The 57,671-nt window shown below is 48.3% G+C and carries 50 protein-coding genes, 1 rRNA gene, 1 pseudogene and 1 riboswitch (1 of these 53 running past the window's edge); of the genes and pseudogenes, 8 read left to right on the top strand and 44 right to left on the bottom strand.

What is annotated here, in order from left to right; all coding sequences use genetic code 11:
- The 8 genes from dptF to ACFVU8_RS27315 all read right to left on the bottom strand — a co-directional run.
- Positions 1-577, bottom strand: partial view of a DNA phosphorothioation-dependent restriction protein DptF gene (dptF, locus tag ACFVU8_RS27350; protein WP_387431551.1) — the 5' end (the start) only. 1,229 nt of this gene lie to the left of the window's left edge; only the first 577 of its 1,806 coding nucleotides appear in the window; the start codon lies at positions 575-577; the stop codon falls past the left edge of the window.
- A gap of 310 nt (positions 578-887) precedes the next feature.
- Complete coding sequence (locus tag ACFVU8_RS27345; RefSeq protein WP_387431549.1) at positions 888-2,657, bottom strand: GmrSD restriction endonuclease domain-containing protein; 1,770 nt, start codon at positions 2,655-2,657, stop codon at positions 888-890.
- A 444-nt stretch (positions 2,658-3,101) separates the two neighbouring features.
- On the bottom strand, positions 3,102-3,671 hold the full coding sequence (locus ACFVU8_RS27340; RefSeq protein ID WP_387431797.1) for an SF0329 family protein: 570 nt from the start codon (positions 3,669-3,671) through the stop codon (positions 3,102-3,104).
- A 129-nt stretch (positions 3,672-3,800) separates the two neighbouring features.
- Positions 3,801-4,790 carry a tRNA dihydrouridine synthase gene (locus tag ACFVU8_RS27335; protein WP_387431546.1) on the bottom strand — a complete coding sequence of 330 codons (990 nt, stop codon included), beginning with the start codon at positions 4,788-4,790 and terminating at the stop codon, positions 3,801-3,803.
- A gap of 175 nt (positions 4,791-4,965) precedes the next feature.
- Complete coding sequence (locus ACFVU8_RS27330) at positions 4,966-5,940, bottom strand: alpha/beta hydrolase family protein (protein ID WP_387431544.1); 975 nt, start codon at positions 5,938-5,940, stop codon at positions 4,966-4,968.
- Positions 5,941-6,191: 251 nt separating this feature from the next.
- On the bottom strand, positions 6,192-6,764 hold the full coding sequence (locus ACFVU8_RS27325) for a GNAT family N-acetyltransferase (protein ID WP_387431541.1): 573 nt from the start codon (positions 6,762-6,764) through the stop codon (positions 6,192-6,194).
- 373 nt (positions 6,765-7,137) lie between these two features.
- The gene (locus tag ACFVU8_RS27320) at positions 7,138-7,437 is read right to left on the bottom strand and encodes an LPXTG cell wall anchor domain-containing protein (protein WP_387431538.1); all 300 of its coding nucleotides are present in this window, start codon (positions 7,435-7,437) and stop codon (positions 7,138-7,140) included.
- Positions 7,438-7,654: 217 nt separating this feature from the next.
- Positions 7,655-7,969, bottom strand: a complete 315-nt coding sequence (locus tag ACFVU8_RS27315; RefSeq protein WP_379467496.1) for a MazG nucleotide pyrophosphohydrolase domain-containing protein — start codon at positions 7,967-7,969, stop codon at positions 7,655-7,657.
- Between the two features lie 168 nt (positions 7,970-8,137).
- Here ACFVU8_RS27315 and ACFVU8_RS30005 point away from each other — a divergent pair.
- Positions 8,138-8,425: pseudogene (locus ACFVU8_RS30005) on the top strand (LOG family protein); the annotation flags it as partial.
- A 255-nt stretch (positions 8,426-8,680) separates the two neighbouring features.
- Here the strand turns inward: ACFVU8_RS30005 and ACFVU8_RS27305 are convergent.
- The 6 genes from ACFVU8_RS27305 to ACFVU8_RS27280 form a co-directional block, all read right to left on the bottom strand.
- A complete protein-coding gene (locus ACFVU8_RS27305; RefSeq protein ID WP_387431535.1) occupies positions 8,681-10,297 on the bottom strand; it encodes a TQXA domain-containing protein in 1,617 nt (538 codons plus the stop codon).
- Between the two features lie 1,299 nt (positions 10,298-11,596).
- Positions 11,597-12,424, bottom strand: a complete 828-nt coding sequence (locus ACFVU8_RS27300) for a methyl-accepting chemotaxis protein (RefSeq protein WP_387431533.1) — start codon at positions 12,422-12,424, stop codon at positions 11,597-11,599.
- A gap of 303 nt (positions 12,425-12,727) precedes the next feature.
- Positions 12,728-14,185, bottom strand: a complete 1,458-nt coding sequence (gene rlmD / locus ACFVU8_RS27295; RefSeq protein ID WP_387431530.1) for a 23S rRNA (uracil(1939)-C(5))-methyltransferase RlmD — start codon at positions 14,183-14,185, stop codon at positions 12,728-12,730.
- Between the two features lie 697 nt (positions 14,186-14,882).
- Positions 14,883-15,773, bottom strand: a complete 891-nt coding sequence (locus ACFVU8_RS27290) for a diacylglycerol kinase (RefSeq protein WP_387431527.1) — start codon at positions 15,771-15,773, stop codon at positions 14,883-14,885.
- Between the two features lie 359 nt (positions 15,774-16,132).
- Complete coding sequence (locus ACFVU8_RS27285) at positions 16,133-16,891, bottom strand: sirohydrochlorin chelatase (RefSeq protein ID WP_387431796.1); 759 nt, start codon at positions 16,889-16,891, stop codon at positions 16,133-16,135.
- Between the two features lie 21 nt (positions 16,892-16,912).
- Entirely contained in the window at positions 16,913-17,203 is a 291-nt protein-coding gene (locus tag ACFVU8_RS27280; protein ID WP_066379478.1) for a YerC/YecD family TrpR-related protein, read from the bottom strand.
- 362 nt (positions 17,204-17,565) lie between these two features.
- Between ACFVU8_RS27280 and ACFVU8_RS27275 the strand changes: the two genes are divergently transcribed.
- Positions 17,566-18,117: a tyrosine protein kinase gene (locus tag ACFVU8_RS27275; protein WP_387431525.1), complete on the top strand. Its 552-nt coding sequence runs from the start codon at positions 17,566-17,568 to the stop codon at positions 18,115-18,117.
- Positions 18,118-18,447: 330 nt separating this feature from the next.
- On the opposite strand, the gene corA is transcribed toward ACFVU8_RS27275, so the two are convergent.
- The 4 genes from corA to ACFVU8_RS27255 form a co-directional block, all read right to left on the bottom strand.
- A complete protein-coding gene (corA, locus tag ACFVU8_RS27270) occupies positions 18,448-19,407 on the bottom strand; it encodes a magnesium/cobalt transporter CorA (protein WP_175371674.1) in 960 nt (319 codons plus the stop codon).
- 136 nt (positions 19,408-19,543) lie between these two features.
- Positions 19,544-20,533: an inorganic phosphate transporter gene (locus ACFVU8_RS27265; protein WP_066379471.1), complete on the bottom strand. Its 990-nt coding sequence runs from the start codon at positions 20,531-20,533 to the stop codon at positions 19,544-19,546.
- An 18-nt stretch (positions 20,534-20,551) separates the two neighbouring features.
- The gene (locus ACFVU8_RS27260; RefSeq protein ID WP_066379897.1) at positions 20,552-21,169 is read right to left on the bottom strand and encodes a DUF47 domain-containing protein; all 618 of its coding nucleotides are present in this window, start codon (positions 21,167-21,169) and stop codon (positions 20,552-20,554) included.
- 317 nt (positions 21,170-21,486) lie between these two features.
- Positions 21,487-22,581, bottom strand: a complete 1,095-nt coding sequence (locus ACFVU8_RS27255; protein WP_387431523.1) for a DUF3048 domain-containing protein — start codon at positions 22,579-22,581, stop codon at positions 21,487-21,489.
- A gap of 177 nt (positions 22,582-22,758) precedes the next feature.
- Here ACFVU8_RS27255 and ACFVU8_RS27250 point away from each other — a divergent pair, with 177 nt between their 5' ends.
- On the top strand, positions 22,759-24,147 hold the full coding sequence (locus ACFVU8_RS27250) for a helix-turn-helix domain-containing protein (protein ID WP_387431521.1): 1,389 nt from the start codon (positions 22,759-22,761) through the stop codon (positions 24,145-24,147).
- Between the two features lie 217 nt (positions 24,148-24,364).
- Here the strand turns inward: ACFVU8_RS27250 and ACFVU8_RS27245 are convergent, their stop codons facing one another.
- From ACFVU8_RS27245 to ACFVU8_RS27235, 3 genes are all read right to left on the bottom strand, one after another.
- On the bottom strand, positions 24,365-25,141 hold the full coding sequence (locus ACFVU8_RS27245) for a DODA-type extradiol aromatic ring-opening family dioxygenase (RefSeq protein WP_387431519.1): 777 nt from the start codon (positions 25,139-25,141) through the stop codon (positions 24,365-24,367).
- 92 nt (positions 25,142-25,233) lie between these two features.
- Complete coding sequence (locus ACFVU8_RS27240; protein ID WP_066379456.1) at positions 25,234-26,064, bottom strand: alpha/beta hydrolase family protein; 831 nt, start codon at positions 26,062-26,064, stop codon at positions 25,234-25,236.
- A 175-nt stretch (positions 26,065-26,239) separates the two neighbouring features.
- Complete coding sequence (locus ACFVU8_RS27235) at positions 26,240-26,440, bottom strand: hypothetical protein (protein WP_387431517.1); 201 nt, start codon at positions 26,438-26,440, stop codon at positions 26,240-26,242.
- 183 nt (positions 26,441-26,623) lie between these two features.
- Here ACFVU8_RS27235 and ACFVU8_RS27230 point away from each other — a divergent pair, with 183 nt between their 5' ends.
- Positions 26,624-27,286, top strand: coding sequence for a DUF1129 family protein (locus ACFVU8_RS27230; protein WP_387431516.1), 663 nt, complete (start codon positions 26,624-26,626; stop codon positions 27,284-27,286).
- A 48-nt stretch (positions 27,287-27,334) separates the two neighbouring features.
- Positions 27,335-28,285, top strand: a complete 951-nt coding sequence (locus ACFVU8_RS27225; RefSeq protein WP_379467470.1) for a hypothetical protein — start codon at positions 27,335-27,337, stop codon at positions 28,283-28,285.
- Positions 28,286-28,492: 207 nt separating this feature from the next.
- Here ACFVU8_RS27225 and ilvA read toward each other — a convergent pair whose 3' ends face one another.
- From ilvA to purM, 6 genes are all read right to left on the bottom strand, one after another.
- Positions 28,493-29,755 carry a threonine ammonia-lyase IlvA gene (gene ilvA / locus ACFVU8_RS27220; RefSeq protein ID WP_379467468.1) on the bottom strand — a complete coding sequence of 421 codons (1,263 nt, stop codon included), beginning with the start codon at positions 29,753-29,755 and terminating at the stop codon, positions 28,493-28,495.
- A gap of 202 nt (positions 29,756-29,957) precedes the next feature.
- Complete coding sequence (locus tag ACFVU8_RS27215) at positions 29,958-31,274, bottom strand: SEC-C metal-binding domain-containing protein (protein WP_387431514.1); 1,317 nt, start codon at positions 31,272-31,274, stop codon at positions 29,958-29,960.
- 322 nt (positions 31,275-31,596) lie between these two features.
- Positions 31,597-32,862, bottom strand: coding sequence for a phosphoribosylamine--glycine ligase (gene purD / locus ACFVU8_RS27210; RefSeq protein ID WP_387431512.1), 1,266 nt, complete (start codon positions 32,860-32,862; stop codon positions 31,597-31,599).
- Positions 32,863-32,888: 26 nt separating this feature from the next.
- Positions 32,889-34,436 (bottom strand): bifunctional phosphoribosylaminoimidazolecarboxamide formyltransferase/IMP cyclohydrolase, encoded by a 1,548-nt coding sequence (purH, locus tag ACFVU8_RS27205; RefSeq protein ID WP_175371686.1) that lies wholly within the window; start codon positions 34,434-34,436, stop codon positions 32,889-32,891.
- Between the two features lie 599 nt (positions 34,437-35,035).
- The gene (purN, locus tag ACFVU8_RS27200; protein WP_175371687.1) at positions 35,036-35,653 is read right to left on the bottom strand and encodes a phosphoribosylglycinamide formyltransferase; all 618 of its coding nucleotides are present in this window, start codon (positions 35,651-35,653) and stop codon (positions 35,036-35,038) included.
- Positions 35,653-36,693 (bottom strand): phosphoribosylformylglycinamidine cyclo-ligase, encoded by a 1,041-nt coding sequence (gene purM, locus ACFVU8_RS27195; RefSeq protein WP_387431510.1) that lies wholly within the window; start codon positions 36,691-36,693, stop codon positions 35,653-35,655. Before purM ends, purN begins: the two co-directional genes overlap by 1 nt.
- A 200-nt stretch (positions 36,694-36,893) precedes the next feature.
- Between purM and ACFVU8_RS27190 the strand changes: the two genes are divergently transcribed.
- The gene (locus tag ACFVU8_RS27190) at positions 36,894-37,058 is read left to right on the top strand and encodes a hypothetical protein (protein WP_387431508.1); all 165 of its coding nucleotides are present in this window, start codon (positions 36,894-36,896) and stop codon (positions 37,056-37,058) included.
- 420 nt (positions 37,059-37,478) lie between these two features.
- On the opposite strand, the gene purF is transcribed toward ACFVU8_RS27190, so the two are convergent.
- The 15 genes from purF to ACFVU8_RS27115 all read right to left on the bottom strand — a co-directional run bounded on the left by purF (position 37,479) and on the right by ACFVU8_RS27115 (position 54,777).
- Positions 37,479-38,975, bottom strand: a complete 1,497-nt coding sequence (gene purF, locus ACFVU8_RS27185) for an amidophosphoribosyltransferase (RefSeq protein WP_066379420.1) — start codon at positions 38,973-38,975, stop codon at positions 37,479-37,481.
- Positions 38,960-41,206 (bottom strand): phosphoribosylformylglycinamidine synthase subunit PurL, encoded by a 2,247-nt coding sequence (gene purL, locus ACFVU8_RS27180; protein ID WP_387431506.1) that lies wholly within the window; start codon positions 41,204-41,206, stop codon positions 38,960-38,962. The genes purF and purL overlap by 16 nt, the downstream gene beginning before the upstream one ends.
- Positions 41,184-41,873 carry a phosphoribosylformylglycinamidine synthase subunit PurQ gene (purQ, locus tag ACFVU8_RS27175; RefSeq protein WP_066379415.1) on the bottom strand — a complete coding sequence of 230 codons (690 nt, stop codon included), beginning with the start codon at positions 41,871-41,873 and terminating at the stop codon, positions 41,184-41,186. The genes purL and purQ overlap by 23 nt, the downstream gene beginning before the upstream one ends.
- Positions 41,874-41,878: 5 nt before the next feature.
- On the bottom strand, positions 41,879-42,124 hold the full coding sequence (gene purS / locus ACFVU8_RS27170) for a phosphoribosylformylglycinamidine synthase subunit PurS (protein WP_066379412.1): 246 nt from the start codon (positions 42,122-42,124) through the stop codon (positions 41,879-41,881).
- 46 nt (positions 42,125-42,170) lie between these two features.
- Positions 42,171-43,061: a phosphoribosylaminoimidazolesuccinocarboxamide synthase gene (locus ACFVU8_RS27165; protein WP_387431503.1), complete on the bottom strand. Its 891-nt coding sequence runs from the start codon at positions 43,059-43,061 to the stop codon at positions 42,171-42,173.
- A gap of 738 nt (positions 43,062-43,799) precedes the next feature.
- A complete protein-coding gene (gene purB / locus ACFVU8_RS27160) occupies positions 43,800-45,095 on the bottom strand; it encodes an adenylosuccinate lyase (RefSeq protein WP_066379404.1) in 1,296 nt (431 codons plus the stop codon).
- A gap of 6 nt (positions 45,096-45,101) precedes the next feature.
- Positions 45,102-46,376 carry a 5-(carboxyamino)imidazole ribonucleotide synthase gene (gene purK, locus ACFVU8_RS27155; RefSeq protein WP_387431501.1) on the bottom strand — a complete coding sequence of 425 codons (1,275 nt, stop codon included), beginning with the start codon at positions 46,374-46,376 and terminating at the stop codon, positions 45,102-45,104.
- Positions 46,373-46,858, bottom strand: a complete 486-nt coding sequence (gene purE / locus ACFVU8_RS27150) for a 5-(carboxyamino)imidazole ribonucleotide mutase (protein WP_387431499.1) — start codon at positions 46,856-46,858, stop codon at positions 46,373-46,375. The genes purK and purE overlap by 4 nt, the downstream gene beginning before the upstream one ends.
- 223 nt (positions 46,859-47,081) lie before the next feature.
- Positions 47,082-47,183, bottom strand: a riboswitch (purine riboswitch).
- 245 nt (positions 47,184-47,428) lie between these two features.
- Complete coding sequence (locus tag ACFVU8_RS27145; protein WP_379467448.1) at positions 47,429-47,863, bottom strand: universal stress protein; 435 nt, start codon at positions 47,861-47,863, stop codon at positions 47,429-47,431.
- Between the two features lie 53 nt (positions 47,864-47,916).
- Positions 47,917-48,180 (bottom strand): DUF1294 domain-containing protein, encoded by a 264-nt coding sequence (locus tag ACFVU8_RS27140; RefSeq protein ID WP_066379397.1) that lies wholly within the window; start codon positions 48,178-48,180, stop codon positions 47,917-47,919.
- A 54-nt stretch (positions 48,181-48,234) separates the two neighbouring features.
- The gene (locus tag ACFVU8_RS27135; RefSeq protein ID WP_387431497.1) at positions 48,235-48,477 is read right to left on the bottom strand and encodes a hypothetical protein; all 243 of its coding nucleotides are present in this window, start codon (positions 48,475-48,477) and stop codon (positions 48,235-48,237) included.
- Between the two features lie 132 nt (positions 48,478-48,609).
- On the bottom strand, positions 48,610-49,833 hold the full coding sequence (locus ACFVU8_RS27130; RefSeq protein ID WP_379467443.1) for an MFS transporter: 1,224 nt from the start codon (positions 49,831-49,833) through the stop codon (positions 48,610-48,612).
- A gap of 228 nt (positions 49,834-50,061) precedes the next feature.
- Complete coding sequence (locus ACFVU8_RS27125; protein WP_379467441.1) at positions 50,062-51,264, bottom strand: MFS transporter; 1,203 nt, start codon at positions 51,262-51,264, stop codon at positions 50,062-50,064.
- A 354-nt stretch (positions 51,265-51,618) separates the two neighbouring features.
- A complete protein-coding gene (locus ACFVU8_RS27120; protein ID WP_379467439.1) occupies positions 51,619-52,053 on the bottom strand; it encodes a MerR family transcriptional regulator in 435 nt (144 codons plus the stop codon).
- A 585-nt stretch (positions 52,054-52,638) separates the two neighbouring features.
- A complete protein-coding gene (locus ACFVU8_RS27115; protein ID WP_387431495.1) occupies positions 52,639-54,777 on the bottom strand; it encodes a DNA topoisomerase III in 2,139 nt (712 codons plus the stop codon).
- Positions 54,778-54,901: 124 nt separating this feature from the next.
- Between ACFVU8_RS27115 and ACFVU8_RS27110 the strand changes: the two genes are divergently transcribed.
- Together ACFVU8_RS27110 and ACFVU8_RS27105 are read left to right on the top strand one after the other, a co-directional pair.
- Positions 54,902-55,357 carry an SAM-dependent methyltransferase gene (locus ACFVU8_RS27110; protein WP_066379378.1) on the top strand — a complete coding sequence of 152 codons (456 nt, stop codon included), beginning with the start codon at positions 54,902-54,904 and terminating at the stop codon, positions 55,355-55,357.
- 33 nt (positions 55,358-55,390) lie between these two features.
- Positions 55,391-56,347, top strand: coding sequence for an AraC family transcriptional regulator (locus tag ACFVU8_RS27105; protein ID WP_387431493.1), 957 nt, complete (start codon positions 55,391-55,393; stop codon positions 56,345-56,347).
- Positions 56,348-56,582: 235 nt separating this feature from the next.
- Here the strand turns inward: ACFVU8_RS27105 and ACFVU8_RS27100 are convergent, their stop codons facing one another.
- On the bottom strand, positions 56,583-57,329 hold the full coding sequence (locus ACFVU8_RS27100) for an acyl-[acyl-carrier-protein] thioesterase (RefSeq protein WP_066379366.1): 747 nt from the start codon (positions 57,327-57,329) through the stop codon (positions 56,583-56,585).
- 249 nt (positions 57,330-57,578) lie between these two features.
- Positions 57,579-57,671: ribosomal RNA gene (gene rrf, locus ACFVU8_RS27095) — 5S ribosomal RNA — on the bottom strand; the annotation flags it as partial.

The following is a 57,671-nucleotide window of genomic DNA, read 5'->3' as shown; positions in this document are numbered from 1 at the left end:
ACATATGATAATCACTAAAATTTACATATCGAAAAATATGGTCATCTGGGCTTTCTTCATCAGCAATGACAGATTCAAGGATCTTTTTTTGGTATACATAAGCCTTTAATCTTGAAAAAGCCTTACCTTCTTCGGAATCGACAAAGTTATTTAAAGCCCCTAAGTTGATGGCAAGAACGATATTTTGAAATCCACCAACTTCAAGCTCAGCATCAGAGAATGGTTGTAGAACATTAGCTAGAGTTTCAATGGATGTTCTTTTGGGCGAAAAGCTTTCAGTGGCATCATTATGTAGATAAAAAATTGATTTATCGTTTAAGAAATGATATTTACTTTTTAAGTAAGAAAGGATGTGGGACTTTCCATCACCAACGCCACCACAGACCAGAATTAAACGTGCTTCAGGCGATGTATAGGCCTCATTGATCTGTTGCTCAAGTTCCGCCTCTACTGGCCGTTGAATATGCATGTATTTCTTGAAATCACTAAAGCTCTCCAAGTTTTCAACGGCTTCTTTGGATGATTGTTTGCATTTTTTCAGAACATTGATGAAGTGTTGAGGCTGTGTCGTATTCATAGGATACCTCCATTACTTTAATGACAGAAGAAATATCTTAATAATCTTAATTGTATTGAACTGCAGGAGTATAAAGAAGGCCTTAAGATATAGGTCAATAGTAGTTATTCATTGCTTTAATTATACTTTGTTTGGAGATTAGTGGGAATCAATCTTAGAATAAAATTATTTCTTTCTTTCCGGGTGCGAAGTAATATACATATAAAAGTAAGCTAAACTTTCAAATGTCTTAACATAAAGAAATAGCCCCTTTAATTATAGAAAGGGCCATTTCAATAATTCCCACAATTTTCTATTTTGCTTATTTGTTTTAAACCCTCTCCAATAACACCTCTGCTATGTAGTTAATTCTATTAGAACCAATATCCGGTCTTCTATTGGGTTCTAATAATTCTTGCCTATTAAGATCATTACTTGAGAACAAAAGTGCATGAGTTTTAACTAACCACTGACAATACGGATGTTTTTCGTGTGTTGTAGATGATAAATAATTATCATACATTCCATTCAAAGCTAACTTGGTAGCACAGTTTGTTGCTTTAGCAGCACTGTTCTGATTAGCTGATAAAGGTGCAAAATTCCTCAATGTATTTATTTCGTCAATGCCAGATGAGTTCGGAGTACTCATACCCTCAGGAATGAGGTGATCTACATGAAAATCATATGCTGCTCGTCCAAAACTCAAGGGTCTAAACTCCTGGTGACCATATCCTTCTTCCTTTAGAGGCAGCAACATTGCGTTAAAAACCCGCTTGGACTTATTTTTGTCAACTCTATTTAGGACAGTTAGAAGCCATTGTTTATCCAATTTTTGTTCAATATCCTGCCCAACAAACTGAACAGATAATAGATTTGCAATATCTGATAAAGAACTTGTGTTTTGGCCTCCCATAATATCTTCAGCAACTACTCTTGTACGAGCTAATTTCCCTTCTAATAACCCACGGTAACATGCAATTAGAAAACGCTGTAATTCTGCAGATTCTTGGTTATTACCGGTTAAGAACTCAGGTAATGCCTGACCATGGTGAACATGACGAACATAATAATAAGCTAGGATTATTGCTACTGGAATACTTCCACACTCTGAGATCTCATTAATATACGGGTTAGAATGTAGATTTTTATATGCAGCAACAAAGTTAAGAAACTTATCAACTTCTTTTTTATCTAAATTACCTCGCCAGGAAGGAAAGACACGATGACTATTGTTTTCGGCGATAATTTTTAATATCACATTTACAAATGGTAGTAGCTCAGTATCAGGTTTATTTTTTGTAGTAAATACACCTGTAAATTCATTTTCAACATCTTCTATTTCTACAGCGCTCCAATTTGATGATGTTCCCTTTTCAACAATATAAGCCCGTACCAAGTCAATAGGACCTAGGTCAACTCTAACGGTGTTTATCCCGAGAAAGGTGCTCATTAATTCAAGCGGGCCAGAAAAATTAAAGTAAATATCCACAGCAATTTGTCTATTCAGAAATGTATTTACTATACCTCTAGAAAACTCTAAAGAGTTAGAACTTCTTAGCAGTTCCTTTATATGGGTTTCTAATGATTGCCTAAGACGCTTGTATTGATCTGCAATTGCTTTCCTCGGATGATTCTGAAAAACTTCATCATTGTGTAAGTAAATAGGAGCTAATGAAACAATTCTAGCGGCTAACCCCGCAAAGTTTATCGCATCATTCGGAAATATTGGGTTAAGTGGTGTAAGTACTAAATCATGAAGTATCGCCAATAACATGGTACCAACAGAGAATCTTTGAAGACCATCAACGAGTACTGAATAATTACTGTACTCTTGAGGCAAAAAAGGGAAGTTATTTGCATTACGTGAAAATTGAGCAAGAATAACATTTCCTAATAAATTTGATTTTGAATAAAGGAATTCCTCAACATTTTCCACCTCCCAAGAAATTCCTCTTTGATACCTTGGAATTTCAACCCATTGAAATTGTCCAGTAACAAGATTAATAGTCGTCTGACTAGGCGTTGTATTATATGGAATTAATGCATTACTTGTAATGTATTCGAAAAATGGTGGTGTAGGACCACTTCGATGAATTGACATTTTGACCTCCGCCCTCCTTAATAAGGAACCATTGTAAATATTATAACCCGACTCATTAACTATATTCCATTTTCAATGTCGGTTTAGTTTAATCGCTCAACTGCTAAATCACAGATACTAATTTAAAAGGAGCTTTACATCGCCAACCTCATCTAACTCAAGAATTATTAATCAATAAAAAGCACAAGTCCCCCCCCTTAAATCAACTTAACCCCTATAATCTAAGAACCGCTACCGACTAATTGATGTAAATTAAGCAAAGTCAACACATACAATCTAGAAACGAAGTGCCCACAAATAAAAGCGATCACTTAGCTCATGCGTTCTATCTAATAGTTACACCATACGCCATTTAAGAATTAGTCCTTTTTATCACTCCCCCAATCATTTGCCAGATGCCCTCCTTGCCAATCTAAGCTCATTCCACGGTAAAAATCAATCACTTCACAACCCACCCCGCCGCACCTCATAAAAATACCGCACTACCGGATGCTTCAACTCCATCTTCTCAGCCATGCCCAAAATCCGCTTCTTCCCAACTCTTTTGTCCACCAAAGCCAGAACATTCATTAAGATATCTCCGCTCTCCAAGCTCTCCTCTATAGGAGTAGTTAAAAATTTATTAGCCACAACGGTAAAATTCGACTTACTTAATGCAGCCTGTGCTGACAAAAGCTCTTTTGCATGTTCTGTACTTTTTCTGCCTCTGGCAATGACTATTAGGCGGTCCTCTGGCACTGGCCCCTTAGTATCTTTTCTGACGGCTTCTATTTCTTCATTGGTGATAGGAATTTGAATGTCTGGATCGTTCTTAATTTCCAGCTCTGTTTGATACCATCTTATAGGGTTCGTTTTATCGTTCATGTTGAGGATGTTCTTCTTATCTACGGTAATATAACAAATCCCTGATTTATCAGGCAGATAACGGTAACCCGGTGCGCGGTACTCTACCCTTCCGTTTAACGCAGGACTAAGAAAGCCCTCCAGTTGTTGCTTCAATTTGCTCCAGGACATGTGATCCCTCCATAACAAAACAGATGAAAGGCTGGATGGCTTCGGGTTGTCCCCCTCTCCATTCATCCGATCCTCAATCTTTTGAATCTTTTTCTCTATTTTCACACGAATCACTACCATCTGGGCAGCTTATTCTCCTTGTTCCTCTGCCTCATCCTGTGCCTTGCTTGCAAATTCATTCAGCAGCGCACGCACTTCATTCGTTGACTTGGTGTTCATCAAGGTATTTCTTAATTCACTTGCCCCGCGGAATCCGCGGACATAGATTTTGAAGAAGCGTTGAAGAGGTCTGAACGAACGGGACACAAGGCCTGAATACTGATCATGGAGATCCAGATGCAGCCGTAGCAGATCCAGCAATTCCTCACTACTGTGCTCCTTCGGCTCCTTCTCAAAAGCAAACGGATTTTGAAAAATACCACGCCCGATCATAATCCCATCCACACCGTACTCTTCAGCGAGCTTGAGGCCGGTCTCACAGTCAGGGATATCCCCGTTAATGGTCAATAGTGTATCTGGTGCCACCTCATCACGAAGCTTCTTAATCTCCGGAATCAGTTCCCAGTGAGCATCTACTTTGCTCATTTCCTCTCTTGTGCGCAGATGAATGGACAGATTCACAATATCCTGCTTCAAAATATGGGTTAACCAGCCGCGCCATTCATCTACTTCACTGAACCCGAGCCTTGTTTTTACGCTGACGGGCAGTCCCCCGGCTTTGGCCGCTTGGATAATCTCCGCTGCAAGCTCGGGACGGCAGATCAGGCCGCTTCCCTTCCCGTTCTCTGCTACATTCGCTACAGGACACCCCATGTTAATATCAATGCCTTTGAATCCTTCTTTCGCCATCCCAATGCTCATTTGCCGGAAGAATTCCGGCTTGTCCCCCCAGATATGAGCTACGATGGGCTGTTCATCCTCTGTAAACGTCAAACGCCCGCGCACAGCATGGTTCCCCTCCGGGTGACAATAGCTCTCTGTATTCGCAAACTCCGTAAAAAACACATCCGGTCTGGCTGCTTCACTAACAACATGACGAAACACAACATCCGTCACATCTTCCATCGGCGCCAGTATAAAAAAAGGTCGTGGTAATTCACGCCAAAAATTATTCATCATCTTAAACCCTCTCTATAAATACCAGGATAAATCTTTATCCCGCAATAATATTATTTAATCTTATCTTACAATTGAATCTAATGCGTGTACAAGCTACTGTTGATACATTCGATTCCATTCTCTTGATGGGAACCTTAGGCCTCTCCCGTCTTGGTTTTGATTCTTACCCGTTTTCCTACTGTAGGGCAAATGATTTGGGCATGCCGTACGTATGAAGCCATTGCGTCACTTCTTGGTTCCTCTGGTCTTGATACTTGTCCGCTAACCCATGCCGACCATCCGGGTACAGAACAAGCTTCACGGTTTTACCTGCCTTTTCCAAATCACCTGCAAAATCTTGAACGGTTTGCCAAATCAGACTCTCATCGGCAGTCCCTTGCAGTAGAAGTACCGGGGCCTTAATATCGGGAATTCGATCCAGTATCGAATAATCCCCTTTTGATTCAGGATTGGCATTAATCAAGCCAAATCTCACATATTCTCCAGTCTTTCTATTTTCCTCTACAATTTCAGGTGAATTTGCGTCCGGGTGTTCATATAGCCAGCGTAAATTGACATCCCAGCCCACAAAAGGACTCACACCAACAACAGCTTTTACATCCTGCCGCTCAGAAGCTAATCTTAAAGCCACACCGCCACCCATCGATGCACCAAGCAGGTATACCGAATCCGGTTTTACGCTTCCGGTGGACATTGCCACTTTAATTCCATTCTCTGCATCCCGTGTATTCTCCGCAATACCTTGCACATGGCCATCGCTCTCCAAATATCCACGATAGATCGGGTACAAGTAAACCACTTCGTCACTCATATAACTAAAACCGAACGTAAATCCAAAATCATAATGAGAAAGTTCCTTACGTTCAAGAGCGTATCCCCCATGAAGATGAACAATCAGTGGATATTTTCCGGTAGCCTTGGGAACTGTCAGATATGCTAGGACCTTGATATTATCACTTTTATAAAATACCTTGTATATATCAATATTCGGATTTTGACCAGGTACTTCTATTCGTTCTTTAGAGATGATCTCTATATCGCTATCCGGTGGATCAGTCGCTTGACAGCTGGATAACGTGGCTGTAATCAATATAATTATAACTAGAATCAAAAAAAATGCTCTATTTCTCCAATGACCATAATATGTCATTCCCCCACACCCTCCCAACAATCCTAGTACTATTTTAGAACATCTCCAGATTGCTGTAAGCGATATAGTTTTGCATAGAAGAAAGATTTGTGCCTGTCTATCGAAAACAACCTAAAAACCCCGCTTGCTAACCGTTAAAATAACGGAAGGCGACGGGGTAATTCCAATTCATATATCTCAAATCTTACTGTACACTCCACATGCGCAAAATGCTCAATGTTGGAAAAATTGAAGAGGCAACTTAAGCCGTTTTATTGATCTGAAGGTTCATATTCGCTTTTCAATCTAGAGAAGACAGCAAGATCAACATATTTGCCCTTTTCGAACTCATGTTGCCTTAAGACACCCTCTTTATGGAAGCCGAGCTTATGCATCAATCGGATCGACGCTTCATTCTCTGCCTCCACTTTCGCTTCAATTTTATTGACATTCATAGTCAAAAAACCAAAATGCATGATACATTTCACTACCTCTGTCATAATACCCTTTCCCCAAAAATCAGGATTTAGGTCATAACCAATTTCAATACGATTGTGCATCTTCTCATAGTTTAGAAATCCACATGTTCCAATCACTTTTTTGGACTCACTATCTTCAATCATCCATCGTAAGCCGGATTGTTCCTTGAAAATTTTCTGATACCAATTCATTTCATTTATCGCATTCTCGACCGAAGTAAATGGTATGAATGGCATATATTCCGCAACGGCTTCTTTTGAATAAAGTTCGAAAATATCATAACGATCTTTTTCTTCTGCCCTCCGTAGTATGAACCGTTCTGTTTTTAACTGAGGGAAATCAATGAATGCGAACTCTGAATTCATGTTACTCCTCCCTTTTCCCATTGATGATATCAATATCAGAAATTAAATTACCACATTTATGAAAATAATAACACTATATAGATTAATAAACCAATCTGCCCGGCAGCTAAATAGCAGCTTTTGAGTACCACTGTCACATCTTCATTTTCGAACCATCAATATTACAGTCTCCACATGTGTGGAGTGCTTAATATTGACGTAAATAAAGGGGGCGAATTACGCCCCCACAAACAACGGATTCCCGAAGCTTCCTCATCATCAATCTGTAACTCTGCAAAGCTCCTGACTTCGCTAATTAATACGTTCATTGGCTTCGCCTTGACTGACAACGGTTCGAGTAGCTTTCGGCCATTTTTCAAAGCACATCATTTACTCAACCTCTACCTATGCTATCTCTTCTAAATAGCCACAAACCGGCGACAATAAATACCGCTCCTATAATATAAAATAAAGATTTACTTTCCTCGCCCGTTTTAGGAAGGACGGTTATTTTTTCATTTACGTTTGTCGTTTCAAATGGCGTTGGTGTTGGCTCTTCTACCCGTCCTGGTTCTTCTGTTGGTGCTGGCGTTGTCGGGACGGGAAGTTTAAAGTTCAATAGCACATTTCTTTGCACATCCAATACATTGACTGCAATCGCACCAAAATCTTGAATATCATCGATATATCTCACATATGTTATTTTCCCGTACCCTCCCAAACAACCCTAGTGCTATTTTAGAACATCTCCAGATTGCTGTAAGCGATATAGTTTTGCATAGAAGAAGGATTTGTGCCTGTCTATCGAAAACACCTTAAAAAACCCCGCTTGCTAACCGTTAAAATAACGGAAGGTGACGGGGTAATTCCAATTCATATGTAAATCTACAATTCTGTAATACTGTGAACTTCTACTTATAACGTTTTAATAACTTCTCTTGATGAGATTTAAATATATCCTCAATGCTAATGTCGTACTTGTTAGCAATGACTATAACATTCCCTAGTACATCACCAAGTTCTTCTATTAACTCCTGCTTATTTTCAGCGTATGTCCCGACGATTTCATCTGGACGATCTCGACCAATTTCTAAAGCTCTAATAGCACGTGCTACTTCTCCCGTTTCCTCCGCTAAAAAGCCTATGCGAATGAAAATATCGAGTTCTGACCAACCTCGTGCTTCATAATAATCCTTCACCCATTCTTGAAATGCATTTACGTCCAATTTATGTGCCCCCTACGAATTAAGCAGAATTCAACAACAATTATAAGTATATAATATTCTTCGGAATGGGGTTATTTTAATGAATAAAATAGCTATTTTTTTGTGGATCTAGTAATGGATCTTCTATAGCATGGCTACTTGAGGAATGAGAAATATCACAAAAAAAACTTAACAAAATTAATTACTGTTGAGTCCAGTCACGAGCGAAAAAGCAAGATGATGGAGTTAGCAGATGGCTTTATTGCGCTTCCAGGTGGTTCCGGTACATTAGAAGAGTTTTTCGAAATATTTACATGGAGCCAGCAACCCTCTAGCGAAAAACTAAGACACAGTCTAATTGACTGTGTCTTTTCTTTCAAGTCTTACTGTACATTCCACATGTGTGGAGTGCTTAATATTGACGTGAATACAGGGGAGAATTACGCCCCCGTAGACAACGGATTTCCGAAATTATAGTGGATAATAATTCCACCACCCAATTCGATCTCGATGCGTTCAATCAAGCGCATTTTCCGAGCTGTGTAGCACCATCGCCTTGCTTTTGTTATTCGCCAGCAGACGAGCAAGGTCGCGATGATCCTTGAGAGAAGCCATCCCCGTAATAATCTGTTCCGACACGTAGAGTAGGGCAAATCAGCAGAATGAGTGTCTCTAGATGGTCAGCCCTCTTTCGAGTAGCTTTCGGCCTTTTTTTCAAAGCACATCATTTACTCAACCTCTACCCATGCTATCTCTTCTAAATAGCCACAAACCGGCAACAATAAATACCGCTCCTATAATATAAAATAAAGTTTTACTTTCCTCGCCCGTTTTAGGAAGGACGGTTATTTTTTCATTTACGTTTGTCGGTTCAAGTGGCGTTGGTGTTGGTTCTTCTACCCGTCCTGGTTCTTCTGTTGGAGTCGGCGTTGCCGTTGCCGTTGGCTCTTCTACCCATTCTGATTCTACTGTTGGAGTCAGCGTCGGCGTTGCCGTTGGCTCTTCTACCCGTCCTGGTTCTTCTGTTGGAGTCAGCATCGGCGTTGCCGTTGGCTCTTCTACCCGTCCTGGTTCTTCTGTTGGAGTCAGCGTCGGCGTTGCCGTTGGCTCTTCTACCCGTTCTGGTTCTTCTGTTGGCGTTGGTGTTGCTATTGCTGTTGGTGCTGGCGTTGCTGTTGGTGTTGCTGTTGGTGCTGGCGTTGCTGTTGGTGTTGCTGTTGGTGCTGGCGTTGCTGTTGGTGTTGCTGTTGGTGTTGGTGTTGGTGTTGCTGTTGCTGTTGCTGTTGGTGCTGGCGTTGCTGTTGCTGTTGCTGTTGGTGCTGGTGTTGGCGACACGGGAAGTTTAAAGTTCAATAGAACATTTCTCTGCACATCCAATACATTGGCTGCAACCGCACCAAAATCTTGAATATCATTGATATATCTCACTGACGAAGTGATGAACACATCGTTGACAGATTGACGCATCATAAATTGGAGTCCAATATCTACATTTGAAGCCGTATCATCATAATCGCCATCAGCGATTGTAATCGTGATCGTCTTACTGTTAAGACTTGGATTGGTGTATGTTGATTCAACGACAGTCGCATTTGGATATCTAGCCTCCGTAGCACTATCAAGCTGGACTGATGGTAAAATGACAGTTCCATCATCGTTCTTTTCTGTTGCTTTATAGGATACTGATACAACAAGGTTATCATTCGCATCAAATGATAATTGCTGATCAAATACATCCACATCCGCTTCTGTATACGTTGGCCCTATAGGCGCTAAACTGATGTAGTAATTAAATAGATCCTCTCCCGCTGGTGTTGGCGGATAATGCTGCCCACGCCAGTCATTCAAACTCGCGCCATTAGTGTAATGCCAAATGGCATATTGGGTAGCCCAAAGTGCCATGTCTTCATCTAGACCTGTAATACCAGTGGCCGCTTGTAAATCTGCAACACTCTTCATTGGAAAACCATTGAGCAGGATCGCTCTTAACATATCCCCATTAATCACCTTTCCTTTAATGGTGTAGTTGTTAATTTCTTTAAGTGGTGAAAAGAACTCTTCACCTTCACGATAACCAGCAAGATACTTCATAAGTGGATATTGTCTCGACCTGTCAAAGCAATAAGCTAAAATACCATCAGGCAGACCTGCTCTGTTCGGCCTTCGTTCATAAACTCCGTTATTATATTCTGCTAAAACAATGATAGGGTACATTCGCACATTAGGAAACCAATGATCTACGACCTCAAACTTCTCAACAACTGTAGGAGCTGCTTGGATAGATTGAAATGAGGTCGAACCTAGCAGAATAATCAGAAATATGGCTAGCTTCACTTTTATTTTATTCATTTGAGGTCACTCCCTTTTATGATCATAGTAAAAACAGAACACTCTTCGAAAGTGTTCCGTTTTTAATTATATCGGGTATCGATGTCGTTTTTTAAATGCTTTTATCGGATATGATTCTTTAGTAGCATAGCTGCTCCAACACTTAGTTCAATTCTCCGCCTTAATACTTCCAATGATACAAAGATTAAGAACCCAAGCCGATAAAGCTTGGGTTCTGCAGATAAGTGTGGCTTTAAATTATTACTGTGCAATTTCCAAATAGTCTTCTTACGCCCCCCTCCCATCAAATTGCCGCAAAGCCCTCTCCCACTTGGCTTGAACGCCTCTCACCCCACTCCCCTGTTTCAACACGAGCAAATAAAGTCGAGTTGAAAAAGCAGGGGAATAACAAGGGAAATGAATGGAGTTAGAGGAAGCGCCTTGGAGTGGAAATCGGAGAAAAGCTTGAATTATCAAGGCATTGATGGGTCATACGACCCGCTCCAACGACAAAAGAAGCCGAGGAAAACAGGAGTGGATACCTGAGTTTCGCTCGGCTGGTGAGACGACTATTTAGGCTTTAGGTGAACTTATGAACCATGGGAGAACTATAAAAGATGTTCACAACTACTTCCGTATCAACAACGCTACCGACTCCACATGTGCGGAGTGATTAATATTGACTTTATGAACCGTTTTCCTTGAATAATTCCTTGACCCTCACTCGTAGGGGAGAGCTTATAAAGCATATTATTCAAGTTTGAAAGGGGTACTGTATGCAGCACGATAACACGCAAGTAGGACAGTTGAATAGTCAATTAAAATGGTGGATAACTCTCTTTTCAGGTTCGGGGATTTTCGTGCTTGCTTTGTTCCTTGCTACTTCGCTTGGAACAATCGTTCATCTCGAAGGAGTTTCAACACTCATAAGGCAAAGTATACAAGCGAGCATCGTCTCACTCATCATTGTGCCATCCTTCTATTTTCTACTTAAACGTACGAAAAAAAAAACGGCACCTCTGCCGTTTCTGATTTAAAGTATGATGGAGATCGACAGGATTGAACCTCCGCTGTTCGCTGCCAGCGACCTGCTTTCCCGCTAAACTATAGCCCTTATTCAATTGTTGAACTGATTCCCCATGATAATTTTTCTGGCTATGAATGCTACATGGTGTGCTACCAACTGAGATAAGGCCCAAAGGGCTTGTCTTCTTCAAGTGAATCATTCCTGCAAGATGTTCATTTAGAGAAACCACGTACCTTACGTGGCTTGAGTTGAATTGTCATTCGCTTGCAGACTGGAATAGGAATCGGTATGTTCTATTGAATGATGGATTGCATAAAAGCAGTCATCTCATTGCTGGCTTTATTCAGACGCTCAATGACTCCGCTGAATTCAGTAACCAATTCTGCTTGTGTGTTCGAAGAAGTGGAGATCGCTTCAATTTCATGCTCCATCTGTTTAATCGACTTTTGAACGTCGTTTAGCGATTTTTCAATATTATGGGTTGCTTCTTTGGTGTTGACGGAAAGTTTACGCACTTCCTTAGCAACTACTCCAAAGCCTGCACCCTGCTCTCCCACACGTGCAGCTTCGATTGCGGCATTCAGTCCAAGCAAGTTAGTCTGCTCGGAAATCTCACGAATGAAGCCTGTAACCTTATTCACTTCATGCGACTCCGCTACAGCTTTACGTGTATTGTCCAATATTTCCTGTGAGGTGGCCGATAATTCCTCAGATTGCGCAGCTACGCTCTGAACCATATCCATTAGATGGCCACTTATACTGTTAATCTCATCTGTAAATACCTCTAGCTTCTTCTCATTCTCCAGAGTATATGCAATCGCAAATACCCCAACCACTTCTTGACTGTTACCCGTTTCATATATAGGTACACATGTAGAAACCACGGGAAATCCATAAATATCTGCTGGAATACGGTTCAAGCTTACCTTTCCTTTCAGCCCATCCGAAAGCGTTGGATCTTCTGCAGGAATGGGGCTACCCTTAACTAATCCGAAGTCAATCAATTTACTTGGAGTGTAATAATGGAAGACTTCCCTATCCGTGATTCCAATCATAATATCTTGTGTATGAATCTTTTTGAAATAGGGTGCTGCTAGGACTAAGGCGTCAATAATACTCATCTTTTCATCTCCCATTATTTAAATGTATAAGATAGTTATCGACACGTTATTTTATTTAATGAATACTCCCACTGACTTGGTCTGATTAATTTAAAAAGTAAATGATATGCGTCTTAAAAGTTAACAATGGTTAAAAAGAATACATATTTTGCGCCTTTATGCAACAACACTGTAACCGCATTTGTAAACAAATCTATTTTGAACCTAGATAGAATCTGCTTTGTTCCACTTCTCATCCAAATATAAAAGCCCGAACGCATGCAACGTTTGGGCTTTTAAGCAGGTAAATGCGGCTCTTGAATGCTATTCTCTTATGAGTGACACTACGCACTCCACATGCACCGTATGCGGGAACATATCCACCGGCTGCACTTCCACCGTTCTATACCCGCCATCCTCTAGCACACGCAAATCCCGTGCCAAAGTGGAAGGGTTACACGAAACATAAACCACTTTCTCTGGCTTCATCGCAAGGATGGTCTCCAATAGCCGAGCGTCGCAGCCTTTACGCGGCGGGTCGACGACGATGACGTCTGGCGTGATGCCCTGTTCTTTCCAGTTCGGGATTACATCTTCGGACGCACCTACCTCGAACACTACATTGTTCATATCATTCAGGCGAGCATTAGCCCGCGCATCCTCGATAGCTTCAGGAACAATCTCTACACCGTAGACCTGCTTGGCGTGCTGAGCCAGGAACAAGGAGATAGTGCCGATGCCGCAGTAGGCGTCGATGACAGTCTCGTTACCGGTCAGTCCGGCGTATTCTACGGTTTTGCCGTATAGAACCTCTGTCTGCGCCGGGTTAACCTGGTAAAAAGAGCGTGCCGAGATTGCAAATTTCACGTCCCCGATATAATCGTAAATGACGTCACTGCCCCACAGGGTGCGGGTTACGTCTCCAAAAATCACATTAGTCTGCCTGGTGTTTACGTTCTGGCAGATGCTCGTAACAGCTGGCAATTCGCGGCGAATTTCTGCGATCCACTCGTCCTTACGAGGAATGCGATCACCGTTAGTGACCAGAACAACCATCATTTCACCGGTGACGAAGGCTACTCTTACGACCACATGCCGAAGCAGACCTTTGCCAGTCTCTTCATCATAGGCTGTAATCCCTAGTCGCCGGCCGATTTCTTTAACTTGACGGACAACATTGTCATTCTCATCATGCTGAATCAGACAAGTCTCCATGTCGATAATCCGGTGGCTACCACGCGCGTAAAAGCCACCAACTAGGCCGCCCTCAGCGTCCCCAATCGGCACCTGGGCCTTGTTACGGTAGCGCCAAGGCTCGGCCATCCCCAAAGTAGGACGAACGATAATGCCGCTAGTCTGAGCGTCTTCGCTCCGCCCCCCAGCCACCTGGAGCTTTCCGATCCGCTCCAGGTTGTCCACCACCAGTTGGCGCTTCCAGGCCAACTGGGCGGCGTAATCCATGTGCTGCAGCTGGCAGCCGCCGCACATGTCATAGATCTCGCAAGGCGGGGCGATGCGATCGCCGCTCGCTTGTTCAATCTTCAGCAGCTTGGCATAGCCATACTGCTTCTTGGTTTTGAGCACCTTTGCCCGAATTTTCTCCCCGGGCAAAGCGCCCTGCACAAAAAGGGTAAAGCCCTCTACGCGGCCTACCCCTTCACCTTCATGGGTCATGCCGATGATATCGAGCATAACCTCGTCATTCTTGTTCACAGGCAGTCCGGCCACTTGGGCCGTGCCGTCCCGGCGGCTTGTATTGCGGCCGCTGCGGTGTCTACTCATTAGTTCACATTCACTTCTTTCATGTTCTTCATTATTAATGACACTAAATATCTGTTATAACAAATGGATTAGAGCATTGGCCCCTATGATGAGGTCAGACACTGCCATGTAAAATTAATTTTAACTGGAATTCCTCCAGTTAATGCTCCGTTAAACTTTATATGAGAAGATAACAACAGGAAAAGCTCCAGTTATTATTGAGTATAACTTGTGAAATCGGGTATGTGTACAGAAATAACTGGAGTTATTCCAGTTATTTCTCAGAAAACAGTAGTTTGCAGGGTTTTAACGGGAATAAATCCCGTTATTCACCTAATCTAGACGATGGAGCACGCAGATATCAGATATTAGTTTTGTTCGATCAAACATTAGACCATTAGCGTACTATCGTTTAGACACTATACAGTAATCCATTAGCATACATTCATTTAGACAGCATACGCGTATTCCATCAGCAACATTCAGTTTGCCAACGCACATTTAGTCCATAAACATACGCTCATTCCACCAACATGCACGTAGCTTATTAACAACCCTCAGGCTGCGCAAGAGTGGGCATTAATGAAGTTTATGGAAACAACGAGATAAATGCTTTGTGCTTTGAGCTTTCAACTTCGAGTTTTGAGCTTCGAGTTAGAGCTAAGTGATACAGAAAGTTAATTCCCTCTATAGCCCGCGCCCACTCCACTTAGCTACCTCAGTTATTTTGCGCAAAAATCCGCAGATGCTGCGGCAGGATGCGGAAGTGTCCCGGCAGGCTGCCGCCTAACTCGCCGTCCAGATTGAGCTGAACATGCCCCGGTGAGGTGACTTCCATGGCATCGGTGCGGAAGTAAACGACCCGTCTATCTTGCAAGTGCTCGCCACGAATGGTGAGGCTGACCAAGCGGATGAACTCGGCGAGATTGCATTTCTTCACGGCAATAACGTCGAACAGACCATCGTCGATACGGGCATCGGGAGCAAGCTTCTCAAAGCCGCCTACAGAGTTGGTATTAGCGATCAGGAAGAGCATGAACTCGTCATGAATGACGCTCTGGCCGTTGGCGCGAATGATCAGCTCCTGTGGAGACAGACTCGCCATCTTTTCAATGCCTTTTAAATAGTAAGCAAGCTGGCCCATCATCGTCTTCAGCCTGCTGGGTACTTCGTATGTCAGCTCGGTCAGGCTTCCGCCGCCGGCGATATTGATGAAATAACGATCATTGGCTTTACCGAGATCGATCAGCCGCGACTGCTGGCGGATAATCATATCCACGGATTCTTCCCAATTCTTCGGGATACCCATCGCCCGTGCAAAATCGTTAGTCGTTCCTAGTGGCAGTACGCCAAGCGGAGGAAGATTAGGCTTCTCTGCCATACCATTAATCACTTCATTCAGCGTGCCGTCGCCACCGGCTGCGATAATCAGATCATAGCCGCGTTCAACCGCGTCAGCTGCAGCTGCTGTTGCATCGCCTTCTCCTGTCGTTGCATGGCAGGAGGCTTCAATTCCGCCCACATCCAGCCGGTCCAGAATATCGGCGAGTCGCTTTTTCATTTCTTCCCGTCCAGAAGTGGGATTATAAATCAATCTCGCAGTTTTCATTACCGGAACGCCACCTGTTTTTTTAATAGATAACCTAACTGATTATACCCAATTCAATGCCCTACAATCAATGTCGTCGACCGTCGAACATAAATTTCCTCTGGGCAAATACAAACCTCTAGTCATCTGAAGAACCTATTATATACATAAACACTTACCGCATTTTTCGAAAAACTGAAGTTCCATTATAAATGCAAGCCACAGCACAGCTGCGAAATAAGCGGGTATACAGGCTGTAGCTTTTATTAGCCTCAGTATATCTTTCTTACATGTGTATGCAACGAGCGGCCTTTTCACCACAGTTCGGCGAACCACTCAGACTGCAATTCTCCATATATCACCAAGAGCTCTCAGCCCCATTATTCCCCTGAACAGTCCCGCACAGACGCTAACCAATCCTCTACCTGCCGTTGAATCCATCTTGGAAAAAGGGGGTGTGGGAGCAGCGTGCGTCCAGAGTAGCGATAACCTACGCCCTCAAGCCGCTGTGGAATCACGCGCTTCGTAAAGTAACCCTCACTCAAAAAAAGTGGTGCCACCAGCACCTCATGGCCTTGTTGCTGCCAATACTTGGCTTTGCTGCGCACACTGTCCGGGTTCAGCAGCGCATAATCCGCTGCCGCAACGCCGCTTACCTGAGCTACACGCTGAGCCAGGGAAGCAATGCCCCGCTCCCAGCGCTGCCGGAAACCGTCATGCACACTCCCATGGCCTACCAGCAGGATCGTCTCCTGCTCCGGTTGCTTGGAGAGCTCGCGAATTTTGTCCCAGATCATGAGGGCAATATCCGGGTCATCATCTACAGGATAGCCAAAGTGAACCTTGGCGCTCACTTGGAAACATTCCAGATCGGTCTCTCGTTCAGGCTCCGGCTTCGCTCCCAGCGCATACGCTATCTCATCAATATGCGTACTTCCAGACGACACAAACAAGGGTACCACCATGATATCCGTGACCCCTGCCTGTTCCAGTTCATTGATTCCGTCCTGAATGAGACGGCCTTCCACCAGCTCCAAAAAAGAAACCGCCACGGGAAGGTCTTCCCGCAGCGATACGCCGTTTACGGCTTCATCCACGATAGATACCCAGGCATCATCGCGTGAACCGTGACTGATCATCAGTACGCCCGGTCTCACGAATTAGCGTCCCAAACGTTCCAATGTCATTTTATATCCATCATTGCCGTAGTTCAGGCAGCGTTTGACACGCGAAATGGTCGCTGTGCTCGCTCCTGTTTCTGCTTCAATCTGGTTGTAGGTAGAGCCTTTGCCCAGCATGCGGGCTACTTCAAGACGCTGCGACAGGGATTGAATCTCGTTCACCGTGCATAGATCGTCAAAGAATATGTAGCACTCTTCCATATTTTTTAAAGTTAAAATAGCCTCGAATAATTGATCCACACTTTTATCGTTTAGCTTCTTCAGCTGCATTAATTAATCATCCCCTATTGTGACTTCTGCCTCTAACTATATTGTACTGGAGCGCTTTTTTCAAGCATTAACGGTTTCACGCTGTAAAGAACGAAATCGACGGACATTTGTCCACCCCAGGTGTACATGTTTTTTTTAGAACTGGCTCTCTCTCCTTTTCATCCCTGATCTTAAACCGCCTTCCCTATAGTACTACAAAAGCGCCGAAAATCAAGCGCAGACACGGTTTTTTCATTTCCACACCCCTGATATGGGCATACGCCCTTTTCCGCTCCTATCCCGGTAATCCGGGCATCTGTCTATACCTTATGTTCGCCCATGACATACATTATAGCAAACCAATAACGAAGGAATGTGATATTATGCCTGAGCATTACTATAATCATTCCCGCCGGAGTCACCGTTCACTGGCTGATCCGCTGAATACATCACCCTATCCTGGAATCAGTCCCTACGGGCATACACCAGAGCTGGGAGACACCGGGTTCTTACCCAGTTTGGATGTAACAGAGGTTGCAGATGCGGCACTGGCCCCAGCAGCCGAGGCGGTCACTACCAAAGCAGGGGGGCTTCTCGGTGGACTTGGGAATCTGGGGAATTTGGCCAACATGGAGCAGATCAAAGGCTTTGTCGACCGGATGGGTGGCATTGAAGGAATCGTGAGTTCGATGGGCAAGGTCCAAAAGGTGATGTCGAGCTTTCAGCAGATGGCCCCAATGGTGAAGCTGGTCATGGGGACTTTTGGCAAGGGAAAAGGGTCCTCCGGAGCGCTAGCCGCTGAAGAGGATGCCGCTCTGTACAGACCCAAACGTCGTAGAAAAAAGTCACCTTCCTCCGGAAGCCGCAAAAAATCTTCACGTTCCACCAGCAAACGTGCCACTTCCTCTCCCTCCCGCAAACGCCGTCGTAAATAACAGATATAACTGATCGTTGACTGGGGGAGGCAACTCTCTGCGCAGTATTAACCACCGTGGATCTCTACAGTCGCTGCGATCTCTACAGTATCTCTACGGTTTCTATGGTTTCTATGGTTTCTATGGTTTCTGCGGTCTCTGTGATAGCTGGTCTCTATGGTCTCTGGCCCTCTATGCTTTCTGCGCTATCTCTACTTCAACCCTGCCTCTTTAGCTCCTTGCCTATTGGATACCACTCGTTTCGCCAAGTTCCGACACTTTATCCAAAAAAGGCAGCAGCGTATGTCCCAGGACATTTACGCTGCTGCCTTATATATTTGTTCCATCAGCCTATTTGAACCAGCCACTCCGCTTGAACCAGGCGATCATCCCCACAGTGAGGACTACCATAAGCAGCAGGACGGCGAAATAACCGAAATTCCATTCCAGCTCGGGCATGATCTTGAAATTCATCCCATAGATCCCGGCGATCAGCGTCAGCGGCATGAAGATGGTGGTGATGACCGTTAGTGTTTTCATAATAGAGTTCATCCGGTTGGAGTTCAACGAGATATAACTATCCCGGAGATCAGCGGTCATTTCACGGTCCACCTCGATCATATCGGTCAGCTTCAGCAGATGGTCATAGATGTCGCCAAAATAAATCCGTTCCTCCCCATTACTCTGCACATGCTGTGAATTGAGTATCCGATACATTAGGTCACGCATGGGTACAATAGTCCGGCGAAGCTTCAATAGACGCCCGCGGACATCGAACACCTGGCTCATTAACTCCTCCACCGACTCCTTACTGCCCATACTCTCCAAATCCGCCAGCTCGTCCTCAATGCTATATAGACTTGGAAAATATTTATCCACCAGCTTGTCCATCACTGTATACGCTGCAGCCATCGGTCCGCCTGACCAGCCTTTGCGGCTATGAATTTCCTGCTTCACCTGCTCCCAGGCTTCATTCATCTCCGTCTTTTCCTGATGATGATAGGAGACGAGAAAGCTTTTGCTGAGGAACAGGTCAATCTCTTCCGCTTCCAATGTGCGTTCATTTAGCGCATGCAACACGAAGAACTGCGCATTCTCATAATAGTCCAGCTTAGGACGCTGCAGCACATGCATGCAATCTTCAATCGCCAGCGGATGAAAGTGAAAATAAGAATCCAGAAGTGAAGTCTCCTCTGTTGTAGGTGTTGCAAAATCAACCCAGATCCAGGCGTAATCCGCCATTTGGATCTCTTGCAGCAGCAGCCCTGTCAGCACCTCACCCTGATGGGTTACCGCCATCGTACGTATCATATGATGAAATCCTCCGTTCTGTCCTTAGCCTCTCTGTTCATTGTACCGCATTGACGGCCTTCCTCCCAACTACAAAAAAGAAGAGCCTAATCGACCAATGTCGACCAGGCTCTTATCTGAACACTTGCTTATGATTTTAGAAGAAAATTTTGAAGATCAGTCCCGCCAGCACTGCGCTGATAGGAATGGTGATGAACCACGTAACCACGATCCGTCCAGCTACACCCCATTTTACAGCGGAGAAACGCTTGGCCGATCCAACCCCGAGAATAGCCGAAGTAATGGCGTGAGTCGTACTTACAGGCAGATGCAGCAGTGTGGCTGAGAAAATAACGGAGGCCGCCGAAATATCGGCCGCGAAACCGTTGATCGGTTCGATTTTGAAAATCTTCGAGCCCATCGTCTTGATAATCTTCCAGCCGCCCACAGAGGTTCCGAGCGCCATCGCTGTCGCTGCAGCGATTTTAACCCAGAGTGGCACTTCCATGGAGTCCAGATGACCTGAGGTCACTAGGGCAAAAGTAATAATCCCCATCGCCTTTTGCGCATCATTCGTACCATGGGTGAAGGATTGCAGCGCCGCCGTAATAATCTGCATCGTCCGGAAGCCTTTGTTGACGGTATGCGGACTACGTTTGGCAAATATCCATTTGAGGATAATCATTACAATATAACCAATAACAAAAGCAATCAGTGGAGAGAAGATAAGACCTTCCACGATTTCAATAAAACCGCTCCATTTAATGTGATCGGAACCAGCTCCCACGTATACTGCACCGGCCAAAGCACCGATCAGCGCATGTGAAGAGGAGGAAGGAATTCCGAACCACCACGTTACCAGGTTCCAAATGATCGCAGCGACAAGCGTTGCAATAACGACTTGAATCCCGTTATCCAGCATGGTAGGGTCTGTGATGCTTCCACCAATCTTCTTAGCGACACCGGTAAACATCAGGGCGCCGACAAAGTTCATGGTAGCTGCTAAAATGATCGCTGTACGCGGCGGGAGCGCCCGCGTTGATACAGAGGTAGCAATTGCGTTGGCCGTATCGTGGAAACCGTTGATAAAGTCGAACGCTAGCGCGAGAAATACAACGATGCCAAGCACCAGTAATGATGTATCCATATATTTGAAGGCCCCTTATTATGAGTTACGCATGATGATCGATTCCAGCTTGTTAGCGACGTCCTCGCATTTATCGGTCGTCGTCTCCAGCCGTTCGTACAGCTCTTTGCGCTTGATCAGCTCAATCGGGTCCTTCACTTTTTCGAACAGGGCTTTTGTGCAAGTACGCAACACTTCATCGCCCTGGTTCTCGAGATCGTTCAGGCGAATGGTATACTCACGGATCGCCAGCAGCTTTTTCTGGGACAGCAGGTGAACCGCTTTTTGAATTTCATAGGCGCTTTGACGGAGAATTTCTGCAAATTGCACAATATATTCATCCGCGTCAAGCAAGTTATACATATAGAAACGTGAGGCTGAAGCTTCCAAACCATCAATGACATCGTCCATGCTCGTGATCAGGTCCATAATGTCGTCGCGTTCTAGAGGCGTAATGAACGTTTTGTTCAATTCTTTGATAACGGTGTGCGTGTAAGTATCACACTGCGATTCGTACTTCTTCATCTCTGCGGCAAAGCTCTCCACGTTATTCTGAAGATTAGTAATATTTTGAGCAAAATAATCCGCAGCTTGGACAATGGTATCCGCCATGTTTTCCAGCGTTTCAAAGAATATGTCCTTTTTTCTCAACTTCATCATTTTAAACCCCTTTACATAAATTACATAAAATAACGGTCTAAACGCGAAGTCATCCAAATGAAAAAGCATGAAAATGAATGACAACTCTGTTATCTTAACATAACAGTGGAAGGGATAGAAGTAAAAAACGACAACTTTTTTACAGTATGATAACAAATTCGTTGAATAGCAATAATATTTCTACATTCACGGAAATAATGGGACATACTGGATTGATAAAAGGCTATGTTATGCGCTTTTTCAAGTAGCTTGCCTTCTCTGCCAAGCGGCTGGGGGCATACCTTACTGTTCGCCTGTACGAATGAACTTATTCTCTAAGTTGTTTTCTCCGCCCCCGGATAAGTAATGTGACTGTTGAATGACGGTGCATTGGGCACAATCAGGATATGCGTGACACCTGGATACATGAGTGCCTCCTTACCATCCTTCACAAAACGAATGATATCACCAGGCTTACGCGACCAGCGGCCTTGAATGATTTCTCCGCGCTGGAACAGCAGCGCCTCTCCTCCAAGTTCCACATCGACCTGGAGCCTGCCGACATCATCCAGCACCTTATGGTCACTCCCCATTACGACAACATTCGCAGCTTCCACGGGGTGGTCATTATTCAGATCCAGATGCGGCTTGCCGTTCACCCATCTCTGGTAAGTCGCCCGCTCGACATTATATTTATACCCGACATCATAGCTCTTCAATAGAAAATTCACGTTGAATTCGAACGCGGCTTGTCCTCCGGTTGGCTGGGCATCAGGATTGTTGAAAAGATAACCGGGCACTGGCGTATCCTGCGCATATCCTAGCTTTTCCGACCCTTCCCTAAGCTTTGCTGTGTTGCTGTACAGATTATGTGGGGCTTTACGATCCTTGTCCCGCCAGAAATAGGCCCCGGCCCTTCCGATTTCGTCGAGGTCTTCCTTCTTCTGTCTCTGCAGAATGGCATAAGCGTCAGGACTGCCTCCCGCATGCACGGTCACACCGCCGTGGCTCTCGCCAATATCAATAAGATATGGCCGGATGCTGCGGATCGGGCCGATTTTCACAACACCAGTATGACTCTGGAACACACCGATCAAACGTGTAATCCCACCCTCAGCCAGCACCTCATACAGAATATCCGCCTCGCTTACCCCCGATTGTGGACGGGCGGCTGGTGCATTGTTGATCATTATGGATAAGGGCCGCGGCAGCGCGGTTTCCTCCGGGACTTGCAGTCCCGTCAAACCGGATATTGGCCCTCCGACAGGTACCGGAGATGGCGAAGGCTCACTGGACACCGTCGGCTCGGGGATAGACTCAGTAGTTGCTACCGGCTGATTCAGTGCAGATTCGGTTCCACAAGCGGACAACAGCCCCCCGGCAAGAAGAAAACTGCACAGTAAACGGGAAGAAGCACGGTTCAATATCATAAGGTGGTCGTTCCTCTCTTTCAAGCGTTTCTTCCATTTAATCACAGCCTGTCCATTTTGTCTTGGTTTCGCTAGGATTAGTGATCTCTACGATTGACCGCTGTATTTATAAGTAATATTATATAAATTGAATACATAAGTTTCCTATTTTTGGTTTATAGTGAGGGTGGTGTTCATATGGAACCGACAACCACGATAACCGCACAATTAGAAAGCTTTTTAAAAGAGAAAAAGATAACTGTCAGTCAGTTTGCAGAAGTAGCCGGGTTACATACTGGAACACTAAGCAATATTCTTAACGACAAAAAAACAATCTCCATGCAACAGTTAGACAAGATCACGTCAGCTATGCGGCTCGAAGAAGGACATTTTTATGATCTATACATTCAGGACTGCTTCTTTCATTCTTCACCAGATTGGCGTAGGTTAGGACCGTATCTTAATCGCTGTGCAGAATTGAATAAATTGGATTATATTCGGCAGACCGTTCATTTGATGCTGGACAGACTCTCTTATGCACCTTTGCTGTTTGAGGCTGCTGAAGAATTCTTTAGGAATGGCAAGAGAGCGGCAGCGTTGATTCTCTATGAAAGTCTGGCCGAAACTGAGAAGTATCAACATTCCGAACGACTGGCCCTTTGTCATTACCGTTTGTTCATCATTAACTTATGTGAAGACCAGGATCTAAATACGCTTGCTGCTATTCAATTTGAGCCCTACATTGACCGGCTGGACGAAATGTACCAGTTGGATGCGCTTAATGAATTGATCAATGTGAATATCTCTCTCCATCGTTGGCAGGCAGTTGAGCTGTTATCGCAAAAAATGGGACACAAAGCTATGATTCAATACGAGCAATCCCGTGGAAAACGTCATCCGCACAGCGAAACGAACAAGCCGCTTGTGTTTTACATCCTATATGCTTATTTATCGCTCGGTAATGTTTACAGTCAACATGGAGATTATGAGACGGCCTTGGAATATGCAGATTTATATGGCACAGCAAATTGGGTCGATTCTCCTTCTGACGAAGAGGTACGAATCATATATCAGTTCCATGAATGGTCTGAAGCAAACCGCTATATGTACAAATTAATGCGAGGGCAAGTTGAGATTTTGCCAGCATACATTGACTATCTCTCAACCAGACAAGACGAGGTTTTCGTCGGATTATGCAGAATCGTTGCGGCTTCGAATACGTACCATTTCAATATAGACCCTGTTCTTGAACGCTTTGATCCACATCTTCGATTAAAAGACCAAGAAGGACTCTTTGGGGAAGTGAACTCTTTGATAACTGTAGACCGCCATACACGTTTGCTGGCTGAACTAGGTGTCTATTATTTAAACGACAAAAAATTCCAAAAAGGAATATCACTAGTATTGGAAAGTTTGGAATCTTCTATTAAAATAAAGTGTGATAGTGCAATACTGAGATGTGTGGGATTATACGAACAATTCAGGCATCATGCACCTGCAGAATCTCAAGATAGATATACTATTCTAATTAGAGAGGTGCAAAAGTTAAATGAAAAGAAAATTGGCTTTTCTCTTGGCTACATGTAGTATTCTTAGCGCTGTTGCTGTTGTTGGTCTTCCCAATCCATCCAATGATTCAGAGAAACCTGTAAAAACGACTATCACTATTAATAGTCATGGCGTTGGAAATTAACAATTCTCTCCCCCACCAGTGTTAATCCATAAAAACAACTCAAAAAGGGTGCAGCCGGTAAACTCCGGCTGCACCCTGTATTCATTTATTCTCAAGGTCTCGTATTCAATTCTAGTCGAGCATCCAGCAATTCAGGCTAAGGGTTCCGTATTGATAAGCCTGGATCATTAGCTGTGCCTGTCTGCCCTCATCTGCGGTTCCCATCACATAGAAGAGAGGTACAAAATGCTCTTTTCCATAGGTCGGGACAGCTTCACGGGCATGAGGGGCTTTCTTCTCATAGGAGAATAATTCCGGGAGATCCCAAGACTGAAGGCCTTTAGCGACCCAGGCATCGAATTCCTGTGCCCATGCTTCGGGCTGATCATCTTCTCTCAGCAGTCTAAGGTTATGCACCAATCCGCCACTGCCGATAATAAGCACGCCCTGCTCTCGCAGCGGGGCCAGCATGCGTCCGATGTTGTATTGCTCCTTAGGGGAACGCAAAGAGTCTACCGATAACGCAACTACAGGTACGTCAGCCTGCGGAAACAGCTTCTTCAGGATCACCCATACGCCATGATCCAGTCCACGGCCAAGCACCGGCTGATGTGGCAGATTCTGTGCCTTGAACAATTCCGAAATCTCGCGGCTCAGCTCAGGATCACCTGGAGCCGGATAGGTCAGCGAGTACATCTCCTCAGGAAATCCGTAGAAGTCGTGCTTCGCCTCATGCTGAGCATCCACGGTCAAAAGCTGCTCCGGACTATCCCAATGTGCCGTGAATACAACGATAGCGCGGGGTTTGCCTAAATCACGGCCGAGTCGCTCCAGAAACCGGGTATATTCGTTATCCTCCTGGGCAAGCAACGGGGAACCATGCGCGATAAAAAATGCGGGTAATTTCATAGGATGCCAACCTCCTAACCCAGTATATGGCCTGCATCTTTATTTTACCCCTTCTTCCCCTGTTTGGCGAGTAGAGAACAGAGAACGGCTTTCTATATCATCCAGTTCTGCCATTCCTCCTGCAGGTGCTCCTGCTCGTTCATCCATTCCCGAGTCCGCTTAAGCAATTGCTCCTGTGCCGGGCCGGTGGAGAAGGTATGATCCCCCTGAAAAATAATTTCTTTATCGCAGCGGCCCTCCGGCCGGGTCCAGAATAGCTTTTGGTATAGAAAGGCATAGTCTACCGGAATAACATCATCCGAAGTCCCGTGAACAACCAGTACATCACCGCTGAATTTACCGGCTTCCTGGAACGGTTGGAACGCAGCCAGAGAGTTAAAATATACAGGGGTAAAGGAATATCCGGCATGATCTGCCGAACCAGTCTTCACCGCTTGATCATACGCATCCCGGCCCACGATCTTCACAATGTCATTGAACGGGTAACCAACCGCCGACCACAGGACAAGGTTCTTAACCCGGCGATCACGAATTCCTGTTAAGAGAGCTACAGCCCCGCCAAGACTGTGTCCGATCAGCGTTACCCGCTGCGGGTCCACATCTGCGGAACTAATTCCGTAATCCAGTACGGCACGAGTCTGGGCGATCATGGACTCCATATCCTCGCTGCCGTAATTCCCGCTGCTCTCGCCGCAGCCTGCATAGTCAAAGCGAATAACCATGTAACCGTCCTGAGCCAGCTCCCGGGCAGCTTTGACAAAAATCCGGTCCACCCCGATCCGGTTACCTACGAATCCATGGCAAATCACCGCCAAAGGAACCCGGTCCTTGCAACGCCCGGTGGTCCCTTTTTCTTTTGTCGGATAATGAATGCTTGCGGTTAGTTCCTCCCGGTTATGCCGGATTACAATTGCGCGTTCCATTGCCGTGTCCTCCTTCTAAAATACATATCTGCATCTGATATATTTTGTAATTCCGATAAATTTAGTATGAATTATATTCTTATTATACGGTATCCAACATTATTGTCAATAGAAAAGGAAAAGACCTCTTCTGTTCACCGGGAACAAAAGAGGCCACCGTTGCTGAAAGGGCCCGTCAGTCGTAACTGTTGTGGAACATGTCATGCGTTTCTTGTCTGCCTTCCCAATCCTTCATCCAGTTATCGGTTGTTTCCGTGGCAGCATCCCAGAGACTGAAGCCATCGGAACCACCCCAATCAACCATGCCATGGGTCGGTTCAGGCTCGAAGCCATCGCCCATGAATCTGTCCTGCTCCTTCTGATCACCATGTTCCATAACCTCGCCCTGCCCTTCCAAGTACTGTATTTGTTCAAATCCATTACCTTATCAGTGTTCACGCTTTGATAAGGATTATGCATCACAGGCCGAAACGCATTTCCTTGCACTGACCTGCTTGTCAAACGTATACTTTAGGCTAAGGTATTCATGATTTATGATATTGGAGGTAATATCCACCCCATGAAAGTCAAAGATATGATTAAGGAAAACAACGCACTTCGCGAGCAGCTGACACCGTTCAACCGCTCGTATTTTGAGGATATGATTCTCGCCATGCGGGCCAGCCGGGTTGATGCTCTTCGTACAGAGGAACTGCTCCTGGAAGCGGCCAAGCTGCTGGTTCAAGAACAAGGCAAAGGCAGGAACGCCAAACAAATTTTCGGGGAGCATCCGGAAGACTATTTCAGAGAAATCGTGGAGAGTGTACCGCCGGCTCCCACCAGAAGTAAGCTGAGCTACTACCTGATGATTCCATGGGCGGCTCTGACCTGCCTCTTCGGCGTATTAGGCGCATTCGGCCTGTTGTTTCAATGGACTACCGGCTCATCGGGAATATTCAATCAGGTCAGCCTCTTCACCCTTATTGCCGTAGGTATTGGCTCCATTGTCGTCATTGAATTGTTTATGAAGTGGATGGCTGCCTTGTCTGACAGCGACACACCGCAGACAAAGGGTTTTGACCTCAAGGGACTAAGCATCTATATTGCAATAGCCGCTGTAGTGATATTTGTCGGTACGTACCTGGATACGTTGCTGCCCGTCTTCTCGATTTCCCCTTGGATCAGCCTGATTATTTTCGCTGTCGGAGCGGTCGGCCTGAAAGTGCTGTTCTTGAAAAAATAAGTCTCTTACTTCTCTTACTCCATTTCAAATAGACAGGAGGAAGCACATATGAACAAGAAGCCCTATTTGTTAGCAGCCGTTCTTGCGGTTACCATCGGTGTACAAGCCATCCCCACCGCATCTATTTATGCAGCGGGAAGCGGATCAAGCACTCAGGAAAGCACCGGCAAGACTTCCACAACAAGCGCAGACAACAGTCATTCGGAAGCTATATACAAGGCTGCCCAGCCCCTGCTCTCGTCGTCGTCCAAGCTTCCGCAGGCTATTAAATATTTGAACAGCAACTTGTATGCCGTGACTTCTTACCGGGCCACAATGATGACTTTGCAGCTTGAGAACCTACATAAGGCCGCTCTTGGGGCATGGGAGAACAAATTCAGCAGAAGTGATGTGCAGCGCCAGTTGGCTACCGTATATAAACCGCAGGTTAGTATGGTCAAGCTGGCTGAAAGTGTTAAAGACCCTGCCCTGCGAACGTTGCTGGAGACCGCTGGAGAGAGCGGTTATAAGCTGGAGACGGCAGAAGGTACTTACTTTCCTGTAATTGATTATGCAGCCTACCGCAAATACAAAGTATATGTCACGAACGACATCAGCGATTATCTAACGATGATGGCTGCGGAGTCTGACCTTCCCTCTGCCAAGGACAACGGGCTGGTCATCGCCTGGACCGAGGTAGCCGCCCGCGCTCTGGCGGCAGAGCAGTTCACGCGGAGCTATCCGAAGTCAAATCGGATCACGGCCGCGAAGCAGCTATACGCGAAGTACATCGCCAGCACATTCTATGGCCTGAACAACACGCCTCTATTCCATTACGATAATCTAGAAATGGATTTGGAGGCACAGAAGGCCTATGCCGGACTATTATCGGCCAAGAACCCTGATAATAGCCCCTTCTTACAGAAGCTCGAAGGCTTCATGAAGCTGCTGAAAGAGAACGGCTATCTGCTCGACGACAAGGTAGAGCAGTACAGATCCAAGGAAGTCCCTCTAACTTAGCTCACATCTGTTGCGAAGATAGCCCTTGAAGACTCCACAAATCAGGATTGCAATGCAAACCTTTAGAAAGCAATACAAAGCTTCAAAGAGCAATACAAGCCTTCAGAAAACAATAAAACGCGGCATCAAACTGCAAAAGCCCGTCCCACTATTCAAAAGTGGGACGGGCTTTTTTATATCTCATACAGCTCTCTCAGCCGTATCCAATTAAATTAACATATTGAACAAATTCATATCCTTGTTGATTTCTGTATAATCCATGCCCTTCTGCTGCATCCGTTCGATCAGCGGGGCATATGATTCCTTACTGGACAGCTCAATGCCAACCAGTGCAGGGCCGTTCTCTTTGTCATGCTTCTTCGTATACTCAAAACGGGTGATATCGTCTTCCGGACCCAACACCTCTGCCAGGAATTCGCGAAGTGCACCAGCACGCTGCGGGAAATTCACCATGAAATAATGCTTGAGGCCTTCATGGATCAGCGACCGCTCCTTGATCTCCTGCATCCGGTCAATATCATTATTGCCACCGCTAACGATGCAAACCACCGTTTTGCCACGGATTTGATCACGGTACTGGTCAAGCGCCGCGATAGGCAGGGAGCCTGCAGGCTCTACAACAATGGCATTTTCATTATATAACTCCAGAATGGTCGTACAAGCCTTACCTTCAGGCACCATTACAACATCATCCAGAGAACGTGAACAAATATCGTACGTCAATCCACCTACACGCTTAACAGCTGCACCGTCTACGAACTTGTTGATGTGATCCAGGGTAACTACTTTTCCTTGCTTAAAGGCCTCACTCATAGAAGCCGCACCAAGTGGCTCAACACCAATGACCTTCGTCGAAGGGCTAACGGTTTTGACATAGGTTGAGACACCTGCAGCCAAACCGCCGCCGCCAATAGTCACGAAAATAAAGTCGGCAGGGTTGTCCAGACTTTCCATAACCTCCATGCCAATCGTTCCGTTACCGGCAATAATTCTCGGCTCATCGAACGGATGGATCAGCGTCATCCCGAAATCGATGCAGGCCTGCAAAGCTTCGTCATAGGCATCATCAAAGGTATCCCCCTTCAGAATGACCTCTACGAATTCCCCGCCAAAGCGCCGAACCTGCTTCACCTTCTGGCTTGGTGTGGTGCTCGGCATATAGACCTTGCCTTTAATTCCAAGCGCCTTGCAGGAGTAAGCTACGCCTTGGGCGTGGTTGCCTGCACTGGCGCAGACAATGCCTTTCTCTCTGTCCTCTGGGGACAGGCTACGAATCATATTATAAGCCCCGCGTATTTTGAAAGAGCGGACAATTTGCAGATCCTCCCGCTTCAAGTACACATCGCAATCATATTTGGCAGACAGTACCGCATCACGTTGCAACGGCGTACGAACAATGACCTCGCGCAGCACGTGATGTGCCCGTACAATATCTTCCATCCCCAAGATCCGGTCTTCGTCTTCTCTCATGACTCTCCTCGCCTCACTGTCTCTGTCTAATCGTTTTGCTTCTTGTAACATACTATTCCCTCAGACTTTTTTCAAGGCCAGTTTTTCTTAGGTAGAAAACACAATAAGAGGTGTCCCGCAGTCATCTGTTCATGACTCCCGAGACACCTCTTCTTATACGTTGCTGAACGCCAGCATAGGCACCTCAGCGATCACTCCTGTACTATTGCTTCAACATCCACTTCAGCAGATCCGGCACGCTTGTCCAAAGGCGTGAATTCACGATGACATATTCGATCGCCTCATTGGCATCGCCTCTCCCAACATAGTCCGGGAGATTATGCGGCAGCCGCTTGGTGCCAAGCAGATATTCAGGCACATGCTTGTTCACATTACGGGCAACACGGTACAGCATTTTTAGCTGGGCAGTCAGCCCGTTCTTCTTGTACTCCAGCAGCATACGGCCATAGGCATAGGAAGCCGCGGCATCATTTTTACCATATAGCTTAAGAATCTGCTCCGCCTTACCCAGCTTATTGTTGTAGAGGTAGGCTGCTACCAACAAATAACGGGCACCTGTGTTATCGTCCGGATTCAGCTCCAGCACGTGCTCCAGCGTCTTAACCGCTTCTTCGGCATTTCCGCCGAACCAAGAGGAATCAGCATAACTCTTACAGATACGGATATAAGGCCGGGTCTCTACAAGCCCCCAGAAATGACCTTTATTCTCCTTGAAAAAGTCTTCGCCCAGCTCGCGTGCTCCGGCAGCCATCCCAGCTTTTAGAAAAGAACGGGCCTCTTCCTCATCCTCAGATTCCTCAGCCAGAACAAGATAAGCGTCCGGACTGTCAGGATAAATCTCCAGAATCGTACGTGCAAGCTGTACCCGGCGTTTGGCCGACGGGGTTTCCATCACTTTTGCCAGTAGAGCCTGCTCCTTCTCCTTCGGACTTTCCAGGCTGCTCAGTTCAGCCAATGTGTCAGGCGCTTCGCCCATACCGTACTCTTCGATATAATTCAGCATTTCCTTCACTTTACGTGAGATCGTTGCCGCAGTAACCTCATATTTAATCGCCAGTTCCGCCTGGGTGAGAAGGAAGCCGTACTCTTCAGACAGCAAATATTCTATCGCTGCACAGAAGGAACCCATCTTCTTGACCGCAGGTTTGGTTTGACGAGAATAGCCGTTCCACAGGACAAGCGCCTCTTGAATAAGCTCCTTGTCGAATTTATTTCTCATGCTCTCTATGAGATGCAACCCCAATTGCTCATGGGACGGATGCTCCCATTTTAGGTCACGGGATACCATTTTTCTAAGCTTGGCCAGGGTAAGCTTGTTCTCCGGGCGTTCTGCGGGCTGTGCTGCTGCCGGTTGTTCTGTTTGCAGGGCAACTGCCGAAATCTCCTGCGCCGCGGCTTCTTCCGTTGTTACGAGCCGCAGTATGGATTCGACTGCATCCTGCTCCTTGCCGAGACAGCACTTCTTATATTTCTTCCCGCTGCCGCACGGGCACAAGTCATTTCTTCCAACCTTACTCAAAACCAATTCCCCCTTAAATCTGTGACTGAATGTACGCCATCAAGCGCACTGCTGCATGCCCTGGTATGTTATCTCCGGCACGGAACCTTTATATCATATGTGCTGTAAGATGACATTTCAAGCACCCCCAGAAAACGGCACAGCATAATTTGCACAAGCTGATGTTTAAAAAAGGCCTTTCCATGATCGGAAAGGCCCCTTTATCTGTATATATCCGCACATTTTCCCCCGTACGTGTTGTATTATAGCACTTTTTCTATCACTTGTCAGTCCTTTTTTAGGACTTATAGCGTAAAAAAATGCTAGATACAGTCCTTTTTCCTTAGACGAGTGCCTTCATCGCGATGTCGCTACGGCTTTGTTTTCCGGGAAAAGCGATCCTTTCGGCACGGGCATAAGCCGCTTCGCGAGCCTCGCGAATATCCGCGCCCAGTCCTACGACGCCCAGGACCCGGCCGCCGTTAGTCAACCAGCTTCCATCCTCACCACGGGCCGTTCCCGCATGGAAGACCAGCCCTTCTCCGTCCTCTTCCAGACCGGAAATCGGTTCACCCTTCGGGTAAGATCCCGGGTAGCCGCCAGAAGCCAGCACTACGCATACTGCGGCTTCCTCGCTCCACTCGATCTCTATGTCTGCCAGACGCCCTTCCACTACAGCCAGGAAGATTTCGAGCAGATCACTCTTGAGCCTTGGCAGAACCACCTGGGTCTCTGGATCACCGAAGCGGGCATTGAACTCGATCGTCTTCGGCTTGCCATCCGGCGAAATCATCAGCCCTGCGAACAGCACCCCGCTGAACGGGCGTCCTTCCGCTACCATGGCTTTCGCCGTAGGCTCAATGATACTCTCCACCGCTTCGCGGATAATAGCTTCGTCAATATGCGGCAGTGGGGAATAAGTACCCATTCCGCCTGTATTAGGCCCCTTGTCACCGTCGTACACCGGCTTGTGATCCTGGGCGGCAGCCATCGGCCGCACCGTCTCCCCGTCCACAAAGGCCAGAATGGACATCTCTTGCCCGGCCAGGAACTCCTCGATGACAACTTGAGCGCCCGCTTCACCAAATACTTTGCTGACCATAATATCTGCCAGCGCCTTGTCTGCTTCTTCTCTGGAGTAGGCTACAGTCACGCCTTTGCCTGCTGCCAGTCCGTCCGCTTTGATAACTATCGGCAGTGGCTGCTCTTGCAGATAAGCCGCAGCTGCTTCATAACCGTCAAATTTCTCATACGCCGCTGTCGGAATATTGTACTTGTGTAGCAGATCCTTCATGAAGGTCTTGCTGCCTTCGATCTCTGCCGCATTGCGGCGCGGACCGAAGACTGGAATGCCTTCTGCTTCAAAAGCGTCAACAATCCCTCCAGCCAGCGGGTCATCCGGCCCGATGACGACCAGACCAACCTCCCGTTCCTTCGCAAAAGCCGTCAGCCGGTCGAACTCGAATACGCCGATCGGCACGCATTCCGCCAATTGCGCGATCCCGGCATTGCCGGGGGCACAGTAGATTTTACCGGCGCGCGGGCTCTTGGACAGGCTCCATATAATTGCATGCTCCCGGCCGCCGCCGCCAACCACTAAAATATCCATAACAATGAAATCCTCCCAAGCCAGCTCTAGTGTTTGAAGTGACGAACGCCAGTGAAGACCATAGCGATGCCATACTCATTAGCGACCTTGATGGACTCTTCGTCCTTAATGGAGCCGCCCGGCTGAATAACCGCTGTAATTCCTGCTTTTGCAGCCATTTCCAAGGTATCGCCCATTGGGAAAAACGCATCGGAGGCCAGAATGGCTCCTTTGGATTTCTCTCCTGCTTGCTCAATTGCGATCTTCGCCGCACCGACACGGTTCATTTGGCCTGCGCCTACGCCGACTGTCATATCATCAGCTGCGAGCACGATGGCGTTGGATTTCACATGCTTAACAACTTTCCAGCCAAACAGCAATTGCTTCAGTTCTTCTTCCGTAGGCTTACGGTCAGTTACCACCTGCAACTCATCCGGGTTAATGGAGTGCACATCGCTCTCCTGAACTACCATACCACCGTCGATGGAGGTCACGACAAAACTGCTCTTACGCGCAGCTGCCGCACTGAGATTGCCGATTTTGAGCAGACGGATATTCTTCTTCTTGGTCAAAATTTCAAGCGCTTCATCCGTGAAGCCTGGCGCTAAAATAATCTCCAGGAAAATATCCTTCAGCAGATTAGCTGTATCCGCATCAATAATGCGGTTAGCAGCCACAATACCACCAAAGATGGAGGTCGGATCAGCGTTGTAGGCTTTTTGGTAAGCCTCATAGACGCTTGCACCTACGCCCACTCCGCAAGGATTCATATGCTTAACCGCCACGACAGCCGGCTCTTCAAATTCCTTAACGATTTGCAGGGCAGCGTTGGCATCGTTGATGTTATTGTAGGACAGCTCTTTGCCGTGCAATTGCTCTGCCGCTGTCAGCGTATCCAGCGAAGCCAATGGCTTGCGGTAGAAAGCAGCCTTCTGGTGTGGGTTCTCCCCATAGCGCAGATCCTGGATCTTCTCGTAAGTTACCGTGTAGCGCTCCGGCAGCGGATCACCGGTTACATTTGACAAATAATCGGAAATCAGGGCATCATAAGCCGCCGTATGGCGGAACACTTTTGCCGCAAGACGTTTGCGGGTCTCCAGTGTCGTATCTCCACCTGCACGAACCTCTTCAAGCACCGCTGCATAGTCGCTGGCATCCACTACCACACTGACAAAAGCATGGTTCTTCGCCGCAGAACGCAGCATCGTCGGTCCGCCGATATCGATGTTCTCGATGGCGTCTTCATACGTGACGTCCGGCTTAGCAATCGTCTCTGCGAAAGGATACAAATTGACGACAACGAGGTCGATGTAATCCAAGCCAAGCTCAGTCATTTGACGTGTGTGCTCTTCATTGTCACGAACAGCTAGCAGGCCGCTATGTACGGCTGGATGAAGTGTTTTGACACGTCCGTCCATAATTTCGGGGAACCCTGTCACATCGGAGATGCCGATGACCGGCACGCCTTCTTTAGCCAGAAGTGTGCTAGTTCCGCCTGTGGAGATGATTTCTACGCCCAATGCAGACAACTCGCGGCAAAAATCCACGATACCCTGTTTATCCGATACGCTGACCAGCGCTCTTTTGATACTCACTTTGAATAGTCCTCCTCCGGATGTTCCGTGCAATTTATAAAGCCGTAATAGCCAAGATAAACGAAAAGAATAAGGGACCACAATCTAAACGGGGTGAATCTGAATACGTGAGAATAGCTGTCTTGCTGGAAAATGAAAGGCTGTTAAGTTGTCATAAGCATTGTAGTCGCGGCCAGTAGCAGTAGCTACAACGGTGAACGATCTCAGCTAACCGCACGCAATAACCATAGCTTCAATAGTAGCTACAACAGTCGTTATAACAGCTTCAATCGCGACCACCTACCAATTAACAGGATTTCTTCCTGTTAATTTAGCCATGCATACCTTTTCTGACAACTTACCGGGAAAATCTCCTGTTATTTCGTCCGATATCATCGAATGCTGTACAAACGAGCCGATTAACTGGAATTTTTCCATTTAAATCGTCCAAAGCACGGAAATGAGGCACATTAACGGGAGAATTTCCTGTTAAACCATCGACCGGTATCCCCTGCCATGCGACATCACTCGCAGTTTGTGCAATATTTCCCGAGAAATATCACTCTCGCTGGAGAGTAGCTTCAAATGTCATTTGGAGTCGACCGATTCGCCTTAACTACTCACTTTTCGCGAATGATCGTCTTTCTGCCCACCAGTTCAATCCGCCCATCGGCAAAAGCAGCGACCACATCGGCATACAAGCCATGCTCTACCTGATGAATCCGCTCAGCGAGTGTCTCCGCCGTATCGTTATCCTCCACAGCGACCGTTCGCTGGGCAATAACTGGGCCGGTATCCATGCCACCATCCACATAGTGCACCGTCACGCCCGTCAGCTTCACACCATAATTCAGTGCCTGACCAATCGCGTCTATTCCGGCAAATGCCGGCAACAGCGAAGGATGAATATTGATAATCCGCTCTGCGTATGGCGTAAGCAGAACGGGGGTAATAAGCCGCATATATCCAGCCAGCACAATCAGCCCGATGTCCCGGCGCTGAAGTTCGGCCACAATCTCTGCTTCGTACAGCTCCCGGCTGGCAAAATCCTTCGGGCGCAGGAGCAGTGTCGGAATACCCGCCTCCACTGCCCGCTGTGCCGCACCTGATTCCGGCTTGTCGGAGACAAGCAGTTCAATGCTCCCGCTACCAAGCTTGCCTGCCTTTTGCGCTTCAGCCAGCGCAGCAAAGTTGCTGCCCTGTCCTGAAGCAAACACGGCGATGCGGTTCAATTGCATTATACTTCAGCTCCCGTAAAGGTAACGATGCGCTCGCCTTCGGTCACAGTACCGATGATATAAGCTTCTTCGCCGCTTGCTTTGAGCAGCTCAAGCGCCCGCTCTCCATTCGCAGCGTCAACAACCAGGACCAAACCAACACCCATGTTAAATGTGGTGAACATATCGCGGTTAGTTACGTCCCCTTTGCTTTGCAGCAGGTTAAAGATCGGCAGAATCGGCCACGAACCATAGTTAATCTCCACATTCACACCATCTGGCAGCACACGTGGAATGTTCTCGATGAATCCTCCACCAGTAATATGCGCCATCCCTTTCACGGGAAGCTGTTCAAGCAGCGACAGCAAAGGTTTCACATAGATTTTGGTCGGTGCCAGTAGCACATCTACAAGCGGTGCTCCCAGTTCATCAACCGTCTCATCCAGCGCGTACCCGTCCTCTTCCAGCAAAAGCTTGCGTACCAGCGAGAATCCGTTACTGTGTACGCCGCTCGAAGCCAGTCCAATAACTGTATCTCCAGGGGCAATGGTTGCTCCGGTAACTAGTTTGGCTTTGTCGGCGATACCAACTGTAAAGCCTGCGATGTCATACTCGCCAGCCGAGTACATACCTGGCATTTCCGCTGTTTCGCCGCCAATCAGGGCACAACCGGCTTGATGACAACCTTCGGCAATACCTGCCACGATAGCTTCAATCTTCTCAGGTACTACCTTGTCGCAGGCCAGATAATCGAGGAAGAACAGTGGCTCCGCGCCTTGTACTACGATATCGTTCACGCACATGGCCACTGCATCAATACCAATGGTGTCATGGCGATCCGCCGCGAACGCGATTTTCAGCTTCGTACCTACGCCGTCTGTTCCCGATACCAGAACTGGCTCCTCATACTTATCCTTATTGAGGCCGAAAAGCGCGCCAAATCCGCCCAGCTCAGTCATGACCTCGGGACGGAACGTGCGTTTTACGTGCTTTTTCATGCGTTCTACCGCTTCATTGCCAGCCGCAATATCCACTCCGGCGTTCTTGTAAGCTTCCGACACTATTGGACACCTCATCTTTATAATTTAGTGTGCGTTTACGGGGCGGCAGGGAAGGAGGTGGTTTTCAGGCGTCATTACGATGAATGTTTGGACTTCCGATCGCTGTTATGATTGGATTTCCTGATTTAAACCGCTATCCGCGGTAGAAATCCAATCATAAAGGCGAACGCTACGCTTCTACAGCTCCAAAATTCCTCTCCATGACTTCCAAACCACCAGACAACCCTGCCGCAAGCCGCAGTACGCACCTTGCACAACAGCAAGGGTTCGGTGCTCTGGCGAAGCCGAGCACCTCACTAGGCGAGAAAAGCGCACCGCATTTGCGCAGCAAACAGGAACTAGCTTTTCAAGCCCTCGGTGCTTGAGGCGAAGCCAAGCACTTACCAACCACTGGCGAGAAAAGCGCAACCGCATTTGCGTAGCAAACAGGGAGTAGCTTTTCGAGCCCCTCGGCGCTTGGAGCGAAGCCAAGCGCTGACCACCCACGGGCGAGAAAAGCGCACCGCATTTGCGCAGCAAACAGGGAGTAGCTTTTCGAGCCCCAAGCGCTTGGAGCGAAGCCAAGCCGCCAACCATCCCCCGGCGTGCAGCATGCCGCCAGGGGGCGGAACGCCGTAGAGCTTGTCCCGCCTTTGCCGGAGGCAAACAGGGACAATGCGGGCACCCGCACCCCAGCACCCTTAGCAAGTTAAAACCAAACACCTACCACCAAGCTTTCGGGTGGCCGGAGGGCAGCGCCCTCCGGGGTCCCCCTTAGCAAGGGGGATTTAGGGGGATGGACAACCCTAGCAGGAGCAGCCATCCTTCTCCGCCCCGCCGAAATCCACCTGCGTCGGGTAATCATTATCAAAACAGGACAGGCACAGCCCGCCTTTATAGTCATTACTGTTATATCCACCGATAGAGCTGATCAGCCCGTCGGGTGAGAGGAACGCAAGGGAATCCGCGTTAATCTCTTCACACATTTCCTCAATCGTCTTATAGGAGGCGATGAGTTCGCGGCGGTCAGGCGTATCAATTCCGTAGAAGCAAGGATTCTTGAACGGCGGCGAAGTGATCCGCACGTGTACCTCAACAGCTCCGGCTTCGCGCAACAGATTAACGATACGGCGTGAGGTCGTACCACGCACGATAGAGTCGTCAATCATGACGACGCGCTGGCCTTCAACGACACGGCGCACGGCGCTGAGCTTCATCTTAACACCTTGCTCACGCAGTTCCTGACTTGGCTGGATGAAAGTCCGGCCAGTGTACTTGTTCTTGATCAGTCCTAGCTCATACGGGATGCCCGTCTGTTCAGCATAGCCAATAGCCGCAGAGATACTGGAATCCGGCACGCCAGTTACGATATCCGCATCGACAAAAGCTTCCAATGCCATCCGGCTGCCCATCCGCTTACGTGCAGCGTGCAGGTTCGAGCCATTCAGATCGCTATCTGGACGCGCGAAGTAAATATACTCCATTGCGCACAGTGCCTTACGCTTCGGCTCAGTGAAGCGGTCTTCGCGAAGACCGTCTTTATCAAGCACGAGCAGCTCTCCCGGCTCGATATCGCGTACGAACTCTGCACCAATGGTCTCCAGAGCGCAGGATTCCGAGGCGAACACATAAGCTTCACCGACACGCCCCATCACCAGCGGACGCAAGCCGTGCGAATCAGATGCGACAAGCAGTTTGTCATTGGTCATCAGCAGAAAAGCGAACCCGCCAACTAATTGCTCCAAAGCATCCTTAGCCGCTTCGACAAAATCCTTCGGTGAGCGCGCAATAAGATGTGCTAGCACTTCTGTATCGCTTGTGGTCTGGAAGATTGATCCGCTTTGCTCCAGCTGACGCCGGATCAGCGGCTCGTTGACAATATTGCCATTCGTGGCAATCGCTAGATCACCGTCACGGTATTTGAACACAAGCGGTTGCGCGTTGGTCAATCGGCTGTCACCACTAGTGGAATAACGGACATGCCCAATGGACATGTCGCCGACCAGCGAGGCAATTCTGTCTTTGTCGAATACTTCTTTAACCAATCCCATGCCGCGGTGATAGTTAAAATCACGTCCGTCTGCCACGCAAATGCCCGCGCTCTCTTCCCCGCGGTGCTGCAAGGCATGCAGACCGTAATAGGACATGGATGCGGCTTCCGGGTGTCCGAAGACCCCGAAAACGCCGCATTCTTCTTTTAACGTATCAAAAATATCTCCCGAGCCCGTTCCTTCATTGTAAAAGTCGCCGGTCCACAGAATAGGTTCCGTCTGCTCTTTCCCGGTCTTTATTTCATAAGACATGGAATGGCATCCTCCCAAACGGACTTCAGCGCAGGTACCGGCTCATCAAGCGCGGCTACGTCGTCCAAGTTCACACGCAATCTGTCTCCGCCAACGGTTCCGATGACTTCTACAGGAACTCCAGCTGCAGCAATCGCAGCTTTCAGCTCTTCAGCCCGATCCGGTGCTGCTGTCAAAATAATCCGCGATTGGCTCTCGCTGAACAACGCCACATCACGGCGAAGCCCATTCGCTGACAGGTTCACGTTAGCACCGATACCACCGCTGATACAGCTCTCAGCCAGCGCCGCAGCCAGGCCACCTTCGGACAAGTCATGCGCCGAGGTCACCAATCCACCGCGAATAGCGCCAAGTACGCCATCAAGCAGTTTCCGTTCAACCGCAAGATCCAGCTCCGGCGGACGGCCTTCAGTTACACCGTGCACCGCATATTGGAACTCACTGCCGCCAAGCTCTGCTTTGGTCGTACCTAGCAGCAAGATCGCATCGCCTTCCTGCTTGAACGCTTGGGTCGTAATATGGTCAGTATCGGCGATCAGACCCACCATACCAACAACTGGTGTCGGATAGATCGCACCGGAAGCATTTTCGTTGTACAAGCTGACGTTTCCGCCGATAACCGGCGTATCCAGCACACGGCAAGCTTCGGCCATACCGTCAACAGCACGTTCCATTTGCCAGAAAATATCCGGTTTCTCTGGACTGCCGAAGTTCAAGTTATCCGTAATGGCCAGCGGTTCTGCACCGGAGCAGACAATGTTACGTGCTGCTTCGCTGACAGCAATACGTCCGCCTACTTCAGGGTCAAGATAGACGTAACGGCCGTTACAGTCCGTTGTCATCGCCAGACCTTTGCGTGTACCTTGAATCGTAACTACTGCCGCATCTGAGCCAGGACGAACCGCAGTGCTAGTCCGTACCATGTAGTCGTATTGGTTGTATACCCATGCTTTACTTGCTACGGTTGGCGATCCCAGAATGCTGCGGAGTGCGCCGCCCAGATCAGTCACTTCTTCATAACGCAGTGTATCTACCGCTGCATTTTCTTCATAATAAGCAGGTACAGTAGATGGCTTGTCATACACAGGGCACTCATCGACCAACGCCGTTACTGGCATATCGCCAACAACTTCACCGTGATGGAACAGCTTCAGACGTCCGTCATCCGTAACCTTACCTACTTTGCGGCAGATTACGCCCCAACGGTCAAAAATCTCCTGGGCCTGCGCCTCATCCTTAGGCTCAACTACGAACAGCATCCGCTCCTGGGATTCCGACAGCATCATTTCATAAGGGGTCATGCCTTCCTCACGCTGCGGCACTTGATCCAAATACAGCTCCAGACCGTTGCCCGCTTTGCTCGCCATTTCCGCACTGGAGCAGGTCAGACCGGCTGCGCCCATATCTTGAATGCCGAGTACGATACCGCTGTCGATCAGTTCCAGACAGGACTCCATAACCAGCTTTTCCATGAATGGATCGCCTACTTGTACAGCTGTACGTTTAGCTTCAGATTCTTCACTCAGCTCGACGGAAGCAAAGGTTGCGCCGTGAATGCCGTCCCGGCCTGTAGGAGGCCCTACGTAAAAGACAGGGTTACCCACACCTTTAGCGACACCGCGCTGGATTTTATCATGATCAATCAGGCCCACACACATCGCATTAACGAGCGGGTTACCATCATAGCTGTCGTCGAACATAATTTCGCCGCCGACGGTCGGAATGCCGATACAGTTACCATAGCCTGCAATCCCGGATACTACATGCTCGAACAAATATTTTACCCGGTCGCTTTCAAGCTTCCCAAAACGCAGGGAGTTCATCAACGCCACCGGTCTTGCACCCATCGAGAAAATATCACGAATAATACCGCCCACACCCGTTGCCGCACCTTGGTAAGGCTCTACTGCGGAAGGGTGGTTGTGGCTTTCGATTTTGAAAACAACGGCTTGATTGTCACCAATATCTACGATACCCGCACCTTCGCCCGGTCCCATCAGGACACGCGGTCCAGTCACCGGAAAACGACGAAGCAGCGGTTTGGAGTTCTTGTACGCACAGTGCTCGGACCACATTACGCTGAATACACCGATTTCCGTGTAGTTCGGCAAACGGCCCATGAAGGACGTAATCAGCTCATACTCGCTGTCCGACACGCCGAATTGACTGTAAATTTTCTGCTCTTTGATCTGTTCTGCGGTCGGTTCCTTAGCGGATACTTGCTGCGCCATGACGATCCCTCCAGGTCTTCAAGATTGATGTGAACATCCGTTTACCGTCTTCCGAGCCCAGCAGGCTGTTAACTGCACGCTCAGGGTGAGGCATCATGCCAACCACGTTGCCTGCTATATTGCTAACACCTGCAATGTCAGCCACGGAACCGTTAGGATTGTCGCTGTATGTGAATACGATCTGACCATTCGCTTTCAATTGCTCAAGTGTTTCTTCATCACAGTAATAGTTGCCTTCGCCATGCGCGATTGGAACAACGATCTCTTCGCCTTCGGCGTAATCCACGGTAAATGGTGTCCCATTGTTAACCACCTTAAGCACCGTATCATGACAGCGGAACTTCATCGACTCGTTGCGGCGCAGTGCGCCCGGCAATAGTCCAGCTTCGGTAAGAATCTGGAATCCATTGCAGATACCCAGTACGAATTTGCCTTGCTCAGCAGCTTTAGCCACCTCAGCCATTACAGGAGCAAATCTGGAAATGGCGCCGCAGCGCAGATAATCTCCATAAGAGAAGCCGCCTGGAACGAGAATGCAATCATAGGCCGACAGGTCTGTCGCCGTATGCCACACATAATCAACCGGTTCACCGAGGCTTTCTTCTACCGCTTTATAGCAGTCAATATCACAATTGGAGCCCGGAAAGACAAGTACCGCAAATTTCATGACTTTTAGTCCTCCAATTCGTAGCGGTAATCCTCGATCACCGTGTTGGCCAGCAGCTTTTCACACATATCTTTAAGGCGTACTTCCGCTTCAGCGCGGTCATTTGTATCCAAAGTCAGCTCCATATATTTACCGATACGCAAACTTTCTACTTCTTGAAAGCCAACTGAGTGCAGCGCACCCTGAACTGCTACCCCTTGGGGATCGAGCACACTTTTCTTAATGGTGACATAGACCGTTGCTTTTAACATACGCTTGTAGTTCCTCCTAAAAGTTTGTGGGCATACCGTAGAGCATCTATAGAGACTTGCCGGTAAGACGATGATAAATATCCAGATAACGACGGGTGGTTTCCTCTACCACTTCACTTGGAAGCGGGTCAGGCGTGCTATTCTTGTCCCAGAAAGAGGATGCAAGGTACGAACGTACCGGCTCCTTATCCATACTGTCAATCTCAATATCAAGTAAGTAATTGTCCTTAGCCCAGAAGCGTGAAGCATCCGGTGTAAAAATCTCGTCGATCAGAATCACCTTGCCATCCAGCAGACCGAACTCGAATTTGCAATCCGCGAGAATGATGCCCCGCTCAGCGCAATATTCTCTGGCAAAAGCGAACAGCTTCAGGCTTTTCTCCTTCAGCTCAAGCGCCAGCTCCGCTCCGATCAGTTCCTGCATCTTCTCGAAGGGAATGTCTTCGTCGTGGCCGACATCATTTTTAGCTGCCGGGGTAAAAATCGGCTCCGCCAGCAGCGCATTCTTGCGCAGGCCTGCGGGAAGCTCAATACCGTTGACCTTGCCGGTCTCCTGGTACTGTCTCCAGCCACCGCCAGTGATGCAGCCCCGAACCACGCACTCGATGTCGATACGTTCCGCCTTACGGGCCACCATAACACGGTTGCGCAAAGCTTCCCGATCCTTGACGATACCGCCAAGCTGGTCCACATCAATATGCACCACATGGTTCTCGATCAAGCTCTTCGTCTGGCCGAACCAGAAAGCACTCAGCCGGTTAAGCACATTACCTTTCTCCGGCACTGCCGGATCCAGCACATAGTCGAACGCAGAGATGCGATCCGTAACGACGATCAATACGTTTTCCCCTAAATCGTAAAGCTCACGAACCTTCCCTTTATAGAGCAGCGGCGCATCAATGAGTTCCACGGCTGTGGATATGGCCGGTGATGTCATGACCTTTCCTCCCTTGAACGAATGATCCTATAACTTTGCGAAACCTGTAATTTTGCGAAAAGAGTACCTTTGGAAAAAGAGTATCTTTGCAAAAAGAGTATCTCCTGCTACGTTGCTTCTTGTAACCAGCATGTACGGTATTTCGGTATTGCACTACGAAGAAGATTGGGCTTCATTTCGAATTGTAGTTTGGACTTCAGTGATTAGTGCCAGCGTGTCGGCAAACAAAGCAGGTTCGACGCGTAAATAACGGCATTTTTGTACCTTAATTTGTTGCAACCAGGGGGCAATTTCAGATTAAGGGCATTTTTGTACCTTAAATCTGTCAAATTCCCCTTTAGGAGCGTTTATCACCAAAAATAAGGTACAAATATGCTCTTATATCCCATTTTCAGCCCTAAACAGGGGATATAAGGTACAATATTGCCGTTAATTGCAAATCGAGCTAATGCTAGCATCCTTCACAATCGCTGCGGCCGCTCCACTGCTTTTCGGTGAGCAAAACCATGTAGCAATGTATCCGTCTGCTACTCGGTGGGCAAAACCATGTGACACTGTATCCGCCCTACCGCTACTTGACTGGAAAAACCATCAAGTCCTACGTTCGTTCCACCGCTACTCGGTAGGCAAAACCATGTAGCACTGCATCGGCCCTACCGCCACCTGGCTGGCAAAACCATGTAGTACTGCGTCCGCCTACCGATACTTAGCAGTTGGATCCATATAACTTCTATTTGATCAAATAAGCTCCAGCTTGCGGAAAATGGTATCCACATGCTTCAGGTGCCACGAAGGGTTGAAGGCATCTTCAATTTCTTCCGGGCTGAGCACGTTCGTGATCTCAGGCGTAGCTTCTACGATGTCGCGGAATTGTGTCTGCTCTTCCCAAGCCTGCATCGCGCGCGGTTGTACGGTATCGTACGCCTGCTCGCGACTGAGGCCTTTGTCGATCAGCTTCGTCAGGATACGGCCGGAGAACGGTACACCAAAGGTGCGGTTCATGTTGCGCTTCATGTTTTCCGGGAAGACGGTCAGGTTCTTCACGATGTTCCCGAAACGGTTCAGCATGTAGTTCAGCAACATGGTCGCATCCGGCAGGATGATCCGCTCTACAGAAGAGTGGGAGATATCACGCTCATGCCAGAGCGGCACGTTCTCGTATGCAGTAACCATATGGCCGCGGATCACGCGTGACAGACCGGAGATATTTTCGCAGCCGATTGGGTTGCGTTTGTGCGGCATAGCAGACGAACCCTTTTGTCCTTTGGCAAAAGCTTCTTCCACCTCGCGGATTTCGCTCTTTTGCAAGGCGCGGATTTCAGTAGCGAACTTGTCCAGTGAAGTCGCAACCAATGCCAGTGCAGCCATGTACTCAGCATGACGATCACGTTGCAGGGTTTGTGTCGAGATTGGCGCCGGGCTAGTGCCCAGCTTGCGACAGACGAACTCTTCTACAAACGGGTCGATGTTGGCATACGTGCCAACCGCACCGGAGATTTTACCGAACTGCACACCATCAGCTGCACGGCGGAAACGCTCCAGGTTCCGTTTCATTTCCTCGTACCAAAGCGCCATTTTGAGGCCAAAAGTAGTTGGCTCGGCATGAACGCCATGTGTACGGCCCATCATCGGGGTATCTTTATAGGCAATCGCCTTGTCTTTCAGAATCTCAATAAAGTTAATAATGTCCTTCTCCAAAATCTCGTTCGCTTGGCGCAACAGATATCCCAGTGCGGTATCAACGACATCCGTAGAAGTCAGGCCGTAATGCACCCATTTACGCTCCGCACCAAGGCTCTCGGACACGGCACGGGTAAAAGCGATCACATCATGGCGGGTTTCCAGCTCAATCTCATTAATGCGGTCGATATCGAATTTGGCATCCTTACGCAGCTTAGCCGCATCTTCATGTGGGATTACGCCGAGTTCGGCCCATGCTTCACACGCACACAATTCTACTTCCAGCCATGCGGCAAATTTATTCTCTTCGGTCCAAATGGCCCGCATTTCCGGTCTGCTGTAACGTTCGATCATATCTTTTCAGTTCCTCCAAAGGTTAGATTGCTCTACCCAGGACAGCCCGTCTTCGGTGTCCTTGCAGAGCAGGTTGATATGGCCCATTTTACGACCATTTTTGCTCTCTGTCTTGCCATATATATGAAGCTTGGGGATAACCCCCAGCTTATTGGCTATTTCATCATAAGCGCTGACCGTATTTACTGCACCTTCCAAGTGCTGCCCGAGCACATTGACCATGACTACCGGGGTCAGCAGCGTCGTGTCTCCCAGCGGCAGATTGGTGATCGCCCGTACATGCTGCTCGAACTGCGAAGTCGCACAGGCGTCCATAGTATAATGCCCGGAATTGTGCGGTCTTGGTGCCAGCTCATTGACGAACAGCTCACCATCCTCCGTAACGAACATTTCTACAGCCAGCAGGCCTACAGCGTTCAATCCGGTGATCAGTCTCTCCGCCAGCTCGCAAGCTCTGCGCTGAATTTCTTCCGGCACCCGTGCAGGCACAATAGAGAGGTGCAGGATGTTGTTCACGTGAATATTCTCCGCAGGCGGGAAGCTCTTCACCTCGCCAGACGCGCTACGGGCGGCAACGACGGAGATTTCGCATTGAAAAGCAACGAATTTCTCCAGCACCAGCTCCGGCACGGCTGCTGCGGTCGATGCGCCCGCTTCACCGGCGGGCGTGCCAGTCGTTGCGGCTCCCGGCGCTACCTGCCGGAATGCCGCTTCGAGCTCGGCAGCCTCGCGGATGACGGCTTGTCCCTTGCCGTCATAGCCTCCTGTGGCTGTCTTCAGCACACAGGGCAGACCGAGCTGGGCAGCCGCGGCCTCAAGCTCGGCCAGGCTGCCCACCATGCGGTACGGGGCGACCGGCACGCCGGCAGCCTCGATCGCAGCTTTTTCACGCAGGCGGTGCTGTGTCGTATACAGCAGCGCACTGCCCTGTGGCACGTACGATTCCTCCGCCAGCAGCGCGGCTACGCCTGCGTCGACGTTCTCGAACTCGTACGTGATGACATCGGAGCGGCGCGCCAGCTCACGCGCCGCGTCCCGGTCGTTGTACGCCGCTGTAATCTGCGGCGTCACTTGCCCGCAGGGCGCATCCGGCGCAGGGTCCAGCGCCACGAAGCGGTAACCCATGGCGCTGCCGGCCAGCGCCAGCATGCGGCCAAGCTGGCCGCCGCCGAGCACGCCGATAGTCGCGCCCGGCAGCAGAGTCCGGGCCGCTGCCGATCCGGACGTCCCCGCGCCGCCCGCCACATCTGCAGCGGGCAGCTTCTGTGCCTCCGGCCTCATAAGCTGTCGCTGCTTTCCAGCACTCCGGCGGTAATAGCATCCCGCCGGAGCTGCACTCGATCCTGTACCTGCGGATCGAATGCGCCGATGATTTGCGCGGCCAGGAGGCCCGCATTCACGGCTCCGGCACGGCCGATCGCTACTGTCGCCACCGGAATCCCGCCTGGCATCTGCACGATCGAGAGCAGCGAATCCAGGCCGTTCAGCGCCTTGGATTGCACGGGCACACCAATGACTGGCAGTACAGTTTTCGCTGCCACCATCCCTGGCAGATGCGCTGCTCCGCCTGCGCCTGCAATAATGACGCGGAGGCCACGCCCTGCCGCCTCCTCTGCATATTGGAACATCAGGTCCGGCGTACGATGCGCGGACACTACCTTTTTCTCATAGGATATTTCCAGTTCGTCAAGCACTGCACAGGCGTGCTCCATCGTTTCCCAATCCGATGTACTGCCCATGATGACACCGACTTGCACAGACATGATTTGACCCTGCCTTCCGTTAAAAATAAGATAGGTACACATTAGTTTTCCATAATTCCGAAAAAAAAAGCCCGATTTCCAGACGCATTTTGCTGCGGGAGGATCGGACTGCCAAGGAAATACATGAGGGCGGGTCCCGCTGCCCCTGAATGACGCTTCATCCGGTGCGGGAAAAGCACATACAACATCGGCATGTTACACAGACCCGGTGCTGCTGCGGCTATCCTTCATCACATCTCCTCGTAGTCCGGCAATTTACGGTTCCCGGGTAGAAACTTCCGGGCCATATCCCCGGCTTTATACGAGCTGTTCATAGCTTTAGTTTAACAACGCCCTACACATCATGTCAACTTAAACACGAACATTGTAAAATACAAAAGTTGAAACGTTCGCTTTTGAGTATCTTTCCTTTCGTAATAAAGGGCTATTATTCTGAAAAACAGATTTATTTTCTTACAAAGGCTAACAGGAATGGATAGTCTCCACCTTCAAGTTTGTAAGCCATAACAGTCTGAACAGACCTGTACGCAAAAAAGGGGAAAGCCGTCAGCGGCCTCCCCTGCCATCTATTTATTTAACAACCAGCACTGGAATACGTGCACTCTGCACGACATTATGGCTGACACTTCCTAGAACAAATTCACGTATCCCACCAAGTCCACGACTACCGATGACAATAACATCCGCACCATTCTCCTTGGCATAATTCAAAATGACCTCCGCAGGTGAACCCTGCAGCAGCTCTACATGGGCATTCAGCCCTTCCGCCTCAAGACGTCCCTTCACTTCTTCCGTCGTCTGCACTGCGAGATCATAATATTCCTTATTCACCGAAGCCGGCAGAGGCGCGAGAGCTTCCCCGATGAAAAAGCGCGGGAAATCAAATGCGTGTACGACATGCAGGGATGAACCTGGTGTGACCTTAGCCAGTTCAATTGCGCGCTCCAATGCTTGATTGGAAGCCTTAGAACCGTCATAGGCGAGCAAAATTTTAGAGAATAACATGTACGCCACCTCTTTTTCTGTTTTGTATAGCAATCATGAGATTCATAATGCCATCATCTTAGAAAATAGCTGTAGAGCAAGGCATTCAGAAGCAGCAGCAGCGGAATTCCGATCCTGAAGGACAGATGTCGCGTCTTGTGGCGCTTGCGGTACATTGCGATCAGCACACCTAGCGCTCCGCCCATGGCCGCTAACAGAAACAGGGTCTTTTCCGGCACCCGATCCCGTCTTTTACGGGCTTTGTTCTTGTCCTCGGACATGACCACGTACCCGATAACATTAATCACCACAAACCACACCATGACCAATTTGACCATTCTTTCCGGCCCCTCCTCCTTGCAACCTATCTACTTCTTATTATATTACCCTTTTCACAAAAAACCAATAATCCGCACCAGCGTTCTGACCATTCCGATGTCCCGGGTTTCCGTGTCCTCATGTTTCGACCGTTCCGTTGTTCTGGCATTTCGAGTTCTTACATTCTGGACCTTCTCGATGTTCCGGCCTTCCGTGTGCTCATATTTCGACTGTTCCGATTTTCCGGCTTTCCGCGTTCTCATGCTTCGGCCGTTACGATGTTCTAGCATTCCGAGTTCATATTTCGACCATTCCATGTTCTAGCATTCTGAGTTCTCAGGCTTCTACCGTTCTGGAGTTCTGGAGTTCCGAACATTCTGGTATACTTACGTCCCTGTTCCTCTACTCTGCATTCAGCTCTTACGTTCTAACATTCTGCCAGCCATCTCTCAGCGCAAAACCTTTTTCGCGGGCACTTTCCCTTCAATCCACACTAGGGACAACACTGCAGCCAACGTAGCCGCAATCCCTCCTAGCCAAAAACCACCCTCAAGGCCATACGCCGAGCTCATCCAGCCAGCTACGAACGGTCCGGCCGACATCCCTGCAGCATACACCGCCTGGTAAAAACCCATAGCCGTAGCCCGTTTAGACGGATCAACGCCCGAGACCGACTTACCTAGCAGCAGCGGGAAAATGAGTCCCTGCATAAACCCGTTGCCCACTTGAGTGATGCATAGTGCGGCAAGCGTCGGCATGAATGGGATGGATAGAGTACACAATGCCGTTCCGACAAAACCCAGCAGCAACGTCCCACGGTCACCCAGTAACTTTCCGAACATACGAGAACCATAGAGAGTGGCTAACGCATGCGGGACCATGAAGGCCAGTGTCAGCCAGCCCAGACTTTCTTTACTTGCCCCGATGCTCAGCGCCTGATTTGGCGTATAACCAAACATCGTAATGAACAGCACACAGTGGGCCAAGGCCGATAACAGCGACACCCTAACCAGCAGCGGTTCCTTGATGACAAGCGCCAGATCCTTGACCTGCATAGCGCCCTCGCTTCGCTCCAGCCTTTGCTCCGGCAAACGTAGGGCCAAGAGCAGGGCCAAGATAGCTACAATACCGCCGATCAGGAACGGTGCACCCCAGCCCCAGTGATCGACAATATAGCCGCTTATCATCATACTGGTGAGTTGGGCAATCACTGTAGTAAACTGCAGCATGCCCATCGCCTTTCCAGCTTCGTCCTTAGAAAAATATCCCGTGAACATCACCGTGTACACCACCCATGCCGACGCAGAAATGCCGGACACGGCTCGTGCCGCAAGTGCCCATCCAGGCGCTGCACCCCACATGAATAGAAAACAACTCGCAGCCGTTGCAATAAGTCCCAGATAAATAAACGGTCGCCTGCGGTTCATGTAATCCGAACCAATGCCCATTGGCAGACGGAACAAAATCTGCATCAGTCCGTACACACCAAGCACCATGCCAACCATCATGTAGGAAGCACCCAAATGCTCCACATAAGGTGAAAGCACTGGAACATAAATATAAGAAGAAAACCAATAGAAATAAACAATGATCAAAAAGAAAAATCGGCTGTTCCGACCTCGCTTTGAGGTTCCTGCCGATGCAAGTTGATCTGCCTGCCGCAGATCGGACATACCATCACCTGCTCCATCCTTCATAGTCCGAAGGCTTGGTGTTTCACAGGGTTCGTCTTCGGCCCTTTAAGTAAAACACATCCCTCTCAGGTTTGGAAGATGATGGGGCAAAGCTCTTAATACCCTTCGGATTTTACAGTAAGTCAAGTCGGTGCTGCTAAGAATGTTCCAACTACCCGGCTCATGTGAGCTCCAGGTCCCTTTCTCTCTATATCGACAGATAATCTCTCAGTGTCCGGCAGATGCCGTATCCACATGTGTTAGATACTTACGTCCGAATATGACGATGGCTACCGCCACCACAACGAATAATGCCCCAATGTAAAAAGGAACATGCGGGTTGTACCATTCCGCCAGCTTGCCGGCCAGCCAAGGTGCCAATGCACCGCCGATGAAACGCACGAAACTGTACGCAGCCGATGCTGTGGACCGCTCTACAGGTGCCGCCTCCATAACAGCGGTTGTTATAAGCGTGTTATTAGTTCCGAGGAAAGCTCCGGCAATGATTACTGCCAGAATCATCGTAATTTGTGAAGAGGTCCAGATCCCCATGACCAGCAGCGTAAGGGCAAAGAGCAGCAGCACGGCAGACATGGAGCGGATCGACCCGAACCTTTTTTGCAGACGCGGGGCCACAAAGACAGAAGTAAAGGCCAGCAGCAAGCCCCAGCCGAAGAACACATAACCCAGACCATGCTCATCCAGATTCATTACAAACGGCGTGTACGCCATCAGTGTGAAGAACCCGAAGTTGTATAAAAACGCGGTAATCGCCAGCACCAGCAAGCCCGGATGTCTAAGCGCCTTAAAAGGATCAGCCAGGGAAGCCCGGCTTTTCTGTTTTGAAACCTTCGGCATCAATAGCCCTATGGATATAAAAGCAATTGCCATCAGTGCGCCTACGCCGAAGAACGGCCCGCGCCACGAAATCGAACCCAGCTCACCGCCCAGCAGCGGTCCGACCGAAATTCCCAGCCCCAAGGCCGCTTCATATAAAATAACCGCCTTGGCCGAGCCGCGCACCGACAGACCTACAATGGCCGAAAGCGCCGTGGCAATGAATAATGCATTGCCGAGACCCCAGCCTGCTCTGAAGCCAACAAGCTGTCCAATGCTGCCTGACATTCCGCCCAGCAGGGCGAACAGGACAATCAATGCCGTCCCCGTCATCATCGTCCATTTCATCCCGATCCGGCTGGAAATGAAACCTGTAACCAACATCGCGATGCCTGTCACCAGATTATAACTGGAGAACAACAGTGATACCTGACTCGGCGTAGCATGCAGTTGTTTTCCGATGGCTGGCAAAATCGGGTCCACCAACCCAAGTCCCATAAAAGAAATTACGCAAGCAAAAGCCACGGCCCAAACCGCCCGTGGCTGAGTCAATCTTCCGGCATTTTGCTGCAAACCTTCCGAATTTATTCCCATTTTCTTTCCCTCCAAATGTAGATCTCAAGCTGTCCATACCCTGATGATTATCCCTAGACCCCATCCATTGCTCCACAACGTCCCTGGACCGCTGCCTCATATCCTCCTGCTCTGACGGAATGATGTCATCTTTTCCAGCTAGTATGATTCAACCCTCCTGTGACTCCAGTTGCTCCACAACATCCCTGGATCGCTGCTCATATCCTCCTGCTCTGCGCGGAATAATGTCATCTTTTCCAGCTAGTATGATTCAACCCTCCTGTGACTCCAGTTGTCCCAGAACATCCCTGGACCGCTGCCTCATATCCTCCAGCTCTGCGCGGAATGATGTCATCTTTTCCAGCTAGTGTGAGCTCAATCCTCCTGTGACTCCAGTTGCTCCAGAACATCTCTGGACCGCTGCCTCATATCCTCCAGCTCTGCTCGGAATGATGTCATCTTTTCCAGCTTCCGGTCCAGAGCTTCTAACTGTTCACCCAGCTTTTGCTCTAGTTCAATTAGCTTTTCCTTCCGGCCCGGTACTTCAGCTCTCCCTTTGTAATGGCTGCGATAGCTCTCCAGCAAATCATGAAAGGCTACAAACTGCTGCAAATCCACCAGTGAGATGCCCAGGACCTCCTTCGCATCCATAATCCTGCGGAGACTCTCAATATCCTCCTCGGTATATAGCCGCGTCCCCTTTTCGCTCCGCTGCGGTGATGCCAGCAGCCCCATCTCTTCGTAATAACGGATGGTGCGTTTGGTTAGCCCGGTTTCCTGCGCGACCTGTTCAATCTTTAACCAGCTCATAACGGCCTCCTGCTCCAATCTATAAGTTCATTGATTTTTGATTATTTTGACTACTCTTATATTATATATAATGTTAACGTTAACGTCAAATTTGTATATTGTTTATCCTTATTATAAGTAGCTTCAGTATCACCATACAAAAAAAGACTCGGCAACCAGCACCGAGTCCTTTCATATCTTTAGAGTCAAGCTACCTAGTTTTCTCTTCTCTTTTCCCTGAGATTAGGTTACTTTTCTGACTCCAACACATTTACTTAATTGTATGAACAAGATTGGAGGCGAGGAGAGTTTACTTTTAGTGATTAACGGCTTCTTCTGCCTTCTGCTCTGATCCAAGCAGCTTTGTTCGTAGTTTGTTTTCTTTCCTAATTATAAGCTGAACTTAAAAATTAATTAGCCTGAACCGACCAATGCCATACCCCAAGAGGAATTTACCGATTCATAGCGTTAGATTCAAAACGTTTGAACCTTCAGCTTCCCCTCTATAGCGAAGCCTTTAGCTACTCACGAGATTTTGAACAACAAAATTCCCTACTTGCTAGTGTTACTGACCCCGTTACTCCTTCTATCCAAAGTTACGGGGCCCTACTCGCTTCCTTTCTTTCCTTCCATTGCAGCCTTTAACAGCTCACCCAGGTTGGAGCCGATGCTTTCCTGCTTGCTGTACTGCTGCACCAGCTTCTGCTGCTCACGCTTGTTGACATGTTTGTGGTCTTTATCCATCGTCTCCGTGATGCCACAGCCCAGGCACTGTACATACAGTCCTGCCTTACCTTCTTTCAGTTCCATTTTCTTATGGCACTGTGGACAGCGGCGGTTGGATAGGCGCTTCTCTCCCGAACGGGTGTAGCCACAGCTGTCTGCCGGACAAATCAGCATCTTACCTCGTTTACTTTTCTTCTCTAGGAGTCTTGTTCCGCATTCCGGACAATGACTGCTGGAGACATTATGCGGCTTGTATTCTGCTGTGCTAGTTTTCACGCCAGATACAAGCTCTTGTGCCATGCTACGAATACCTTGCAGGAATGGCTCAGGACGGCCTTGACCGCGGGCGATCTTCTCCAGCTCCGCTTCCCAGCGAGCGGTGAGGTCTGGTGTGCGCAACTGTGGCGATACCAGACCGATAAGCTGCTTTCCTTTGCCAGTTGGATGCAGCGAATTCCCTTGACGCTCGATTGTATCCGAGCTAACCAGTTTCTCGATAATGTCGGCGCGTGTGGCTGGGGTGCCCAGCCCGTGCTTCTCCATTTGCGTTAGCAGCGATGCCTCCGTGTGCCGTTTCGGCGGCTGAGTCCGTCCGGCTTTGACCATGCAGCGCCGAACCGTCACCGTCTCGCCTTCGCGCAGCTCCGGCAGCTTAATACCGCTTGCGGCTGGTTCATCCGCCGCATTCTCATCTTCGTCGTCGTTACTCATATCGCCGCCGTAAACCTCACGCCATCCGGCATCTTTTACCGTGGTGCCTTTGACGTGGAAGCTCTCGCCCTCCACCTGTACAGTCACCGCTACAGCATCGTAGCGGGCCGGTGGATAGAACAAGCTGATGAAGCGCCGTACGATCAGATCGTACAGCTTCCGTTCCTCCGTGCTTAATCCGTTAAGCAGCACTGTCTGCTCCGTAGGAATAATTGCATGGTGATCGCTCACCTTGCTATCATCCACAATCCGCTTTGTGATTGGCAGCGGTTTGCGCAGCAGCGGGCGGGCCAGTGTCGCATATGGCCCGACAGCCACACTATCCAAACGCTCCTTCAGTGTACCCGTCATATCGGAGGACAAATAACGGCTATCCGTACGCGGATAAGTCACCAACTTGTGCTGCTCATAAAGACGCTGCAATACACTGGATGTCTGCTTCGCCGAGAAGCCGAACTTGCGGTTAGCATCGCGTTGCAGCTCCGTCAGGTCATAAGCGAGTGGATGCGGCTCGCTCTTTTCACTTTTTTGTACCTTCGTAATCCGTCCGTTCCGTCCGGTAAGCTTCTCACTTAAAGCCTTTGTCTTCTCTTTATCAAAAATCCGTCCATCTCCACCATTGGCCCGCCAGCCAGCCTGAAAATGCCCAAAATCAGCAGACAAGGTCTCAAAATCCTGCGAACGGAAGCTGGTAATTTCATTTTCCCGATCCATGATCATTCCGAGTGATGGTGTCTGCACCCGTCCCGCCGATAGCGGTGCGCCGAACTTGCAGGTCAATGCCCGTGTGACGTTCAGCCCAATCATCCAGTCCGCTTCTGCCCGGCAGCGTGCCGATTCATACAATCGGTCAAAATCCTTGCCCGGCCGCAGCGCAGCAAACCCTTCCTTGATCGCCTTATCTGTCTGCGAAGAGATCCAAAGGCGCCGGAACGGCTTTTTCCAACCTGCCATGTTCATGATCCAACGCGCCAATAGCTCACCCTCACGCGCAGCATCGGTAGCCACAATCAGCTCTCCAACATCCTGCCGTTTCATTAGATGCTGTACCGCCTTGTACTGTTGGCTCGTCTCCCGCAGCACTTTCAGCTTCGCCTTCTCGGGCAGGATCGGCAGATCCTCCAAAGCCCAGGTCGCAAATTTATTGTTGTAATCCTCAGGCTCCGCCAGGCCAACCAAATGTCCCAACGCCCAGGTGACTATATATTTAGGTCCTTCTATATAACTCTTCTGCTTCTCCTTACATCCCATAACCCGCGCAATCTCCCGCGCCACAGACGGCTTTTCCGCCAATACAAGTACCTTCATAACTCTCTCCTTTCCATACGGAATTATTATAGCATTAAATGAAAGACAGCAAATAACGTCAGGACTGATTATGCTGGCGGTTATACAATTACAATGTACTTCATATCATAAAGGAGTCACAGCCATGTGTGAAAAAGAAAGCTATACTATAGTTCCGATAGGTTCAGTTACAACATCCGGGGGAAACCGACAGCGCATTCTAATCAGCTCTGAGTTTGCTCCCGCATTAAAGGGGTTATCCAGCTTCAGTCACTGCCAGATTCTATGGTGGTTGCATGAATTTGCGGAGGATCACTTCCGTCAGACCACACAGATCGACCCGCCATATGATGCGCCAATCACAGGGGTATTCGCCACCCGCTCACCTGTTCGTCCGAATCCTTTAGGTCTCAGTGTCGCAGCTATTCTATCCGTGGACGGAGACACCGGCATAATAGAGGTTGCTGGATTGGACGCTTATTCCGGCACCTCTATCCTCGACATCAAGGCTTACTTCCCAAGTACCGATCGTGTTAAAGATGTGCGCGTCCCTTCCTGGTCTGCTAACTGGGGTGATTGGTGGCTCCCCGATCCAAGTTAAAATATCTAAATCACGGCTACAGGAGGCAGAACCATGAACAACCGCCAGCTTATTCTTAAAGCTCTGAATCTTATAGAGGACCACCTCACAGCGTCTCTTCCTGTAGCTGCACTATCTAACGCAATGGGATATTCTCTCTACCATTTCATACGCTTGTTTCAAGCGGTTACTGGAATGGCTCCTGGGGAATACATCATCCGGCGAAAAATCACTGAAGCCGCTCTGGATATTATCCACAGTCCGGATCGCTCATTTCTGGACATCTCGCTTCATTATCATTTTAATAACTATGAGACCTTCACCCGGGCTTTCAAAAGACTACTGCACACCACCCCCACACTTGTCCGAAAGAGGCAGGCCGGGACGATGCTCCCTCTGCTTCATAGAATGCATGAACGCGATCTACTGCATTTGTCAGCTACATTTAGCACGCCTCCACAGCTCGTTGAGCTGGGTGAGATCATCCTTCAAGGACCTCTCGCCAGGGTAAAAAATAATCCCGATGTCATCACTCAAACCTGGCCCCGACTATTTAATAGCATTCATAATATTCCCCAGCGCAAGCTTCCAGAAAAATACTATCAAGTCGCTTATTGGCCTGAAAAGGATGATCACAGTGCATTTTCGGTCATGTGCGCATGTGAGTTACTTGCTTCCTTGTTGGAGCAAAGTAAAAAACATCATGATTTCCAAAGTAGAGTCTTAGAAACTTCCTTCCTGGATGAATCTTTAAACATTTTGTCGCATACAGGCCCCAGCGCTGATTTTCCTATTCACAGACTCCCGCCAGCCCGATACCTCAGATTCATACATAAAGGCCTTTCTAGGGAAGTATCTTCTACCTATAAATACATTTATGGAATATGGCTACCCAAGACCGATTACCGTCTGTCACTTCCTTATGAGTTTGAATACTATGGCGATGCCTATCTCGGTCCGGACAATGAATCCTCTCTTAGCGAAATTTATATTCCATTAGAACTGCTATAATTCGATAGTTAAAAAAACAGTTAACCTAATAAATGTTTATATTTCTTCATAATAGGTTAGATAACAAAAGACCCGAGCCTCTAACCAGACCGGGTCTTAATTTTGTGCATACTCTATTTCTACTGCTATTTCTACTCCTAATTCTATTTTAGCTTGACGCATCTACTTTTACTTTCACTTCTACTTATTTTTCTAAACTAATACTCCTAACTTCGCGCTTCTACCTCTGCTGCTCTTACTCTGCAAATGTTAGACAAGCCGTAAAAATCACCGTATCGCCGGAAATCCCCTGGACAAACGTCCCTTCAGTTTCCACCGAAGAGCGGGTAATTGTTATCTCCTGTCCAAAGGTCGCTTCCTGCAAATAAGTAATTCTGAAACGTTTAATCGTTCTTCCACCCCATTCATCCAAAGACAGCGCATCACAACATAAATCACCGTATCTGGCATTGTTCAAATGCCCGTTATTGTCCAGTCCGCTGTATCTTACCTGATAACGATAAGCTTCCTGCATAAGCAGCTCCTCAGGGATCTCCACTTTGCTCGACATCTCTCCTACTGAATCAGCTACATAGTGCTCCACTGGAACTGGTAGTGCTGAAGGCCGGAGAATTTTGCGTTTTTCGATATCAACCAGAGCCCAAATGGAGCGCGCGCTCGCGATCTCATTGTCACTACTATCAAAAATTCGGTAATCCCGCTGCCACAAAGCGCCTTTGGTTCCCTTACTCCAGGTTCGAACAGATAGCCTGTCATTCGGCCGTGGTGTGGATCGAAAATCAATGTCCAGTGTAATTAGCATCCACGCCATTCCTGCCTCTAGCATTTTCTCCAGACTAACCCCTAGCCCTCCTACCGCAGAATCTGCTGCACGTTGCATCATATCCAGAATAAAAGACAACTTGGCATTGGAACGATAATCTGTATCGCTAGCATGTACAACCTGCTTCTCTATCCACACAAGTTTGTTAGAGTTATCCATAGGTATCCTTCTTTCATATAAAATATCTATCGGTTTTGTAGGCAGTATCCACATATCCCACTGCCTATCCACATAATCTGGGGAGTACTCACCTAAAAAGCACTTAAAATCCTTTATCCACATGTGGGTAACTTTAAATAGTTTACACTTTTCCTGTATTTACCCACAAACTTTTCTGGGATTTACTCTGTAATTTGAATCTTTAGACAACAAAAAGCCCTTGTTGATTAAATCAACAAGGGCTCATGTGCTTGGCGGCGTCCTACTCTCCCAGGACCCTTCGGTCCAAGTACCATCGGCGCTGGAGGGCTTAACGGTCGTGTTCGGGATGGGTACGCGTGG

This window comes from Paenibacillus sp. NPDC058177 (assembly GCF_042883835.1).
Taxonomy (GTDB): Bacteria; Bacillota; Bacilli; order Paenibacillales; family Paenibacillaceae; genus Paenibacillus_AQ; species Paenibacillus_AQ agri.
Note: the sequence above shows the minus strand (reverse complement) of the source record. Positions and strands in the feature narration are given on the sequence as shown.

Bases quoted from the DNA above. Each gene is read 5' to 3' on its own strand.
- ACFVU8_RS27345 (WP_387431549.1), bottom strand. From the start codon at position 2,657: ATGTCAATTCATCGAAGTGGTCCTACACCACCATTTTTCGAATACATT.
- ACFVU8_RS27340 (WP_387431797.1), bottom strand. From the start codon at position 3,671: ATGTCCTGGAGCAAATTGAAGCAACAACTGGAGGGCTTTCTTAGTCCT.
- ACFVU8_RS27335 (WP_387431546.1), bottom strand. From the start codon at position 4,790: ATGATGAATAATTTTTGGCGTGAATTACCACGACCTTTTTTTATACTG.
- ACFVU8_RS27330 (WP_387431544.1), bottom strand. From the start codon at position 5,940: ATGACATATTATGGTCATTGGAGAAATAGAGCATTTTTTTTGATTCTA.
- ACFVU8_RS27325 (WP_387431541.1), bottom strand. From the start codon at position 6,764: ATGAATTCAGAGTTCGCATTCATTGATTTCCCTCAGTTAAAAACAGAA.
- ACFVU8_RS27305 (WP_387431535.1), bottom strand. From the start codon at position 10,297: ATGAATAAAATAAAAGTGAAGCTAGCCATATTTCTGATTATTCTGCTA.
- ACFVU8_RS27300 (WP_387431533.1), bottom strand. From the start codon at position 12,424: ATGAGTATTATTGACGCCTTAGTCCTAGCAGCACCCTATTTCAAAAAG.
- rlmD (WP_387431530.1), bottom strand. From the start codon at position 14,185: ATGAGTAGACACCGCAGCGGCCGCAATACAAGCCGCCGGGACGGCACG.
- ACFVU8_RS27290 (WP_387431527.1), bottom strand. From the start codon at position 15,773: ATGAAAACTGCGAGATTGATTTATAATCCCACTTCTGGACGGGAAGAA.
- ACFVU8_RS27285 (WP_387431796.1), bottom strand. From the start codon at position 16,891: ATGATCAGTCACGGTTCACGCGATGATGCCTGGGTATCTATCGTGGAT.
- ACFVU8_RS27280 (WP_066379478.1), bottom strand. From the start codon at position 17,203: ATGCAGCTGAAGAAGCTAAACGATAAAAGTGTGGATCAATTATTCGAG.
- ACFVU8_RS27275 (WP_387431525.1), top strand. From the start codon at position 17,566: ATGCCTGAGCATTACTATAATCATTCCCGCCGGAGTCACCGTTCACTG.
- corA (WP_175371674.1), bottom strand. From the start codon at position 19,407: ATGATACGTACGATGGCGGTAACCCATCAGGGTGAGGTGCTGACAGGG.
- ACFVU8_RS27265 (WP_066379471.1), bottom strand. From the start codon at position 20,533: ATGGATACATCATTACTGGTGCTTGGCATCGTTGTATTTCTCGCGCTA.
- ACFVU8_RS27260 (WP_066379897.1), bottom strand. From the start codon at position 21,169: ATGAAGTTGAGAAAAAAGGACATATTCTTTGAAACGCTGGAAAACATG.
- ACFVU8_RS27255 (WP_387431523.1), bottom strand. From the start codon at position 22,581: ATGATATTGAACCGTGCTTCTTCCCGTTTACTGTGCAGTTTTCTTCTT.
- ACFVU8_RS27250 (WP_387431521.1), top strand. From the start codon at position 22,759: ATGGAACCGACAACCACGATAACCGCACAATTAGAAAGCTTTTTAAAA.
- ACFVU8_RS27245 (WP_387431519.1), bottom strand. From the start codon at position 25,141: ATGAAATTACCCGCATTTTTTATCGCGCATGGTTCCCCGTTGCTTGCC.
- ACFVU8_RS27240 (WP_066379456.1), bottom strand. From the start codon at position 26,064: ATGGAACGCGCAATTGTAATCCGGCATAACCGGGAGGAACTAACCGCA.
- ACFVU8_RS27235 (WP_387431517.1), bottom strand. From the start codon at position 26,440: ATGGAACATGGTGATCAGAAGGAGCAGGACAGATTCATGGGCGATGGC.
- ACFVU8_RS27230 (WP_387431516.1), top strand. From the start codon at position 26,624: ATGAAAGTCAAAGATATGATTAAGGAAAACAACGCACTTCGCGAGCAG.
- ACFVU8_RS27225 (WP_379467470.1), top strand. From the start codon at position 27,335: ATGAACAAGAAGCCCTATTTGTTAGCAGCCGTTCTTGCGGTTACCATC.
- ilvA (WP_379467468.1), bottom strand. From the start codon at position 29,755: ATGAGAGAAGACGAAGACCGGATCTTGGGGATGGAAGATATTGTACGG.
- purD (WP_387431512.1), bottom strand. From the start codon at position 32,862: ATGGATATTTTAGTGGTTGGCGGCGGCGGCCGGGAGCATGCAATTATA.
- purN (WP_175371687.1), bottom strand. From the start codon at position 35,653: ATGCAATTGAACCGCATCGCCGTGTTTGCTTCAGGACAGGGCAGCAAC.
- ACFVU8_RS27190 (WP_387431508.1), top strand. From the start codon at position 36,894: ATGACTTCCAAACCACCAGACAACCCTGCCGCAAGCCGCAGTACGCAC.
- purF (WP_066379420.1), bottom strand. From the start codon at position 38,975: ATGTCTTATGAAATAAAGACCGGGAAAGAGCAGACGGAACCTATTCTG.
- purL (WP_387431506.1), bottom strand. From the start codon at position 41,206: ATGGCGCAGCAAGTATCCGCTAAGGAACCGACCGCAGAACAGATCAAA.
- purQ (WP_066379415.1), bottom strand. From the start codon at position 41,873: ATGAAATTTGCGGTACTTGTCTTTCCGGGCTCCAATTGTGATATTGAC.
- purS (WP_066379412.1), bottom strand. From the start codon at position 42,124: ATGTTAAAAGCAACGGTCTATGTCACCATTAAGAAAAGTGTGCTCGAT.
- ACFVU8_RS27165 (WP_387431503.1), bottom strand. From the start codon at position 43,061: ATGACATCACCGGCCATATCCACAGCCGTGGAACTCATTGATGCGCCG.
- purB (WP_066379404.1), bottom strand. From the start codon at position 45,095: ATGATCGAACGTTACAGCAGACCGGAAATGCGGGCCATTTGGACCGAA.
- purK (WP_387431501.1), bottom strand. From the start codon at position 46,376: ATGAGGCCGGAGGCACAGAAGCTGCCCGCTGCAGATGTGGCGGGCGGC.
- purE (WP_387431499.1), bottom strand. From the start codon at position 46,858: ATGTCTGTGCAAGTCGGTGTCATCATGGGCAGTACATCGGATTGGGAA.
- ACFVU8_RS27145 (WP_379467448.1), bottom strand. From the start codon at position 47,863: ATGTTATTCTCTAAAATTTTGCTCGCCTATGACGGTTCTAAGGCTTCC.
- ACFVU8_RS27140 (WP_066379397.1), bottom strand. From the start codon at position 48,180: ATGGTCAAATTGGTCATGGTGTGGTTTGTGGTGATTAATGTTATCGGG.
- ACFVU8_RS27135 (WP_387431497.1), bottom strand. From the start codon at position 48,477: ATGGAATGGTCGAAATATGAACTCGGAATGCTAGAACATCGTAACGGC.
- ACFVU8_RS27130 (WP_379467443.1), bottom strand. From the start codon at position 49,833: ATGTCCGATCTGCGGCAGGCAGATCAACTTGCATCGGCAGGAACCTCA.
- ACFVU8_RS27125 (WP_379467441.1), bottom strand. From the start codon at position 51,264: ATGGGAATAAATTCGGAAGGTTTGCAGCAAAATGCCGGAAGATTGACT.
- ACFVU8_RS27120 (WP_379467439.1), bottom strand. From the start codon at position 52,053: ATGAGCTGGTTAAAGATTGAACAGGTCGCGCAGGAAACCGGGCTAACC.
- ACFVU8_RS27115 (WP_387431495.1), bottom strand. From the start codon at position 54,777: ATGAAGGTACTTGTATTGGCGGAAAAGCCGTCTGTGGCGCGGGAGATT.
- ACFVU8_RS27110 (WP_066379378.1), top strand. From the start codon at position 54,902: ATGTGTGAAAAAGAAAGCTATACTATAGTTCCGATAGGTTCAGTTACA.
- ACFVU8_RS27105 (WP_387431493.1), top strand. From the start codon at position 55,391: ATGAACAACCGCCAGCTTATTCTTAAAGCTCTGAATCTTATAGAGGAC.
- ACFVU8_RS27100 (WP_066379366.1), bottom strand. From the start codon at position 57,329: ATGGATAACTCTAACAAACTTGTGTGGATAGAGAAGCAGGTTGTACAT.